Origin of the sequence: Chryseobacterium sp. SSA4.19, from assembly GCF_022601875.1 — a bacterium.
Classification (GTDB): domain Bacteria; phylum Bacteroidota; class Bacteroidia; order Flavobacteriales; family Weeksellaceae; genus Chryseobacterium.
This window is the reverse complement of sequence record NZ_JAKVIP010000007.1, coordinates 1-57671: the sequence shown is the minus strand read 5'-3', so window position 1 is coordinate 57671 and position 57671 is coordinate 1. Positions and strand designations below refer to the sequence as shown.

Genomic DNA, 57671 nt, shown 5'->3' with positions numbered 1-57671 from the left:
TTTCATTTTTTATACTTCAAATTGTACCACAAAAGTATCATGAAGTGCAATCCCACGCGTTAACACACAAATAATATTACATCACTTAATATTTAATATTTCCTTAAAAAAAAATTAAATCAACTTATTTTATAGCCTTTGTCTGTATACTTAAATATTTAAAATTCAAATAATTGATTTGATGATACAATCTTCATCAACATTAATATTATTTAATATTGATCATTAGTAATTCGTCACGTCATTTTACCTATTGACAAAATAACCTCTCAGAGAGACCGAGAGGTTAGATTAGACCTTTATAAATTATAAATTATTCGGGTGTCTGGGCCTTTTCATAAATCAATCCCTCGGATTTCAATTCTTTCCAGAAGTCTGAAGGAATATTTTTATGTAACGCATTTACGTTATCTTCTACCTGCTCAGGTGTGCTTGCTCCAGGGATAATAGAAGCAAATTCATCAGCTGCCAGTACAAACTGAAGAGCGGCATCTACAATATCAATTTCATATCTTTTGGCGATCTCAGTGATTTTATTACGCTTCTCCATCATTCCTTTTGGGATTACATCCTTATAATTATATCTTGGCCTGCCATTAATAAATCCTGAATTGTAACCAGCGCCGGAAACAAGTTTCACTCCTGCCTTCTTTACTGCAGGCAGCAATCGGTCAACCGCATCTTCATGTTCAAGAATAGAATATTGTGTTGCGGAAAGGCAGACGTCCGGATCGGCAGCCTCAATACAATCTAAAATAGGTTCAATTTTATTAACGCCCATTCCCCATGCTTTGATAACACCCTGGTCCCTTAATTCCGAGAGAACTTTAAATGCGCCTTCCCTTGCCTGCTTTAAAAAATAGGGATAACGGTCTCCGACCTGGTCTTCTGACAGGTCATGTACGTATATAATATCAATATGGCTGAGTTTCGTCCTTTCAAGGCTTTCTTCAATCGATCTTTTAACAGCATCAGCCGTATAATTGTGCTCAAAATCAAAAGATAAAGGATCCTGCCACATGGTCGGAGGCACCTCATTTTCCGGTACAGCGGTAAATAACCTTCCTACTTTCGTAGAAAAAATAAACTCATCCCTATTTTGACCTGCAAGAAACTTTCCAAACCTTCTTTCGCTTTTAGTCAGCCCATACCAGGGTGAAGTATCATAATATCTGATTCCCAGGTCCCAGGCTTTTTGCAAAACGTCATGAGATTCTTCATCCGTAAGTGCTTTAAATGCTGTCCCTATGGCAACGCCGCCCAGTCCGAGCTTGTGATTTTCTTTTAAAATGTCTGTGTTCATATTATAATATTTAAGATTCGGTTGTTATGAAGGATACAAACATTATGCAGACTTGCCATGAGATCATCATATTCTGTAATTTTACCCCGATTTAAGATCATAAATGGCAAAAACCGAAATACTTTTTCATAAAAATGAACTCGAATCCACCGGTATCGAAATAATCGGTATTGATGAAACTCGTCATGAAGGGCACATCGCACATCGCGATGAACATTTCATACTAATTCTTCAGAAAAAAGGAAAGTTTTTTTGGGAACTGGATTTCAGGGAAGTTATTATCAGGAATTTCTGCCTGTTATGTTGCTCGATTTGATTTTTTGCTTTTATAAATATTTGATATTTAAATTATTTTTCTAAACTTCAGATTTATGATAGTTCCATTGAATATAAATCTACCACAAAACCTTTATTTGGCTTTATTATTGAATCGTTAACAGCACCACTTCAATATCATATATATGAAAAAGCATATCGTCATCATAGGCGGAGGATTCGCAGGGATCAACCTTATTAAGTCTATGGTAAATGACAACCGGTTCCGTATTACTTTGGTTGACAAAAACAATTATCATTTTTTCCCGCCGCTTATTTATCAGGTAGCCACTTCGTTCATTGAAGCATCCAATATCAGTTATCCGTTTCGGAAGATGATTTCAAAGTATAAGAATGTAAGTTTCCACATGGGGAGCCTGGTAAAAGTGAATCATGATCATAATACTGTTGAAACTGATACAGGAACAATTAATTATGATTATCTTATTCTGGGATTGGGAACTGAAACCAATTTCTTTGGAATGGACAATGTACAGAGATGTGCATTATCCATGAAAACTATTGATGAAGCGCTGTATCTGAGAAACCACATGCTACTGACACTTGAAGAAGCGGCACGTAATAAAAACGTAAAAGAAGCGCAGAAGCTGCAAAATATTGTTATTGCAGGCGGAGGGCCGACTGGTGTTGAGCTTGCAGGGATGATCGCAGAAATGGGAGCCTATATTGCAGAAAAAGAATATCCGGAGATAAAACTCGGTCTGTCTAACATTTATTTGATTGATGCTCTTCCTACATTGCTATCTCCAATGAGTAAAATGGCACAGGAGGCAGCTTATGAGAGACTTAAAAAACTAGGCGTAAAGATACTGCTGAATGTAGCTGTAAAAGATTATATGGATAAAAAGGTAATCCTGGCTGACGGTAAAACCATTGAAACAGAAACATTGATCTGGACTTCAGGCGTAATCGGACGGGAAGTTCCGGGAATTCCTGAAGAAAGCATCGGGAAAGGAAGGAGATTGCTAGTAGATGCATACAATAAAGTTCAAAATACGGCAAATATTTATGCATTGGGTGATATTTCATTACAGCTTACCGAAGAAAAATATCCAAAAGGACATCCCCAATTAGCTCAGGTAGCCATTCAGCAGGCAATAAACTTAGCTGAAAACCTGAAGCGGATTGAAGATGAAAAGGTTCTGAAACCTTTCACTTATAATAACAAAGGAAGCATGGCTATTATTTCAAAATTCGATGCTGTAGTTGATCTTCCTAAATTTTCATACAAAGGTTTTACAGCATGGCTTACCTGGCTGTTCATTCATATTATTCCGCTTGTTACATTCAGGAGCAAAGTGCGCCTGGCCTTTAACTGGCTGAGATTGTTTATTACCAATAACCCTTCGATACGCTTAATCTTAAGACCTAAAAGAGAAACGAGTGAGCATCAGTAATTTTAATATTCATGATATATTTCATAAATTTACAGACCTGTGACAATTCGGTTGCAGTGTAAACATTCATATCGGTGAATATTCATCATAAAAAAAAATTTCTCAGCTTTCTTAAGTTTAAAAGGGACTTTCAAAAATACGGACTTGAAAAGGCACGTAGCTATGAGCTTATTCTTCATTGGCTCAGTAACAGACTGAGCAGGAGTCAATTCCTTGTGCTATCCGGTATTTTGGTGGGCTGCACAGCAGGTTTGGCAGGAGTGCTTTTAAAAACCCTGGTTCATAATATCCACCATTTCATTACAACAGAGGTTCATTTTGAATATCAGATCTTATTTTACATTATTTTTCCTTTTTTAGGGATTGTACTGACGGTTATGATCGTTATGTCCATATTTAAGGGACAGGACCGAAAAGGAATCGGGGTTATTCTTTATGAAATTGCCCAGAACTCAAGTATTGTTTCTTCAGTAAAAATGTATTCCCAGATTATCCAGAGCGCTATTACGGTAGGATTAGGAGGCTCTGCAGGACTGGAAAGTCCGATTGCCGTTACGGGTGCAGCTATCGGTTCCAATTATGCCCGGACCTACCGTTTAAGCTATAAAGAGCGTACTCTATTGCTGGCCGCTGGTGCTACCGCAGGGATTGCTTCCGCTTTCAACGCTCCTATTGCAGGAATTATGTTTGCTTTCGAAATCCTGCTCACCGGAGTGGTTTTTACAGATTTCATTCCTCTTGTCGTAGCGGCGGTCTGCGGAAGTTTATTGTCCAGAGTTCTGCTTCAGGAAGATGTTCTTTTCAGGTTTTACACCAGAGAGGCATTTAATTATAAAAACCTTCCGTATTATTTCATATTGGGAATTTTTACAGGTCTGTATGCCAGGTATTTTGTCGTTATTTCTCAGAAAGTTGAACATTTTATTAAAGGATTAAAAATGTCTCCACTCAGAAAAGCGATGTTCGGCGGTGCTGTTCTGTCAATGCTTTGTGTTCTGTTCCCGCCTTTATTCGGTGAAGGATATGACACGGTTAAAGCTTTTACCAACGGGAATACCCATACGATTATAGAAAACAGCTTTTTCAGGTATTTTGAAATTAAGAATTTTACCATTATTATTTTCCTGATCCTTGTTCTTTTGCTGAAAGCTTTTGCTACCTCCTTTACCATTTTCAGCGGAGGAAACGGAGGTAATTTTGCGCCTTCCCTTTTTGCAGGGGGAACGGTTGGATATCTTTTTGCAGTAATATGCCAGCAAATCGGTTTTGATGAAGTTCCTGTTACCAATCTTGTCCTGGTCGGGATGGCAGGTGCCATGAGCGGAGTCATGTATGCGCCGTTAACCGCTATTTTCCTGATTGCAGAGTCGAGCTTTGGGTATGACCTTTTCATTCCTTTAATGATCGTTGCTATTATATCTTATCTTATCGCAAAATGGTTTTCACCTATTTCACCCGAACTGAAATCACTGGCAGACCAGGGGAAAATCTTTACGAGCAAGCATGACAAAAATTTATTATTCTCACTGAAAACAGAAGATTTTATTGACCGCTATTCGCAGGTAATCGATGAGGATGCACCGATCACGGATTTATTCGGGCTGGTGAAGAATGGTAATAAAAATATCTTTGCCGTGGTGAATGATGATAAAAAGTTAAGGGGTATTTTAACTTTGGATGATATCCGCCCATATCTGTTTGCTGAAGAAAAAATATCGGCAACGATCATTCAGATCATGAAAGCACCGCCGGCCATCATCCATCCTGAAAATCAGCCGTTGGAGATTCTTCAGACTTTTGATGATACCGGAGTGTGGAATTTACCGGTGGTAAATGATCAGAATATATTTATCGGATTTATTTCAAAGTCTACTATTCTGATGAGTTACCGCCAGCTGCTGAAAGAATATTCTGATTAAAAATATCAGATTTTAAATAATAAAAGCCGCTCAAATGTATTTGAACGGCTTTTTTGATGGGTAAATAATTATCGGCTTACGGTATTGAGAATCTCAATATCTTGAGTACCTAATTCCAATTTTGGAGCGTCAGATAATGTTTTCAGTTGAGATGAGTTGGTTGCACTTACAATCGGTGCTGTAACCAAAGGATTGGCTAACAGCCAGGCCAATGCTACTGCAGCAGGTTCAGAGTTATAAGCTCCACTGATTTCATTTAAAGCCTGCAGGACTTTCAACCCTTTTGGATTTAAATATTTTCTTGCTCCTTCTCCACGCTGGCTTTTAGACAAATCATTTTCATCACGGTACTTCCCTGTTAAAAATCCTGAAGCCAAAGACCAATATGTAAAAACACTTAAGTCGAATTCATCGACAAACGGAGCGTAATGGGTTTCAAATTTTTCTCTTTCCATTAAATTGTAATGAGGCTGGAGTGCCACATATTTCGGAAGATTATTTTTCTCTGAAACTTCAAAAGATTCTCTGAGCCTTTCAGGAGAAAGATTGGAAGCGCCAATATAACGGACTTTCCCGGCTTTTATAATTTCATCATAAGCGGATAAAGTTTCTTCAACAGGAGTTTTATTGTCATCAAAATGAGTATAATACAAATCGATGTGATCAGTCTGAAGGCGTTGTAAAGATTCGTCAACAGACTTCAGGATGTGCTTTCTGCTGATGTCAAAACCATGTTCTTTTGTTCCGGAACCGACTTTAGTGGCAATGACAAGGTCATTCCTGTTCCCGCGGTTTTTCATCCATTTCCCGATGATTTCTTCAGATTGCCCGCCTTTTCCGTTCACCCACCAGGAATAAGTATCGGCAGTATCTATAAAATTAAAACCTTCAAGGGTAAACCGGTCTAAAATATCAAATGACTGTTTCTCCTCCAGTGTCCAGCCGAAAACATTCCCTCCAAAATTAACCGGCGCCACCGAAAGGTCGGTGTTTTTAATTGTTCGTTTTTTCATAAAATAATGATTGATGAACTTAAAGATAAGGATTTTACTTTGGTTAAGAATATCATATTCTCCAATATCAATAGGTCCGACAATAAAAAAGACCAGCTTTTGCTGATCTTTATATGATATATTCTGTTTTACAATTCAGATTAGGTTTCTCCCATCACATACATGTTTTCCATGGTTGGAACCGGACTTCCCCCTTGTTTCTCAAGAGTGATCGCAAAAGCCTGGGCATTCGGTATATTTGCTAAGGCGATCCTGCTGTCCTTGTCAGCAGTATACATTCCTGCATTCACCGGCTTTCCGTCTGCAATAGCCCAAAGCTGGTACTGCATGCCTTTAGGTGCTTCGGGGAGGCTTTCTGCGTTCAGGTAAACTTCTTTTGTTTTTTTATCCCAGAAAACCATCGCTTTGGAATCCGTATGCTTCTCAACACCTTTCAGTATGACCATCTTCATATCCGGATTGGTAAACATATCCATTTTCCTGTTCATTTTCTGCATAGCCAGATCCTGAGACTGTTTTTCGGTTTTCATGGCTGCCAGCTGGTCTTTCATTTCAGACTGTGTATTCATCCAAAATAAATTTCCCGCCATGCTGATCAGAAACAGAACTGATGCTGCAATTGTATATGATTTCCAGTTGCTGTTCTTTTCTATTTTTTTATCTTCACTAGGTTTGGCTGTAGAAATATTCGCTGCAGGAAATAAAGAACGGTGATCTTCAATATTCTGTTCCTGCTGGATTTTGTCCCAAATCTTTGATTTCAGATCAACAGGAGGTGCCACAGCCTGAGCCGTTGCAAGATCTTCCATTGTTTTCTGTGCCTCTTCGAAAGCAGCTTTTACTTCAGCATTATTCTTTATCACACACTCCAAAATGCCTGCCTCCTCTGGAGAAGCAAGACCTAGAATATAAGATTCTATAATTCCGGATGATATGTATTCTTTAGTGTTCAATTTATTGATAATCTTTTAACAAATCCTTTAATTTCATCAGTGCATTCCGCATCTTGGTTTTAACGGTGCCCAGAGGAATTTTCAGCTTTTCGGATATTTCATTCTGGGTGTATCCCTGATAGTATGCCAGGTCAATAAGTTCCTTTTTATCTGTATCCAGATTTTCAAGTACTTTACTAAATCCTATAAAATCTGATGCGTCATGGGTCGTCGAAAGTTCTGCAGAGTTATATACGAAATCGGGAATAGATTGGTTTTTAAGCTCATTCTGGAAGCCTTTCGATTTTAAATAATCTATAGCGGTATTTCTTGCAATATTGATCATCCAGGTATAAAACCTCCCTTTCGATGGATCATATTGATGGATAGAATTCCAAATTTTTACAAACACATCCTGAATAATGTCTTCGGTGTAATCTTTTGACTGAACGATCCGGAGAATGATACCGTATAATGCACCTGAATAGTGTTCATACAGATAATGAAAACCATTTTCGTTTTTCTCTTGTAATAAAACGATAAGTTGCTCTTCCGAATAGTTTGTTTTAATAGCGAATAATTTTCTTTTCAAATATAATGAAAAATTAAAACAATACCGAATGATAAATTAACTTTTAGACACAGCATTAAAATTAAACAATTGTTTATTATTGACAATAAAAAAGCTTAATCATTAATAATTTATAAAAATAAAATAAAAAAATAAGTTAAATTTTAAAAATATGTTTCTGATTAATAATTGATTAAAAATTAAATCAAAGATTTTAAATCTGAATCAGAAATTCACTCGTAGATAATAACAACGACAAAAGAAATTCAGATTAATAATAAATTAAAAATCAAACAATGAATACAAAATCAAAAATTGCAGTGTTAGGAATGGTAGCTTTATCATTCGCATTCAGTGGAAATGCAGCTGCACAGACAATAAAAGAAAAGACGGTTATGGTAGGCGGCGCAGCCATGTACCCTTCTAAAAATATTATTGAAAACGCAGTTAATTCCAAAGATCATAAAACTTTGGTAGCCGCTGTGAAAGCTGCAGGCTTAGTAGAGACTTTACAGGGTAAAGGGCCTTTTACTGTACTCGCTCCTACTGATGAAGCCTTCGCAAAACTTCCTAAGGGAACCGTAGAAAGTCTTGTAAAACCGGAAAATAAAGCAATGCTTACTAAAATTTTAACGTACCACGTGCTTCCGGGAAAATTTAGTGCTAAAGAAATCTGGGCTGCCGTAAATGCAAATGGTGGAAAAGCAATGATGAAAACTGTGGAAGGTGAACAGTTAACGTTCTGGACAAAAGGAAAAGATTTATACATAAAAGATGTTAAAGGCAATGATGCTAAAGTTACCATTGCTGATGTCAATCAGTCAAATGGGGTGATTCATGTTATAGATACGGTTTTGATGCCGTAATGGTTTGTAAGTTATGAAACAGCATAAAAATTTTATGCTGTTTTTTATTATTCAGCACAAATAACACTTAAACAAATTATATTATGAAAAAAACAATTCAGGTTTCTAACCAGGGAGCTACGTTGGATACCAACAGAAGAAACTTCCTAAAATTAAGCGGTGTCGGGTTGGCCATGGCCGGGCTTACCCTGATTGGGTGCAATGACAGTGATTTTGAATTTATTGACAGTAACGTTTTCGATCTTGGAAAAGGTGATGTAGGTATTTTAAATTATGCCTATGCGCTGGAACAGCTCGAAGCTGATTTCTATACCAAAGTGGTCAATAATTTCTATTCCGGAATTTCCAGTGTTGAAAAAACCCTTCTTACAGACCTTTACCATCATGAGGTCATTCACAGGGATTTTTTCAAAGCAGCGATCAGCGGAGCAACTTCCAATGTTTTGCCAACGATGGAATTTCAGTATCCTGGTGTGAATTTCAACAGCAGGGATTCTGTGCTTGCTACTGCAAAAGCATTGGAAGACACAGGCGTAGCAGCCTATAACGGTGCCGGAAAATATATTACAAATGCAGATTATCTGGTTGTTGCCGGGAAAATCGTATCTGTGGAAGCACGGCATGCTGCAGCCATCAGAGACCTGATTAGTCCGGGAACGGCAGCATTTTCAGGAGATGATGTTATCAATTCCAACGGACTGGACCTTGCAAAAGAACCTAAGGAAGTTGTAACAGCAGCAGGAGGATTTTTCAAAACTCCGTTTACCTGGAAAGAACAAGGAATCGGTTAATTTATCACCTCACAAAAATTTACATTATGAACATTCTAAAACTATTAGATAAGCTTTCTGACGATACATTCTTCACAAAAGAATCATCCAGATTAGAAACACTCACCCACATTTCTGAATTCGGCAAAAAAGCAGCAGTTTCCTCTATTCCTTTAGGATTAGGAGCATTAATGACCACAACCAGTACAGCAAAGGCACAGACCACTACAGCAAATGAGACGGGAAATACGAATAAAAGTGCATTAACCGATGCTCTTCAGCTTGCATTGACTCTTGAATATCTGGAAGATGAATATTATTCGATCGGATTGAGTACAGCAGGATTAATTCCCAGCACTGACCGGCCAGTTTTTATGCAGATCTCAAAGCATGAAACAGCGCATGTTGCCTTCCTCAAAAGTACACTGACTTCACTGAATGTAATTCCCGCAGCAAAACCCAACTTCGATTTTACAGCAGACGGAGCCTTTGACCCTTTTTCAGATTATGATCAGTTTCTTACACTTGCCCAGGCATTTGAAGATACTGGTGTAAGAGCTTATAAAGGTCAGGCAGGCAACGTTATGGCTAACAAAACCGTATTGCAGGCAGCTTTGCAGATCCATTCCGTAGAAGCGAGACACGCCTCACAGGTGAGAAGGATGAGAGCCAATAAAGGATGGATTGAACTGGCTGACGGCGGTGGTATACCGACAGCCGTAAATGATAAAGTATATATAGGAGAAGATTTTACGATGCAGTTGCCGAATTTTAATGCAGCTACAGCATTCGGGCCTGAAGCAGGTTCTGCTGCGTATGATGAAATTTTAACGGGAAGTGCTGCTCAGGCGATTGCAGCGATGTTTATTGACTGATTTAATTTCTTAATATTAGGTGTGTCCCTTTCCGAAATCGGAAGGGGATTTTTTTGAATTGGTAATGATACATTATAATTCATCAGATCCATACTGAATTAGAAAATTTTATTCTGTTCTCCATATGAACCTCTTTAATTCACTTGAGTTAATGATATAAAATCGGAGGTAATAAATTTTATAAATATATATTATGCTATGCTTAACATATAATAATATTGACTATATTAGTGCCGAAATAATTTTTTTTCATCATTTGTGTTTTTTTAGGCTCCTGAAAAGGGGTCTTTTATTTTTAGGTAACCCTTTTCCTGTTACTCGCTTCTATCCATTTATCTTTTTTGCATTTGCAGCAGGTTCCGGCATTTCCAATATTTTTCTCTTCGGTATGTCCACAGAAGGTACATGAATAAAATCCTTTGGAATGAATGGATTTTAATGGATTTTCAAGTGAGCCCGGCATAATGGGAAGTCCGTATTGTACCTTTTCGTCTTCAAAGTAAAAGACACTGATTTCTCCTGATACTTCTTCAATGGCTCTTTCGATCTGACCCAGCTGTGAAATTCCTTTTAGTCTTAATTCAGCAAAGAATTCGTCGCTCCCCAAGTTTTCTTTTTTAAAATTTTCAATAGAAAACTCACCTTCTTCAATGAGGCAAATTGATTTTCCTTCTAATAATTTTTCAAAAATCTGGCTTTTGCCGATCATATAGGTCACAAAACTATACAGTAAAATAATGACCATAAAAACAATTATGGAAGAGGCGATCCCAACCTCTTTATAGAACATCGGGTCTCCAGCTGCTGAACCAAGTCCTATAATAACTACCAACTCAAAAAGGGACAGTTGTTTTACGCCTCTTTTTCCCAGTATCCGAAGACCAATGATGATTGTTAAAAACATAATGAAAGTACGCAGGACGATTTCTAAAAGAAACGGCCATTCTTCCTGCCCCATTAAGAATTCCTTCCATTCAAGCTGCAAAAGAAATGTAGATATCATAAAGATGATTTACGGACTGGTGTTCAAAAAATACGCCAATAGATAAGATTCATAACGGCCAAAAGATTATTTTCCTGTTTCAATAATTTGCTTAACCGCTAATGCAGAGATTACATATCCATCATCAACTTATCAAGCACCTCTGAAATATGCTGATAAACAAAATAAAGCTCTTCACATGTGATACAGTATGGCGGCACAAGATACATTACATTCCCTAAAGGCCGCATGATGATTCCCCGATTTATAAATTCTTCATACAAAATTTTACCAATATTATTGAAATAGGATGTTTTTCCATCCGTTTTAAAATCCCATGCTAAAATAGTTCCCGCCTGCCGTACATTTTCAACCTGCGGATGCTTGCGTAAAACCTGCGAAAATAATAAGTGCTTTTCAATGATTTCCTGAATATTCATCAACGTCTGATCCTGAAGCAACAGCTCCATACTGGCAAGGGCGGCCGTACAGGCCAGCGGGTTTGCCGTAAATGAATGACCGTGAAATAAAGTTTTGTACTGGTCATCAGACAGAAACGCATTGAAAATTTCTGCAGAACAGGTTGTAATTCCCATAGGCATGGTTCCACCGGTCAGGCCCTTTGAAAAACACATAATATCCGGTTTTTCTGACAACTGATCCGCTGCGAAAAGGGTTCCCGTTCTTCCGAAACCTGTAAATACCTCATCCTGGATCAGCAGAATGTCCTGCTGCCGGCAAAATGCCATCAGCGCAGAAAGGTCTTCAGCATGATGCATGAGCATTCCCGCAGCTCCCTGTACCAGAGGTTCATAGATAAAGCATACGGTTTCATCAGCAACAGATTTGACCTGGGATTTTATATTCTCAAGATTTCCGGCGTGTGGAGGATCGATATACACGACTTCAAAAAGCATTTCTTCAAAAGGCCTGGTCCATACACTTCTCCCACTTACTGACATCGCTCCGAATGTGTCACCGTGATAGGCATTTTTAAAAGCCAGAATCTTCTTTTTGCCTTTTCCATGGTTATGAGAATACTGTATGGACATCTTCAGTGCTACTTCCACAGCGGTAGAACCATTATCGGAATAAAAAGCTTTGTCCTGGTTTGCAGGCAGGAGCTTCAGTAAATTTTCAGACAGCTGAACAGCAGGTTCATGCGTGAATCCTGCAAAAATAACCTGTTCCAGCGTATTTAACTGCTCGGAAACCCTTCGGGCAATATACGGATGAGCATGGCCATGCAGAGTTACCCACCAGGAAGAAACTGCATCAATATACATTTTCCCTGATGTATCGTAAAGATAAATTCCTTTTCCATTCACAATGGGAATGACCTCTCCTGCCGTTTTCATCTGCGTATACGGATGCCAGTTCACCGCTTTGTCACGTTCCTGTAAATTCATCATAAGTCACTATTAATTTAACAACCAGTTGAGCAATCTGCTTTTTCTCTTTTCATAGGTTTAAGCCCCAGCGTATTAAGCATCTGCATATCTTCGGAAACACCCGGGTTTGGAGTGACCAGCAGCGTTTCTTTTTCACCTGTAAAGATAGAGTTGGCTCCGGCCATAAAACACCAGCCCTGTTCAAATTCAGTCATTTCTATTCTTCCTGCGCTCAGGCGCACCATAGAAGAAGGCATAATGATCCTTGCTGTGGCAATCATTCGTACCATTTCCCAGGTATCGGTCTTCTCATGATGTTCAAGCGGCGTTCCCTGTACTCTTGCCAATGCATTGATCGGGACGGATTCCGGATGTTTTGGCATGTTGGCTAATGTTAAAAGCATAGAAACCCTGTCGGCATGAGTTTCCCCAAGTCCGATAATTCCTCCGGAACATACGGTAATTCCGGCTTTACGAACATGGTTAATGGTATTGATCCGGTGATCAAAAGTTCTGGTCGAAATAATTTCTTCATAATACTGTTCAGAAGTATCCAGGTTATGATTATACGCATATAAACCGGCTTCCTGAAGCCGGATGGCCTGTTCTTCCGTCAGCATTCCCAATGTGCAGCACACCTCCATGCCAAGATCATTTACACCCTTCACCATATCGATAACCCGGTCAAAATCACGATTATTTCTCACTTCCCGCCATGCTGCAGCCATACAGAAACGGGATGAGCCACCTTCTTTTGCTCTTTGGGCATGCTCAATAACCTGTTCTGTAGGAAGTAATGCCTGAACTTTAATATTGGTATGGTATCGGGCAGCCTGTCCACAGTACGAACAATCTTCCGGACAGCCGCCGGTTTTTATTGACAACAGCGTTGACAGCTGAACTTCTTCAGGATTATGCCATTCACGGTGAACCGTAGCTGCTTTATAGATTAATTCCAGGAGCGGAAGATTGTAGATTTCTTCTATTTCTTCTTTTATCCAGTTATTTCTTACCTGTTTATTTAAATTCATTGTATTCTGTTTTAATTAATGTTACGGTATGATCTATACTTTCTTTTGTTAAGTCTTTTATTTCAGGGATCCTGATAATTTTTGTTCCAACGGGAATATGCTTAAGAATAATATTCTGGGTCTCAGTAGGAAAATCTCCGTTAAGAATCAGATATTCCAGCCGGATCTGTTTTTCGCCCAAAGCCATAACGGATAACAAAGAGTGGTTGATGCAGCCTAAATAATTTCTGACCACTAAAGCGACCGGGACATCTAATTTTTTGACCAGATCAATCATGCAGTCCCTGTCATTTAACGGAACCAGTAAACCACCTGCCCCTTCTATGATTAAATGGTTTGAAGTATCCGGAACACTGAACTCCTCAATATCAATCCGGATTCCTTCTTCAGAAGCTGAATGATGGGGTGATGCCGCAAGTTGTAGACAATAGGTTTCCGGATGACAGAAAACATTCTTTTCCGTCCATTTACTGACTTTCATGGTATCCGAAAATAGCAGGTCACCTGACTGAACCGGTTTCCAGTAGTCAGCTTTAAAGTACCGGGTTAAAACAGCCGAGCAAACCGTTTTGCCAACTTCAGTGTCGATTCCGGTCACAAATAATTTCATTGTATTAAATGTTTTATGTATCGTAATCTTTCATTTAGAAAATACCTGGCTGCCTCAGATAAATTCTTTAATTATTCCAGCCAGTTCTGTAATTTCTTCTTCTGTATTAAAGCTGTGAAGGCATATCCTTAACCGCTCCGCTCCCTTTTTGACCGTCGGACTAAAAACAGCATATGTTAAAAATCCTTTTTCTGATAAAATCTGCTGCAGATCTTTTAATCTGGCATAATCCGGAATAACAACAGCCTGAACCGGACTGTTTTCTGAAGAAGAAGTCTGTATTTCCAGTTTCCTGAAAACCTTAATATTATCCTTAAGCTGAGCAGACAGATAACTGTTCCTGCTCAAAAAGTCATATCCTGCCTTTATACTTTCCCATAAAAAGTCCTGAGATGCAGTCGTGTATATGAAAGGAGAAGCAAAATTAATAAGATAAGATTTCATCGTATTCCGGGAAAGAATTGCTGCTCCATGCACACCGAGAGCTTTTCCGTAGGTTACAGTTACCGCAAGAACCTTTTCCTGTAAATCAAGCCTGTCAACCAGACCATATCCAAACACTCCGAAAGCATGTGCTTCATCGACAATCAGTCCTGAGTTGTATTTTTCTGCAACTCCAGCGATTTCCTGAAGCGGGGCAAGATCACCGTCCATTGAATATAGACTTTCAACAGCAATATAACAGGGTCCGTTCTGCCGTCTTAAAATATCCTCTAAATGTCCGCAGTCGTTATGCCTGAACTTTAATTTTTTAGCATGTGACATTCTACAGCCGTCATGCACCGACCGATGTACCTGTTCATCAACAATGATTGTATGGTGACGTGTCGGTAATGTTGAAAACAAAGCCAGATTTGCCTGGTAACCGGAACTGAAAAGCAAAGCAGATTCAAACCGGTGTTCTTTTGCAATATGAAGTTCAGCTTCCATAACAATATCGGAGTTTCCGCTGATCAGTCTGGATCCGGTACTTCCAGATAAAAGCGTTGGATTTTTTATAATCTTTCCCAAGAGAATATTGTGAAATTCCCTGTTTTTAGCCAAGCCTAAATAGTCATTGGAATAAAAATCCACACCATTCAATTGTGGTTCTATATTTCTCAGTGTTCCATCGTGCTTTCTTCTTTCCAAAGCTTTATCAAAATGAGATAGATCAGGCATAATCAACAGATAAAACTTCTTCGACTATGGCTTCGATCCACTGTTTATAGAGATGCTTTTCAAAACATGTTATTATTTCAGCATGTATCTTCCAGTCTTCTGAAAACGCATCAAGCTGGCAAATCATTTCCTCCAAATGCCCTTCTTCTTCCACAATAATTGACCTGACCATAATTTTTGATGCAGCTTTTGTCAGGGCCTCCTGATAAACAGGATATAATTCATCAGCCCGGACTTCAATAGCATAGGTTACAAAAAGATAAGCTGCATACTTAAGTTCATCTTTTGTCAGACTAAAATTTCGCCGAAGGTACCGGCATGCTTTCATGTCAAGTGCATGGAGATACTGACGGGTTGCAAAGGCTGCTAAAAGTTCATCTTGCTGATAGCCACTGCATAAGTCCGGATTTATTTTCCGTATCTGTTTTTTAAGATAGTAGGCATGCCGGTGTTCTTCCGCAGCATGTTTCAGCTGGATCAGGCTAACCTTTTCCGAATGTTCACAAGCCGAAATTTTTTTTGCTCCTGCATTTTCCATAAATGAAAGAGTGTTCAGCCATTTCGCATGGGTTTCAGGATGAGTAACAATTTTTTCAAGAAGATGATAAAACTTCATATATCTTTATTTTGTTCAAAACTAGTATATTGCCGGATGGTTTATCAGTGCCAGTTTTAATATTATGGATAGTCCGGTTGAGATTCCTTACAGAAGTTTTGTTCTCATTGACAGGATTTCGGAAACTTCAGTGTATATGCAGATTGCTAATCAATTGATTAATGCGATCCAAAGAGGCTATTTGCCATTCGGAACCAAGCTTCCCGGAAGCAGGGCTTTGAGTAAGATTCTGGAAGTTCACCGGAATACAGCCATTTCAGTTTATGATGAATTACTGGCCCAGGGCTGGGTAGAATGTCTTCCTAATAAAGGAACGTTTGTTATCGGGGAACATTTGGGAAAATCACTATCCCTTAAAGAATTCAGAGATGATCACTTGGAACATTATCCAAAAAAAACGGGATTCAAGTTTAAAATTTCGAATATTCTCGACAATCCATTTGAATATTCAAGATGTCAATACAGCTTTAATGACGGATCTCCTGATATCCGCCTGACGCAGATTGACCAACAATCCAGAATATACAGTTCAACATTAAAAAGAAAAGCTCATAAAACCGGCAATTATAATCAGGACGGGAGCGAATTTTTTAAAGAGAATCTTTCAAGGTATTTAAATTTATCAAGAGGGCTGCCTATTACAAAGAATAATCTTCTTATTACGCGCAGTACGGAAATGAGTGTATATATTGCTTCTGAAATTCTTTTATCGGAAGGAGATATTGTTCTCGTAGGCAACTTAAGTTATTTTTCCGTCAATATGATTTTTCAGAAAACAGGAGTCAGGGTGATGACGGTTTCCGTAGATAAAGATGGTATTGATGTGGATGAAATAAAGAAAATCTGTACAAAGCAAAAAATCAGGATGCTCTATATCACTCCTCATCACCACTACCCAACCACCGTTACCCTGAGTGCACAACGCAGACTGGAATTATTAAACCTTGCTGAAGAGTTTGGTTTTATCATTCTGGAAGATGATTACGATTATGATTTTCATTATGACAAAAGTCCTATTCTTCCTCTTGCAAGTGCAGATACAAACGGAATGGTTATTTACATCGGATCTTTCGGGAAATCTCTGGCCCCGGGTTTCAGGACGGGATTTATTGTGGCGCCTGAAAATCTGATGGCCGAAATGCGAAAATATCTTGGGATTATAGACAGGCAGGGAGATGTCCTGATGGAACATGTTCTGGGCGAACTGATTGCAGAAGGGGAAATTAATAGATACTTAAAGAAATCCATCAAAATTTATCAGCAGCGTCGGGATTATTTTGCACAATTGATCAGGGAAAACCTCGGCGATTATCTACAATTTGAGAAGCCGGCTGGCGGATTGGCCATCTGGGCAGAATGGAACATTCCTCTAAATCTTATGCAACTTGCCAAGGATTGCTCAAAAAATAATCTGTTTATTCCCAAAACTCTGCTCTATCAGAATAAAAACCTTACCGCCATGCGTTTAGGGTTCGGGCATTTAAATATTGAAGAGATGGAAAAATCGGTCGCCATCTTTTCCGATGCCATTAAGATGCTTTGCTGATGATCAGTTTGTGGAATAGAAGTCCGGATTTAATTAAAAATGTTAAAAAGGAATCAGTAAATTAGTATATCGCAAAAATTAATTATTCAGGCAGGATACGAGTTTATCTTATCTTTCGGACAAAGTTATAAAACACTTATTTTTTGGTTAGGTTTTTGAAGGGTACATCTAAATCTATTTACCCTTGAAACTAATCACATTTACCAATAAAGGCATTTATTGTCCGCAGGGAAAATTTTATATTGACCCGTGGCGGCCGGTAGACCTTGCTTTAATCACACACGGACACGCTGATCACGCCCGGTGGGGAATGAAGAAATACCTTTGCCATCATTTTACAAAACCCATCCTGCACAAAAGAATCAGTGAGGATATTGAATGCCAGAGTGTGGAATATGGTGAGATTATTAATATGAACGGTGTAAAAGTTTCACTCCATCCGGCAGGCCATATCATCGGTTCAGCGCAGATCCGTCTTGAATACAAAGGCTATGTAAGTGTAGTTTCCGGAGATTATAAAGTACAGGATGACGGCTTAAGTACGCCCTTTGAACTGGTAAGATGCAATGAATTTGTTACTGAAAGTACCTTTGGACTTCCGATTTACAACTGGCTGGAAGTGGAGGATCTTAATAAGAGAATGCAGAATTGGGTGCTCAGAAATAAAGAAAACCAGAAAACATCAGTATTCATCGGATATTCCTTAGGTAAAGCCCAACGGATTATGAAAGCAGTGGAAGGACTTGGGAAAATCCATGTCCACTACTCCATCGGAAAACTGAATGAAGCTTTTGAAAATGTCGGAATCGAACTTCCGGAATATGAAGTTCCTGATTTCAGGGAAAGTGTGAAACATGTACAGGATGATATTGTGATTGTCCCGCCAGCCTTATTAGACAGCAATGTCATAAAAAAGATCCCGAATCCGGCGACGGCAATCTGTTCCGGCTGGATGCAGGTACGTGGTGCCAGAAGATGGCGCAGTGCAGATGCCGGGTTCCCTATGAGTGACCATGCCGACTGGGGCGGCTTGCTGCAGGCTATAAAAGCTACGGAAGCAGAAATTGTTCATGTGACACACGGTCAGACCGAAGTTTTCTCAAAATATTTAAATGAAATCGGGATCAAATCTGATGTCGTAGAAACGCTCTACGGCGATGATGAAGAGGAAAATGATAAAGAAACTGTTGAGAATACTGAATCTTCCACAAAAGATTAGATATCTCTTCAAACTGAATATGAACAATTTAACATTGATGAAAAGCTTTGATATTGATTAGGGTTTAACCTCCTGTAATAAATCAAAGATTCGTGACTAACAAATTATACGGTTAACTTATGAAGCATTTCGCAGAACTGATCAATGCCCTTGAAAGTACCAATAAAACCAATGCTAAAATAGATGCAATCATCGATTATCTGGAACGGGCTCCAGATGACGATAAAGTATGGTTTATTGCGCTCTTCACCGGTAAAAGGCCGAAACGGAATGTCAATACAAACTATATGAAAGAATGGGCGCTGGACATTACCGGACTCCCTTTCTGGCTGTTTCAGGAAAGCTATTCTTCCGTAGGAGATCTTGGAGAAACCATTTCATTGATCCTTCCGCCGCCAACTGAAAAAATCGAACGCACCTTATCTCAGTGGATGAATGATATTATCAGTTTAAAAGGAATGCCTGATAATGAAAAAAAAGAGTTTGTATTACGCTCATGGAATGGACTGGACTACACAGAGCGATTGATTTTCAATAAATTATTAGGAGGAAGTTTTCGCATCGGAGTTTCTGATAAGACCCTGATCAATGCTTTGACAAAATTTTCGGAACAGGAATCCAGCACCCTGATGCATAGCCTCATGGGAAAATGGGCGCCGGATGAGGTTTCATTCCAGGAGCTTATTTCTGCAGAGAATATTAATCCTGACAATTCAAAACCTTACCCTTTCTGCCTGGCCTATCCTTTGGAAAAAGAGCTGGAAGAGCTTGGAGCTCCGGATGAATGGCTCGTGGAATATAAATGGGACGGAATCCGCGGCCAGATTATCAGAAGAAATGACGAAGTTTTTATATGGTCGAGAGGTGAAGAGCTGATTACCGAACAGTTCCCTGAGATAACGGAAGTGGTTCAGCATATGAAAGGCAATTTTGTGATTGACGGAGAAATACTCGCTGTTAAAGACAACAAAGTATTAAATTTTAATGAATTACAGAAGAGGCTTAACAGGAAAACCCTAACTAAAAAAATGCTTTCCGAGATTCCGATCCAGGTATTCGCGTATGATATCCTGGAACTGGAAAATACCGACCTGCGTGAAAAGCCTATTGCAGCAAGACGAGCCATGCTGGAAGAATTGCTGTTAAATGAAAGCCCTGAAAATATACAGCTTTCCCAATCTATTGATTTTAAAAACTGGGAAGATCTCAACCAAATCAGAGAAAAGTCCCGGGACATTAACAGTGAAGGTTTAATGCTGAAGCAAAAGAATTCTTTTTACCATTCCGGACGTAAAAAAGGAGACTGGTGGAAATGGAAAATCAATCCGCTGACTATAGATGCAGTGTTGATCTATGCACAGAAAGGAAGCGGACGGCGAAGCGCTTACTATACCGATTATACATTTGCCGTAAAAAACGGTGATGCGCTGGTTACGATTGCCAAAGCCTATTCCGGACTGACAGATAAGGAAATTATGGAGGTCAGCCGTTTTGTGAACAAAAATGCCATTGAGAAATTCGGTCCGGTCCGGACAGTTAAAGCAGAACTTGTTTTTGAAATTGCATTTGAAGGCATCGGATTCAGCAGTCGTCACAAAAGCGGCGTCGCGCTGCGTTTTCCAAGGATCCTGAGATGGCGGAAAGATAAGACAGCCGATGAAATCGATGATCTGGAAGAAATAAAAAAACTGATCCAGTAATTCATAATTTTTATTAACAAGAATTCCTTTATACATCTAAATAGAAAATTGTAATTTGGCTGCTTTTGAAGATACCAACGGATTTAATGTCATCCAGAACTGGATGGCAGATAAACGCATTTCCCCTTTCAGATTTCAGACGGAAACCTGGCGCAAATTCGGAAACGGATACAGCGGAATGGTTATTGCTCCGACCGGATTTGGAAAGACCTATTCCGTTTTTTTAGCTTTAATTACCGATTTTCTTAATCGTCCCGAAAAATATGAAAAAGGGCTGAAAATGATATGGATCACTCCCCTGCGTTCCCTTTCAAAAGATATAGCCAAAGCCATGCAGGAAGCGATTGATGAAATCGGGCTGGATTGGCTTGTCGGTGTAAGAAACGGAGATACGGATCCGAAAATACGGCAGCAGCAGGTCAGAAATATGCCTGAAGTATTAGTAGCTACCCCGGAGAGCCTGCACCTGCTGCTCGGACAGAAAAACCATCAGCGGTTCTTTAAAAACTTACAGGTTATTGTGATTGATGAATGGCACGAGCTACTGGGTTCAAAGCGTGGAGTCATGATCGAATTGGGTATTTCACAGCTCAGAAAGTATGTCCCTGAAATGAAAATCTGGGGAATTACCGCAACCATCGGAAATCTCGATGAAGCCATGGAAGTGCTGATCCCCTATGATATAAAGAAAACAACCGTTACTGCTAAAGAAAAAAAGAAAATCGATATTGTCCCGGTGCTGCCGGATGAAGTTGAAATTTTACCCTGGGCAGGACATTTAGGGCATAAACTTGCCGATAAAGTAGTTCCGATCATCCTGAATTCCAACTCTACAATCGTTTTTACAAATACGAGGAGCCAGAGTGAAATGTGGTACCAGCTACTGCTGAATGCGTATCCGGATTTCGCAGGCCAGATTGCAATCCACCACAGTTCTATTGATGCACATTTAAGGATCTGGATCGAAGAAAATCTAAGCTCCGGAAAACTGAAAGCCGTGGTATCGACCTCATCGCTGGATCTGGGAATCGATTTTAAGCCTGTAGATACGGTGATTCAGGTCGGTTCTGCAAAGGGTGTAGCCAGGTTTCTCCAGCGGGCCGGAAGAAGCGGGCATTCTCCTTTTGAAACTTCAAAGATTTATTGTGTGCCTACCCATTCCTTAGAGCTGATCGAGGTTTCCGCTTTGAAGGAGGCTGTTAAAAATAACGTGATAGAGCCCCGCGATCCGCAGGTATTATGTTTCGATGTGCTGGTTCAGTTTATGATGACTCTGGCGGTTGGGGATGGCTTTTATCCTTATGAAATGTACCCGAGGATTAAAGAAACGTTTGCTTTCCGGGAAATGAATGAAGAAGAATGGAAAGGAATCATTGATTTTTTAACGATAGGCGGCAAAGCACTTAAAAGCTATGAAGAGTTTCATAAAGTGGTCATTGATGAAAACGGACTTTACAAAGTGACTTCGCGGAGGATTGCCATGCTCCACAGGATGAATATGGGAGTAATTGTAAGCGATGCCATGCTGAAAGTGAAGTTTATTTCCGGCGGATATATAGGAATGGTCGAAGAATATTTTATTTCAAGATTAAAAAAAGAAGATAAATTTATTCTTGCGGGCCGGGTGCTGGAAGTCACGATGATCAAAGACATGACTGTATACGTAAGGGCAGCAAAAGGAAAAGCATACGCTCCAAGTTACCTGGGCGGAAGATTGCCTCTAAGCTCAAATCTGGGGCATTTTTTAAGGGAAAAGTTATCCGGAGCCCTTAACCCGAAAGCTTCTGAGAAAGAGCTTAAATTTCTTCATCCGCTGCTGGCCAATCAGGAAGAACGTTCGCACATTCCCAAAGATGATGAATTTCTGGTAGAACTGATTAAAAACAGAGAAGGTTATCATCTGTTTATGTATCCTTTTGAAGGAAGATTGGTTCATGAAGTGATGGCGGCCCTCATTGCATACCGGATTTCAAAACTGGCACCTATTTCTTTTTCCATGGCCATGAATGATTATGGTTTTGAGCTGTTCAGCGATAAAGAAATTCCTCTGAATGAAGAAAACCTTCACCGGATTTTAACCCGCGATAACCTTATGAACGATGTCATTTCGAGTATTAATTCTGCAGAAATGGCAAGACGTAAATTCCGCGATATTGCAGTGATTTCAGGTATGGTAGTCCAGAATTTTCCAGGCCAGCAGCGGTCAAATAAATCACTGCAAAGCTCAGCCGGACTGATTTTTAAAGTATTGGAAGATTATGACCCGAATAATTTCCTGGTAAGACAGGCTTACACGGAAGTTTTCAATATGCAGCTGCAGGAACAGAGGCTGGTGGAAGCATTCAAGAGGATTGAGCATTCAAAGATTATCCTGAAATATGCGAACTCCTTTACTCCTCTGAGCTTTCCGATTAAGGTGGACAGCCTGCGGCAGACCCTTTCGAGCGAAGATCTGGATTCAAGGATCCAGAAGCTCATTCAGCAGGCAAAGAAAGTAAGATAAAGATGACAAAGCAAGTGAATGAAGAATGATATTAAATCTTAACAATGAAAATAGTTACAAAAAATATAACGGTACAAAACGAAATTTTTACTTTAACCAATCAGAGAGCTTTATTCTGGAAAGAGCAGAAAGCATTGGTATTATCAGACCTGCATATCGGGAAAACCGCCCATTTCAGGAAAAACGGCATTGCCCTGGCGAACCAGATTATGAAAAATGACCTGGAACGCTTATCCATCCTAATTGAATATTTCCAGCCTGAAAAATTTTTAGTGGTGGGAGATCTGCTTCATGCAGGCGACAATTCAGATGTAGATGAATTTTGTAACTGGCGAAATCAGTATCCTGATTTACAGTTTTATCTGATCGAAGGAAACCATGACAGGATCTCTAAAAACCTGGAAGCTAAATTATGCTTAAATTCCAGGTCAAAATCCCTGGAACTCAATGAACTTGTTTTTGTTCATGATTTTGAAGAAAAACAGTCAAAACTTCAGGTAACAGGCCATATTCATCCTGGTTTTGTGATCCATTCAGCGGTAAAAAAAATTAAACTCCCTTGTTTTGTTCTTACAGATAACCAGTTGTTGCTTCCCGCTTTCAGTGAATTTACAGGACTGGATACAAAAAATCTTCCTAAAAACGGAAGATTCTATGTATTCACGGATGCTGAAATTTATGAAATTTAATTATTCTAAGTCTTTTCTCATCATCAGGTCGGTCTGTTGTTCACTGCCTAATCTGAAAATATGTTGATCAAATGTAACAAAGCCGTTTTTTTTATAAAAGGTAACAGCCCGCAGGTTTTCTTCCCAGACACCCAGCCAAAGGTATTTTTTATTTTCCTGAAGTGCTGATTCCAATGCTTTATCATAGAGCAGCTGACCAACCTTTTTACCGTGGTGGGAAGATTTCACATAAATTCTTTCAATTTCTATGGATGTTTCGTCCTGAAGTTCGGTCTGTGCATTTCCTGTATTTACTTTAAGGTAACCGATGGGATCCTGATCTTCCCAGGCTATGAAAAAATGAGAATTAGCAGTATTCAATTCCTGAAGCAGTTTCCCAGTCGAAAAACTCTCATCAAGATATGTCTGCATTTCATCCTCAGCATTATCTTTTGCAAAAGTTTCGTAAAAGGTTTCTCTGGCTAAGGCCTGGAGGGTTTCCAGCTCGTCAGCAGAAGCTTTACGTATATTAATTGATGCCATTGTGATTCATTTTATGAGAATAAAATTTGATTAAAGGCTTCCGAAGCCAGATGAACCTGTACTGTCCAGTCGTCTGCTGCTTCGCTTCCTGCATCATCAGAAATATACTTTAAACATAAAAAAGGAATGTCTTTTTTCATGGCAATCAGAGCCAGAGGATAAGCTTCCATATCTACAATATCATACACTGTCTCTGCATGATTCATTTCAAAGCTGTCCCCTGTTCCGCAGATTCCTTTTGGCAGGCCTTCTTTTTCCATGCCATATTCAAGAACCGGCGGAATTCCGGAAAGCGGGGTTTCATACAATTCAAAACCGAGCCCCCGAACATCCATGTCCCGCTGGATAAATTTTGTACAGCACACCACTTCTCCTTTATGAAAGCTTTTGCTTCCGGCAGAACCGAGATTGACAATCAGTTCAGGTTTGCGGCGCTGGATTTCCTGCGTCAGTTCAATGGCAGCATTTACCTTCCCGATGCCTGTAATTAATTTATTTTTATCATTGAACACTTTGCCTGCTTCCGAATCCAGCGCGAAAACAAAAAGTGTTTTCTCAATATTGAACTGAAGTTCACCGGTAATTTTTATCATTTGAAAATGGACTGTTAAATTGTTCTCAAAAATATGGATTCAGATTAGATAGTGCAATTTCCTTCCGTATCACAGGAGTTGCTATGATCATCTTTTGTAAGGTTCTGTAAAGGTAAAACCGTTTCATTGTAGGTCTGTATCAGTGCATTTTGAAATACTTCAACGGGTTGCGCTCCCGAAACCGCATATTTTCCGTTCAGAACAAAGAACGGAACCCCGGAAATTCCGTGTTTCTTCGCATCAAGAATATCCTGGCTGACTTCATTATTGAATGCTTTAGAAGTTAAAACCTGTTCGGTTTCCTGTTTATCAATTCCCAATGAATCTGCCAGTGAAATTAAGGTTTGAGTATCGGAAACATTTTTTCCGTCGGTAAAGTGTGCCCTGAAAAGAGCATCTTCCATTTCATTGGATTGACGATGTTTTTTTGCCAGATGAAGAATTTTATGAGCCGGAAATGTATTGACGATCAGAGCATTTTCAAAATTAAAATTGATTCCTGCGCTGCTGCCCATTTCTTTTACCTGTGCAATCATCTGCCTCGCCTGCGCTTCCGGAAAACCTTTCTTTTCCCTGAAATAATCAAACGTGCTCAGAGATTTATCAGCAGGTAAAGCAGGATCCAGCTGAAAGCTTTTCCATTCTACTTCCACTTCGTTTTTAAAAGGTAAATTCTCAAGTGCCTTTTCAAAGTTATTTTTTCCGATATAGCAAAACGGACACATTACGTCCGACCAGATTTCTATTTTCATTATTTTTATTCAAACTTAAACCATCCTGAGCATAAGCCCAGGGAAAGTACAAATTTAAACATAGAATTCGGAATATTTATCCTGAATAAAAATATTAATGATCTGTATATATTTACTTAATCACTAATACTGATATGGAATAAGATAGTGGATGTTAATTGAGAATATTCAAAGAGATAAAATTTAAATACAACAGCAAAAAGATGAGTTATTAATCAACTGGTACTTAACACAAATTAAAAAAAATGGTTTAAAGATCATTAAACCATTTATAAATATCAACTGTTGATGCAATATTCAATTTTTTCCTCAGCCTGTTTTTACGGTTCTGTATGGCTTTTGGAGTTACGTAAGTATACGTTGCGATTTCTTTCGTTGTTAAATTAAGTTTTAAATAAATACAAAAAATCAATTCAGAATTTTTAAGATTCGGCTGAATAGCAGACAATGCATTAAAAAAATCAGGATCCACTAATCTGAATTTGCTCAACAGACGTGGTGAATTCTCTTTTGCTAAGGCTAAAATTTCATCCTGTACAAAAATCTTTTGGTTTAAATCTTCTAAATTAAATTCAGTTTTTTCGTTTCTCATAATATATCTCGTCTCTTCTAATTTCTGTTGCTTATCATAAGCTTCAGTATTAAATCACTCTTCGCACAATTGCTTCATTGAAAGGTTACACTCTTTTTCCTATGAATTATCTTATGCTTACTATTTTATCATTTGGAAATTGTATCGTCTTTGCTGTACGTAATATTTTTTCATGGTGTCGTTAAAATATATTACTAAAACTTAACTTTTAACTTTGATAAAAACAAAGAAATAAAAAATGATTAAAATTTCTTTTAATTAAAATACCACATGCATACCACGTATATTTTTATACTCTTTATTTTTATCTGAAACAAAGCGAGTTACATATCCGATAACAAAACTAGACTTTTATGATCGTCATTTTTATGATTACAATCAATATCTGATAAAAATGAATCATATTTTTGAATATGCTTTTTAATAATCCTGCTATGAAAAGATATTTTAATTACGACACAGACAATAATTCGTTGTGATTAAATGTTTTAAAGCAAAAAATAGCTGAATTTTGATTTGTTTAAAAAGCGGGTTGAAAAATCATGAAGAAAATGGAAGAATTACAAATAATTAATTTTACAGGTAACATATAGTGGAAATACAGATATAATACGCTCAATCGTGTATAAAATTAAATTAGATAAATCTGGGTGAATATAAACAATAAAATATTTAATGCTGCCGATCCAGCTGTGTTTGAAATTTTTCAAGATACTTTGCGAGATGAAATCCGTCCGCAAGGCCATGATGGGCCTCTACTGAAACCGGAAGATAATACCTGCCTTCTCTGATGCTGAATTTTCCAAATGTAATTTTCGGCACCGATTCGGTTTTATCAAGCGGTGTCGGATGAAGAAGTGCTGAAAAAGAATTCCAGGGAATGGCAGAATGCCTGATCAGGTCTTTTCCCAGCTCTCCATTATTCATCCTGAGTCCAACCGAGTTTTGCACGCCGGCAATTTCTTCCTGAAGCTCAGTAGTAAAGGTATGAAAATCCTCAGAGAAATGGATGTAGGCAAAACCAAAGGTTCCGTCTGCCCTTCCGATCGTCGTTCCCGCATTTACCGTATCATACAAAACGATGTTGTCACCGAGAATACGCATTTTCAGTTCATCAACTGAATTTACCGCAATCATTGATGCATGAAGATATTTTGCAAAAAAAGAACAGCCTTTTTCTTTCGATTCTTTATAGGCCTGTGTACAGTCGACTTCTGTTGTAAATCCAAAATACGGACTTGCCATTTGTGAAAAAAAATCAAAATGCTCTTTTCTGTTCCAGCTTGCAATATCAATTACCTTCATTATTTTTTTTGCAAAATTCCGTAACATTTGCCATAAAAAAAAATTTTGAATACAGAAATATGTATATAAGCCACTGATGATTTAAACACATACTTTTTGAATTATAAATAAGCTTTACTATCTTTAATATATACAATCTGGTCAGTTTTTTGCTGTCAAAAAATCGATTAATACAGAAAATTATTTGTTGTAACATCAATTAATTATACAATGAAAGAAGAGAAACTGGGGTTTATCGGGCTGGGAAATATGGGCCGCCCTATGGCAAAAAATTTAGAAAAATCCGGATCTTTACTTTCCGTCTATAACCGGACGATTGAAAAAGCTGAGGAGTTTAAAGAAAATTCCGTGGTCTGCCATACCGTTTCAGAAGTAATCAGAAACAGTGATATTATCTTTACAATGCTTACCAATGATGATGCGGTTAAGGCGGTATATGAAGAAATTTTAACGCAGAATATCTCTGAAAAACTGTTTGTAGATATGAGCACGATTTCTCCTGAACTGACGAAAGAGATTTCTGCAGCCATAATCATAAAAGAAGCCGGATTTATTGATGCTCCCGTAGCAGGAAGCACGAAACCTGCTGCTGAAGGAACGCTGATCATTATGGCCGGCGGTGCAGAAAAAGATATCCGTAGGGCTGAACCTTATTTACGGAAGATGGGAAAAAGCATCAAGCATTTGGGTGAAAACGGAAAAGGAATTGCCGCAAAATTATCGGTTAATTATTTCATTTCCACAATTTACCAGGGATTGGCAGAAACTATTTTATTATCTGATAAACTGGGGATCGGAAGAGCGGAAATGCTGGATATCATTAATGAAAGCGCAAGTGGAAGCGGAGCTACCAAAGTAAAAACACCTCTGCTGACAGCTGATCATTACGAGCCTGCTTTTGCATTGGATCTGATGTTAAAAGATATTTTACTGGCAAAAAATGCAGGAGCTCATTTCCCGTTATCCAATGTACTTATTGAAACCTATCAGTCCGCGCACGATGCAGGTTTTGGGAACGAGGATGTCATAGGAATTATTAATTACCTCAGGCAATCATCTGATCACTAATCTGTTTAAATCCTTATAGGTATGAAAGATTTTAAAACCTTTTTTTTCTTTTTAAGACTGCCGGCGGCCGTTTCCTTACTCGGGCACGGCATGGTACGCCTGCCGAAGCTTCAGGCATTCAGTGACTGGATGCTGACGACTATGGAGAAATCTGCAATACCCGAAGCCCTGATCCTTCCGTTCAGTTATTTTCTTCCAGTTGCAGAAGCGGTAATCGGACTTTTGTTACTAATCAATTTTAAGACTCAATACACACTGTATTCTGGTCTGGCTTTAATGAGTATTCTGATCCTGGGAAGCAGCTCTATTGAAAACTGGTCTGCTATTGAATCTCAATTGCTGCACTCATTTTACCTATTCGGATTGTTTTTGTTTTATGAAAAATTCAACGGTGCGCATAACAGCTGATTGCAGTTGTTATTTAAAAGCAGTTCCTTTGCAATATCCAATTATTATGAAAAAATCAGAAGCTACCCGTTTAAATATTCTTCAGAAAGCATTTGAACTCATCTATGTCAAAGGTTACCAGACCACGAGTATCGATGAGATTATTGCAACGACCCAGGTAACGAAAGGCGCTTTCTATTATCATTTCAAAACAAAAGATGAAATGGGCCTGGCTATTATTAATGAACTTATGAAACCCAAGTTTAAGAATGCTTTCATTGAACCCTTTAAAAATAACAGCAACCCTCTGGATACCATTTACGATTTAATGTATAATCTGCTGATGGAAAATGAAGATTTAAAAGTAGAATATGGTTGTCCGGCTTCTAATTTTACACAGGAAATGGCTCCCTGGAATACCGCTTTTACCAAGGCCTTAAACGAACTCTCCTTACAGTGGGAAACGTCGATGATTGAAGCTATTGAAACGGGTAAGAAAAATGGGTATGTTAAACGTAATATAAGTGCAAAGGAAGTGGCTGTTTTTGTGCTTTCAGGCTATTGGGGAATCAGAAATCTGGGAAAACTTGAAAACTCAAAATCCGTATATCTCGTTTATTTGAAAGGACTTAAGTCTTACTTTAGCAGCATTCAATAATTTTTTTCATTAAAAAAATACTAATTAGTATGTTTTTATTATATCTTTGTCAGGAAGTTAACATGTATTTATGTACCAAACTCTTACTTTCCTGCACTCCACTTTTCGTTGGTTGGTCTTGCTGAGCTTATTGTATTCCGTCTTCATTGCCTACAAAGGATATTCTTCCGGTAAAAAATTCTCAAAAACAGATGACTGCGTAAGGCACTGGACAGCAACGATTGCCCATATTCAATTAATCATAGGTATTATTTTATATTCTAAAAGTCCTGTCGTTAATTATTTCTGGAAAAATATTCAGGCAGCTGAAGAATCATTTGATATTTTATTTTTCAGCATCATCCACATATGCCTGATGTTGTTTTCAATTGTTTTAATAACTGTCGGATCAGCAGCAGCAAAGAGAAAGACTTCTGATAAAGATAAATTTAAAACGATGCTCACGTGGTATACCATTGCTTTAATTATCATTTTCATAGCAATTCCATGGCCATTTTCTCCTCTTACAAACAGACCATATTTCAGATAATTATGATGAATTTATTGAAGACCAATATCGGAATGCTGAGAATTATAGCGATTCTTGAAGGCATTTCTTTACTGACCCTTGTATTTGTAGCGGTTCCTGTAAAGTATATAATGGGAAATCCTGCATTTGTAAAGATCATGGGGCCAATCCACGGAGCTTTGTTTTTACTTTTTTTATTTAACACCTTAAGTGTGGGAGTCGAACAGAAATGGAAATTTAAAGAGACCACCTGGAAAGTGCTTTTAGCATGCATGATTCCATTCGGTACCTTCTATGTCGACAAAAAAATCCTCAGCAAGCTATGAAAAAGCTATTGATTTTTTGCGGGATTGTCCTCATTGTTTATGTGGTGTACCGGATCTATAAGTACCAAACGCTGGATAACGGTTTAGATGTTTTGATTCGTCAGGGAGCCGTTATTCTGGATGTACGCACTGAAAAAGAATTTGAAACAGGCCATATTGAAGGTTCACAAAACATATCATTGGGGACTATCAGGGAAAGATACCGAGAACTGGATCCGGATAAAACCTACATCACCGTCTGTTCACACGGACTCAGAAGTGTAAAGGTTGAACATATTTTAAAGGAGAAAGGCTTTAAACATGTCCACAACGGCGGAGCATGGAGTGACCTTCAGAAAAGTTTTAATCTGGAAATTTCAGAAAACAAATAAAATAAGCCATCTCAATCTGAGACAGCCTATCTATTTAAAATCTAACTAAGTATTTTTGAATCATGAACGATCAGCCGTTCATTTATCTATTTTGAAAATTAACCGTGAGCAGCGAAACAAAACCTATAATTATTACTTTACATATTTTTGTTTTAAAAGTGCAATTTCTTTAGGTCCCATTCCCATTTCAACCTGGAAGAAATTTTCTATGCTTCCGTATTTTGTATTGATTGTGTTAAAGAAGTTTCTGATGAGTTCCGGTCTTAATTCCATTTGCTGCTTAATCTCGGCTTCCGTCATCCCCGACATTTTAGACAGGCCAGAATACATTCCTTTCATGGTCGGATTCTTCGACAGGTAATAATTGGATGCAACATAATCCTTTTCAATCACCTCTTGCGGAACTCCTAAAATTTTTAAAAACAGTGCCGAAGCCATCCCGGTTCTGTCCCTTCCTCCGGTACAATGGAAAAGTAAAGCTTCATCAGGCTCCAGGGTCAATAGCTGAACAAACAGCGGCCTGTATCTTTCCCCGAAATAAGGAAGTCCGCCTTTTCCGTACATATCGAATAAAAAGTTCTTGTCTTTCAGCATTTTCGCCATATCCTGAGCTGTCGGAAGATTATTGCTTCCGGCAGGAGAGAGCAGGTAATTTGTATTTTCCGGAAGCCTGTCCGGAGCTTTTTTTGCTTCTTCAATACCTCTGAAATCAACCACCGTTACGATTTTTTTGTCTTTAAAGGTTGTTAAATCCTTATCCGATAATTTATCAATGGCATCACTTCTGAACACCTTTCCCAAGGCAACCTCTTTGCCGTCAGCCGTTTTATAGCCTCCGGTATCTCTGAAATTGTATGCTCCCTCCATTTTTACCACACGGCGGAGACTGTCTGTAATCTGTGCATTGACTGTTACTCCGAAAGCAACGATTGCTAAAGTTAATCCTATTTTTTTCATATATAATTTTTTAAAATATCTGCCAACGAACTCCCAATTGCCCCCTGCTTCCGTACCATTCATTGGAAGTGATTCTCTTCTTGTTGTCGCCCATGTAAAGCCTCAGGCTTTCATTGCTCAGGTTGTTTAATTCAATAAATAATTTGACTTTTTTGCTCACATCATAACTTGCAGAAAAATCAACGGTAAAGTTTTTATCCGACCATATATAATATTGAGGGCCCAGGTTTTGGTTAATCGTTTCTACCGATTTCCCTCTGTAATTCCCGGCAAGACGAATCATAATTTTATTGCTTTCATAGTAAAGAATCGCATTAAAAAGGTTTTTTGACTGATTCGGGAGTGTGGTTTTGTCAAAATATTGTATTCCATCCGCTCCTGTTCTGGGAACTTCGACATTTGAATTGATAAAGGTATAGTTAAACTCAATCCCAAAATTGCTCAGGATTCCCGGCAGAAAATCAAGACGTTTATTAATTCCGATTTCAAGACCAAGCAGGTTGGAATCCTGAAGATTTTTCGCCTGCGTCACCATATAATCTGTGCCGTTGATATTCATCATTGAAGTATTTGAAAATACGATATCTGAAATCTTCTTGTAAAAAACACCTCCCGAAAGAATACCGATATTGTTGAAATAATATTCACCCATCAAATCAAAATTATGGCTGAAAGTCGGTTTCAGATCAGGATTTCCTCTTGTAATTCTGTTCGGGCTCGTGGTATTGTCGATGCTGGAACCTGGCGACATATCCCCAAAATTTGGTCTGATGAATGATCTCGTATAGGCAAAGCGAAGGCTCGATTTGGGCAAAAAATTATATCGTAAATGTAGCATGGGCAGAAAAGCATTGTAGTTGCTTTCTACAACCGACGGACTGATTACCGTTGTTGCCGGAGTTCCTGCTTTCGTAGCTTTTGATCCGTATAAACTTAATCTTGTGGTTTCATTTCTGAAACCTCCTACAATTTTAAATTGGTCAGTGGCTTTAATTTCAGCCATGGCATATGCTGCAAAAACATTTTCTTTACCTGTGTAAACACTTGTCGCATTCGTTTCCGCACTTGAAAAATCCCTGAAACCATTCTGCTGGAAAAATCCGGGGGAATACATCTGGAAAAGCTGATCTTTTGTCGGCGGGTTCATGATGTATGAACTGTAATTTCCGTTCATCCCGTTCAGGAAATCGGTTCCCTTCGGAGGTTCGTTAGTTGATAATTGTGATAAAGCCAGCAAAGCCGGAGAATTCGGAATACCTAAGGCTGCATTCGGAATGTAGACCGCATTGTAACCATACGTACTGTTTCTATCTTTTTCACGGTATTTTGCTCCGATTTTTACTGTTACATTTGAACTGACATCATATTTTACATTCAATCTCGCAATTTTATCTCTTTCATTATTATCTAATTTTGCAATAACCAATTGAGACAGCAGTAGTTTGCCGGCGTTCATAGTTTCATTCGGGTTAGCCGTGTCAGAGCTGTAATCAAGATATTCGCCTCCCACTCCATTCGGTGAATCAAATCCCCAGTACCGTTTTCCGTCGCTTGAAAGATTAGTAAATCCGCCCTTGATTTTTTGCCTGAACGTAGCAATCGGAAGCCCCTTGATTTCACTGGTCGGCGGAGTATCAAGAAAATATTTTGCATGGTAATCACTCAGCATCCAATCCAAACTTAATTTTTCAGAAAGAGAATGTTCCCCGCCTAACTCCATTCCGTATAATTCCGTCTGGTAATGGGAATATCTGAAGTTATACTGATAACGGCTGTTTGTATAATCTACATATGATTCGTAAACCGGGCGGATGTCATCAAACTTATTGAACATTCCACGGAAATACATTTTATTATCGGCATTGAATTTATATTCCAGTCCGCCATTAAACCCTATCGTTCTTCTTGTTCCCATGTATCTTTTCATCATTACCGTACCGATTGATTTTTTCTGGATATCATTTGCAGCAGCGGTATTGTATGTTACATCAAACGAATCAGCTCCCCACTGCCTGTCCCATATCGCACCGGAAAGAATAACGCCTAGTTTATTTTTGAAAAAGCGATCTCCGTAAACTATTGATCCGTTATAGGTTGCATTCTGCGAAAAAGTGTTATATCCTCCGGCCCCACTGATGTTTAAAATCTTTTTTGCAGGAGCTGTTCTTGTAATAAAATTAATACTTCCGCCGATGGCATCACTGTCCATATCGGGAATTACAGCTTTTGAAACCTGAACAAACTGGATCAGCTCGGAAGGGATCACATCTAAGACGAAAGACCTGTTCCCTAAAACATTCGCACTAGGGAGACGGTTTCCGTTAAACAATGCTGAAGTCCATGAGAAAGGAGTTCCACGAACGGTCGCCTGATCTGCTTCACCGTGATATCGTGCAACGGCAACTCCCTGAACCCTTTGCACTGCTTCAGCAGCGTTCCTGTCCGGAAGTTTCCCGATGGCGTCAGCGGCAATAACTTCCATGATGGCATTATTGTTTCTCTTGATTTCATAAGCTTTTGCCTGGGTCAAGGCATTCGGCCTTGAAATCACAACCTGCTCAATATCTTTTACTTTGTCCCTGCTTTGCTTCTCTTCAGGAGCTATTGTGATATAACCGATATCGTTTGTCCCCTCTTTTACCGTAACCGGGAAAATTTTTGTTTCATAACCAAGATATTCAACCTTAATGTTGATCTCTCCCAATCTGGGCGAAAGAAGATTGAAGTCTCCGTCGAGTGATGAAGCGGCTTTCACATCAGCATCCACAATCGAAATGTTTGCTCCCGGAAGCGCTCCGTTTGTTTTGCCGACCACAGTTCCCTTAATTGTCTGGGCATGAACGGTTCCCAAAGAAGCCATCAGAAAAAATGCAGATATCTGAATGACTCTGAATTTTTGTTTAGGAAAACCAGTAGAATTGTTCATAGTTTTTTTTCTGCAAATGTGGCGTGAAAATCATTCTCGTTCGTCCGGCGAAAAAAACCATATCCTAAAAGGTATCACTCGTTGGGATGGCACATTTAAAAAATTGATTATCAGTTATTTGCTATAATTAAACTATTTGTTATTTATTCATTAACCCAATATTAAATCGGGAATTAATTTTTTAATAGATAAATAACAGTGATGGGAACGGTGATATGTATATTTTGCATTTATTTTGTGAAAACCTAAGGAAGAATGCAATATATTGTTATTATCGGGGCTTTCCAGGCGCTATTAGCACTATGGCTTTTACAGTTCAGAGAGAAAAAATCACCGTCAAACTATCTGTTTATTTTTCTGCTTTCTGCCATTGCGGCTCATTTAGCGATTAAGTTTGTGATTTTTAATTTTATTCCTGAGAAGAGTATCAGGGAGCAGATGAATACGTTTATCGGTGTATGTTACGGCCCTTTAATCTATTTATACACTCTAAGTAAAATCAGAACAAACTTTTCCATTGCAGGGAAATGGTTTATTTTTATTCCGCTTTTTCTATTGATGGTCGGATATTTCACGATATCCTGTGTTTTTATTATCCTAAATCATGTAGATCATACGCTGCTGGACGGATACAATAATTTCAGTTTGTATTTAATATTTATCATTAACTTATATTATCCTTTAAAAAGCCTGTTACTGATTAATAAAAGAAATTTTTTGGAGAAAACTGAATATCAGGTTATTAAAAGAATTTGCCACTGCATTCTTTTCATGGAATTCGGAGTTATTGCTTCCAAGAGCTTAACCTATTTTTACCCGGAAGAATCTCATGTAATTAATATTTCCATAAGGAGCATTGCTTACTTTTTACTATTGGTCATTTGCCTGCTGATTGTAAGAAAAAGTTTAAAAACGGAAACTGACACAGTTGCGGAAACTGATTTTGACAGCAGTCAGAAAATAATTGCCAATGAAAATTTACAGGAAAAAAATATTTTATTACATACCATAGATTACGATACAAAATTCAGTACGCTCTGGCAAAAAATGGATCAGTCTGTGAAGCAAAAGCAATTGTTCCGGGATTGCGACCTGAATCTTGACCAACTCGCATTAAAAACTGAAATCAATAAATACCAGATCAGCGAAATGCTGAACGGATATAAGCATAAACCTTTCTACCGCTATATCAATGAATACCGTATTGAATATTTTAAAAATATGATCGAAAAAGCAATTGAAAAGAATGAAAATATTAATTTTTTATCGTTTGCTTATGAAGCAGGTTTCAAATCAAAGTCATCATTCAACCGTTATTTCAAAGAAATTATAGGGAAAACCCCTTCAGAATATTATAAGAGCTTAATAAACGAAACAGAACGTCAAAACTTGGAAGTCAGCGCCTAATGCTTGTTTTTAATTAAAGCTTATTCTCTAAAAAATATTTTATTTGGTCAGGTTTTTGAATGGTAATAGTAATTTCATCGACCATTCAATAATTAATCACTAAAATATAATATTATGTCAACAGAAAATCTTACGCACCAGGATGCGGTAAAAAAAATCAAGGAATTATCAGAAAGTGCAAAAATATGTATGTTTTGTACCGAACTTGAAAAACTTCCGATCAACTCGCGCCCGATGTCTTTGCAGGAAACCGATGATGAAGGAAATTTATGGTTTATCAGCAGTGATACCAGCAATAAGAATTTTGAAATTAAAGAAGACCGCAGAGTTCAGTTATTCTTTATGAATAACAGCGATTATCAATATCTTTCTGTATACGGAACAGCCAGTATTTATAAAGACCGTTCTACTATCGAAGATAAATGGTCGCCAATGGCAAAAGCCTGGTTCGAAGATGGGAAAGATGACCCGAATGTTTCTATCATCCGTGTTGAACCTCAGGATACTTACTATTGGGATACGAAAGTAGGAAAACTGGTAAGCTTATTCACGTTTGTCACTTCAGCCATTACAGGAAATACAACTGACAATTCTGATGGAGTGGAAGGAAAAGCCAAGGTATAATATATAATTACTTATCAACTTTATAAAAATGAGTCAGTCTCAAAACTAAATGATGTGGATTGAGAATCGACTGTACGGAAATCATTCTCCGACAGGAGGTCGAAAGAAATCATAAAAAAAGACCGTTTTCACTAGTTGTGAGACGGGCTCATTTTTTAATATGGCAATAATAAATATTTATGGTGTTTCTTCATGGGCCATATCTACCGGTTTTGATTCCGGAGAACCTTTTTCGCGAAGCCAGATGGAAAGAATAACAATAGAAAACACGGAAAGGAATTCGCTTTGCCAGTTTTGAAAAGATTCAAACCAAAACCTGGAATCTGAAATATAATGAAACGCTGTAGTAACCGGTTTATTTTTTGCGATCTGCTCTTCATTGAAATCTTTGAGACTTCCGTAAAAGTGAAGTGAGAAGGAAGCCAGAAACAAGACTCCGAAAGCCAGGGATAAAGAATGCTGATACAGTTTCAGCCATATTCCACCCTTTTTAACAGGCCATGGTGCATTGGGATGAGGTACAGGATCCTTATCGACATCTTCTTCCTTTTCCAAAGATTTTGATTCACTGGAACCTTTTTGCCTCAATGAAACTGTTAATACAATATACAGCATCATCTGCAGGAACTCACTTTCCCAATTTTCAAAGGTAGCCTGAATAAAATGCCCGCTGTAGATATATTCTCCTATACTTAATAATGCTTTGCCGTTTTCTGCCAGTTCGGCATTATGGGTATTCCAGCCTGTGAAAAATTGTGCGGTAAGACAAGCCAGCATCATCATTATTAAAACAATGCTTAAACTGTTACGATACAGAAATCCTTTTTCAGACATATCTTTTTTCTTATAATTCGGACTCAGATTCTATTCTCGGAAGATCCTGTACAGTTGGTCCCGTAAGCAATTTCCCATTAACATTAAATCTTGAACCGTGGCATGGACAGTCCCATGACAGCTCAGCGCTGTTCCACCGAACTTCACATAAAGCATGGGGACATGTACTTTTCACCAAATGCATTTTGCCATTGTCTTCTTTATATACGGCATAAGAATCACCTTCGTACTTTACCACTTTTGCCTCTCCTTCCCGTATTTCGGTTAATGAACTGATCTTTTCTGCAAAAAGCTTATCCTTGATAAAATCATAGGCCACAACTGCATTTTCTTTTACAAATTCCGTAAATCCTGCTTTCGGCTTTATTCTTGATGGGCTGAAGACAGTTTCGTATTTACTGCTTCCTTTCAAAATAAGATCACTTATGATCTGAGAAGAAATAGTTCCGAAAATCATTCCGTTCCCTCTGAATCCGGTTGCTGTAAATACCCGTCCTTTACTTGCAGGCAGCTTCCCTATGTATGGAAATCCGTCGGTAGGTTCGTAATATTGGCTCGACCAGCTGTAACGCGCCGTATCTACATTAAAATACTTCCGCACATAATTTTCCAGTTTTGAAAAACATTCTCCGGTGTCTTCTTCATGCCCGGTTTTATGATCTTCACCTCCTGCAATCAATAGCTTTTCACCGTCAATTTCCTGTATCCTGTAGTAATGATAAGAATCCATAAGGTCATATCCAAGATCTTCAGGTATGTTATTGTCATTTACATTTAAACTAAAAGCAATGGCATAGCTCCGATAAGGTGCATTGGTGGTATGAAGAATGCTCATACCGGGAGGAATATGGGTAGCATACACCAAATGATTTGCACGAATTTCTGCTTTTGAAGTTTTTAAAATAACCATATCGTCCTGCTCATCATAGCTCTCGCATACGCAATCTTCCTGTATGGTTCCGCCTAAACCTAAAAACACGTCACAGAGTGCTTTGATATATTTTATCGGATGAAACTGAGCCTGTCCCGGAATAATCACCGCTTCTTTAAAAGGAACCGGGAAAGGAATCTGTTCTGTATACTTCATTTCAATTCCTACCTGTGAAGCACCGTCTACAATATCTTTCAGTTGTTTCTGCTGTTTTTCATCCAATGCAAACAAATAGCCTGATTTTTCCTCGAAATCACAGTCAATGCTGAAATTTCGGATATTATCCTGAATAATTTCTATAGCCTCCTCCCCAGCCTTAGCGAGTAGTTTGGCATTATCCAATCCGAAATCATTAATCGCTTCCGTATACGTGGTGTCAAAAAAATTATTGAGGTGGGCAGTGGTTCCGCCTGTTGTTCCGAAACCTATATTAGCTGCTTCCAGCAAGATGCATTTTTTCCCGGACTGCTGTAGTTTTAATGCCGTCGAAACACCGGTAATTCCCCCGCCTACGATGGCTACGTCAAATTGTTGCGTAAAATCGGCATCCGAAGAGAACCTCCGTATTTCTTCCTGCCAAATACTTTTTCTTGCTCCGTCTCTATACATGATTCATTTTTTTTTTCAAATTATTTAATACGGACTGTATCGTTCAGCACTATATCATCTGTCCTCCTTTCATTGTTGAACTTCTCATCCTTATTGTATTTATTTTCAGGCTCATCTTCATCAAAATCGCATTTACATGACGAAAAGACAAAAAGGCTTAAAATTCCCAGAATTAAAGCAGTAGTTTTCATTGTGTATAAGTTTGTTTATAATTTTTATCCGTTTACAACCAGTCCTCCATTCGGATGGAGTACCTGGCCAGTCATCTGAGCAGCATCATCACTTGCTAAAAACAGGAAGCTGGATGCCACTTCTTCAGGGGTTGCTTTTCTTTCGAAAGGGGGTTTATCCGGATCATCTTCCTCATCGCCAAAGGTTTCTTCTGTTAAAGGAGTAAATACCGGTCCCGGAGCCACTGCATTCACCCTGATTCCTTTAGGCTTAGCCTGCAGAGCAAGAGACCTTGTAAAAGATACTATTGCCCCCTTGGTTGCAGAATAATCCAGCAGCTCAGGATGTCCCTGATATGCGGCGGCAGATGTCGTATTAATGATACAGCTTCCCTGCTTCAGATACGGAAAGACCAGCTTGGTCAGAAAAATCATGCCGATAATATTAGAATCAAATGTGGTTCTGATATTTTCTTCTTCAAGGTCTTCAATATTTTTAGAAGGAAACTGTGTTCCTGCATTATTGACTAAAATATCAATGCTTCCGAATTGAGAGGCAGTTTTTTTTGCCGCTTCTTCACAAAATGAATAATCGCTGACGTCTCCCTGTAGGATAAGGGACTTTCTTCCTGTGTTTTCTATTTCAGTTTTTGTTTTCCTGGCATTTTCTTCATCAGAATGATAAATAATAGCCACATTGGCACCTTCTTTTGCAAACAGTAAAGCAACTGACTTACCTATTCCGCTGTCGGCACCGGTAATAAGGACAGATTTATTTTCTAATTTTAACTTCATAAATAACTTAGTTCTCGTTTTTAGGTTTCTGCATTTCAGACATCGTATGGGCAGCCATACTGTCTGTTGAAATGTTGGACATGGCTACGGTTAATTTGTTTTTTACTCCTGAGATTACTTTATCATCTCCTTTCATCAGCGCATTATACCCGTCAATAGCAACTTCTTCAGGGGAAGAAAGATTGTCTTTATCTTCAAGGATCTTACTTTCATTCATATCGGCTTTATTGAAAAAGTCGGTATCTGTAGGACCCGGCAAAAGTGCGGTGACGGTAATCCCGGAATCTTTAAGCTCTTCGCGGATCGCCTCAGACCATGAAAGCATAAATGCTTTTGTCCCATGATACACCGAATGCCACGGGCCGGGCGCTTTGCTGGCAATGGAAGCCAGATTCAGGATTTTTCCCGATCCTTTGGGCAGCCGGTCTTTTAAGAAAAGCTTGGTTAAAATGATGACAGATACAATATTCAGGTTGACAATATCTACTTCCCGATGAATATCCGTATCCTGAAATTTCCCATATACTCCCTGCCCCGCGTCATTTACCAGAATTTCCGGGCTGATCCCGTTTAATTTCAGTTCTGAATATAAAGAATATACATCTTCCTGGGTAAAGAGGTTTTTCGCCATCACAATCACATTGATTCCATAGCTTTTGAATTCATCGGCTTTTGTTTTCAATTCATCATGGTTTCTGGCAACAATCACCAGGTCATACCCGTTTTTAGCAAACTGTTTTGCCAATTCATAGCCTATTCCGCTTGTAGCACCCGTGACTAAAGCATATTGATTTTTATGATTCATTAAAAAACTATTTTAGGATCATCAACTGATTAATTTCACTTTTGAAACATCCTAAAATAAATTCAGTATAATACAGTTGGGCATTAAGTGCCTGTGTTTTAGGATGCAGCTCCAGTTTCTTGGTCAATACAATTTCTCCTTTGTAGGAAAAAGAGAAAAAAGCAAATATTTTATAAGATGAATTTCTTATCGGGGTACAATAACCTGTTGTGGCAATTGACCAGTCGGATTCAAACAGTTTTGCCACATTCAGGGCCATGGTTTCCGCAATATTTTCAGATACGCAATCGCATTCTTCCGCTTCGCGGGCATCTACTTTCAGCAGTCTTACTTTTTCCTGTAGTGTATAGGTGGTAAGCCCGCCTTTATAGAAAAGCGATGCATTGGGCATCTGTGAGAAGGCCAGCTGCAGGCAGCCTGAAGTAACGCTTTCTGCTACAGCAATCGTTTCATCAGTCGTCATTAAAGACTGACTGATATATTCAAGGAGTGATTTTTGAAATTCCATAATGATACTATTTTGTGTTGGTTTGTGATTTAAAATTCTGATTTTTTCCAGGGATCCAAGACTACCTTTACACATCCGTCCTCTTTTTTATCAAAAATCTGATAACCTTTTGAAACATCTTCCAGAGAAAGACGGTGGGTAATAATATCATCCAGGGTAACACGACCGGTCTGAACATGATCCATTAACTGATCAATAATTGCATGCACATTGCATTGGCCCGCTTTTATAGTAATTCCTTTATCAAAAATCTGTCCAAGTTTGAAATTATCATAATTTACGGGATAAACTCCTAAAATAGAAACAATTCCACCACGCCTTACGGCACTCATACAAGCTTCAAGAACCTTGATGGAACCTTTTTCAAAATTAATGACTGCCTTGGCACGGTCCAGCAGATTGCGGTCCGGTTCAAAACCTACCGCTTCAATACAAAGATCGGCTCCGCGGCCGTCTGTCATTTCCCTGATCTGTTCAATAACATCTTCGCCGTTTTCCCACAAGATCGTATCACAGCCGGTCAGTTTTTTTATCTGATCCAATCGGTACTGCTGGGTATCGATAACAATTACTTTCTTGGCATTATGCAAAATCGCACTTTTCGCTGACATTGATCCTACCGGTCCCGCCCCAAAAATAGCGACGGTTTCGCCGCCCTTCAATTCTCCCCACATTACGCCTGTGTAACCTGTAGGAAAAATATCGGTCAGGAACAATACCTGCTCATCAGTAAGGTTGTCGGGCACCTTTCTGGGCCCGATATGGCCATACGGAACCCGTACATACTGGGCCTGTCCGCCGTCATATCCGCCGTAAAGATCAGAATATCCGAATAGCGCACCGCCTTTCTCGGTAACGATACCGCCTTCGGGTCCGTAATGCTCGGGATTGCTGTGTTCACATGCGGTAGGAAGGTCATGCTGGCAAAAGAAGCAGCTTCCGCAGGAGATCGGGAAAGGCACAACTACACGGTCACCCACTTTTAGATTGGTGATCCGCTGCCCTACTTCTTCAACAATTCCCATAAATTCATGCCCCATAACCATGGGGCGCGCCTGGGGAATTCCTCCGGAATACATATGAAGGTCACTTCCACAGATTGCTGTGGAGGTGACCTTTAAAATAATATCATGAGACTCTTTGATGATAGGATCATCTACTGTATCGCATTTAATGAGTCCCGGTCCGTGAATTACTGCTGCTCTCATAATTTTAATATTTAGTGTGGTGTGATGGGTCTAATTTATATATGCTAGGTATTTCTTTCCAATTCTAAATCCCAGACTCTGTGATTGGCAATGGCCTTAATAAATTTATCTGATGGATTTTCATCTTCTGTAATAATAATGGCCGGATCAATGTGCTTTTTAGCAGCCACATTGCTGTTCATGTAAATAGGTTCCGTTCCGTCTCCAAAATTGATAGCCTTACAATGTTTATAAGCATCATTGATAAAGTTCAGTACCAAATGCTTATTTTCGGGAGTTAAGAGCTCTTTGGTAGAATCTTCTCCTGAACTGATGTATAAAGCATCAAAACACACGCTTGAAGTGCTTGACAGTGAATGTTTCGGAATCAAAGAGGAACCGTCATTCATAGTAACTGGGGCCAGACTGGTACCGATAATTTCAACAACTGCATTTTGTCCTTCCAGTTTTGTTTTCAGCTCGCTGATCGCTGATGCATTAGCTCCGTTGGCTGTGATGAACCCGATTTTTCTTCCCATAATAGAATCTTTAACAGTATTCTTCATGCTTAAAGCATCTGAGAATTTTGTATCAGGTTCTCTTTCTTCACTCTGAAGATCCTGAGGATCACAATCTGCAGGAAGGCTTTGGTTGGGAAATTCAAGTTTTTTAAGTTTAACACCTACTTTTCCCGCAACTTTTTCAGCAAGATCTTTATCAATAAATGCCAGCTGACTTACCGTTCTTTCCCTGACTGCCGGAATGGTAACTTTTGACAATTCAAAAATCAACGCATTCTGAAGGTGCATTTTTTCAGGCGCAGACTGGCTGTTATAAAATAGTTTTGCCTGTGAATAATGGTCTACAAAACTTTTGCTTCTCTGTCTTACTTTAGCACCGGAAACTCTGGATTCCTGGGATGTAAATCCACCTTCCTTCATCATCGCCTGGAACGGGCAGCCGCCACCGATAGAATTTGGGGAATAGCTTACTTTGCCTTTGTCAACCTGTTGTCTCATGTACCCGTCTCTCTGGTTGTTATGTACGGTGTTCACAGATCTGTTGATAGGAATTTCATGGAAGTTAGGCCCGCCTAATCTGATCAACTGGGTATCGGTATAAGAAAATAATCTTCCCTGCAGCAGCGGATCATTAGTAAAATCGATTCCCGGTACTATATGTCCCGGATGAAAGGCAATCTGCTCTGTTTCTGCAAAAAAATTATCTGTATTTCTGTTTAAGGTTAATGTTCCGATCAGTTCCACGGGAACCAGTTCTTCAGGAACAATTTTGGTAGGGTCAAGAAGATCAAAATCATATTTGTGCTCATCTTCCTCAGGAATCAGCTGTACGCCGAAATCCCACTCAGGAAATAATCCGTTTTCAATAGACTCCCAAAGATCTCGCCTGTGGAAATCGGGATCCACCCCTGAAATTTTCTGTGCCTCGTCCCAGGCAACAGAATGTACGCCCAATTTTGGTTTGAAATGGAACTTTACAAAATGTACCTTTCCTTCATCATTGATTAATTTGAAAGAATGAACCCCGAAGCCTTCAATCATACGGTAACTTCTTGGGATAGACCGGTCGCTCATCAGCCACATGATCATATGCATACTTTCCGGCATTAATGAGATGAAATCCCAGAACGTATCATGGGCTGACTGAGCCTGGGGGATTTCGTTATGCGGTTCCGGTTTTACGGCATGGGCAAGATCCGGAAATTTAATAGGATCCTGTATGAAAAATACCGGGATGTTGTTGGCCACCAGATCATAGTTACCTTCATCAGTATAAAATTTTACGGCAAAACCTCTTACGTCTCTCGCCAGATCCGTGCTTCCTTTATTTCCTGCCACCGTAGAAAATCTTACGAACACAGGAGTTTCCTTGCCTTCTTCTGCCAGGAATTTTGCTTTGGTATATTTTGCCAGGCTTTTTGTTACTCTAAAAACACCATGTGCGCCGGTCCCTCTTGCGTGTACTACCCTTTCAGGAATTCTTTCATGGTCAAAATGGGTCATTTTTTCCCTGAATATAAAATCTTCAAGCAATGAAGGTCCTCTATCTCCGGCAGTCAGGGTATCTTGGTCATTATTTATTTTGAGACCCTGGTTGGTCGTCATTTTTTCCTGATCATTGGATGTTTTGTAAGATTCCAGCTGCTCTAACTTTTCATTAGTTGGTTTGTGATCTTGGTCTTTCATAATTCTAAATAATTTAAGTGGTGTGGTATAGTATTGTAAACTTTAATTTGTTGGTGCTGTTGAAAATAATTCTGGAATCTCTTCATTAAAATCAGGCCATATAGAAAGCTCTACATGGCCTGATATATAAGAAAATTAATCTTCCTGTTCTGCATCGAAATTGATGAACGTTTCCGCAATTTCCGTAAGGTCATAATCCGTATCTTCTTCTTCCTGCAGCGTTTTTTCAAGAAGGTCTGCCGCTTTGTCGTGGCCCATGGTAATGGCCAGCTGAGCGAGTCCGCCATACGTCGCGATCTCATAATGTTCTACTTTCTGTGCGGCGATAATGAGAGCCGCATCACGGGTCATAGAACCTTCTTCTGTAGATTTAATGATTTCCTGGCCTTCTTCAATGATGCCTTTAATAGCCTTGCATTCTTTTTGCTCTGGAGTTTCATCGATCAGTTTAAAAACCTTTTCCAGGCGGCTAATATGCTTTTGGGTCTGGAGCTGGTGATCTTCGAAAGCTTCTTTCAGCTCTTCTGTAGTAGCTGCATTCTGCATCTCGGCTAAAGCTTCAATAATTGCATTCTCTGCAAAATAAATATCCTTAAGAGCGGAGACGAAAAATTTATGGAGCGGAGAGCTTTTCATATCATTCTTGTCAACCTTTGCATTATCTACTGATGTTACGGTTTTTTTTTCCGGTGAAGCTGATGCAGTGTCAGCAGCTGGTGCAGCCGTACTTTTGCTGTCTTTGTTATCTGATGTTTTAGTTGCCATAGGTGAAAGTGGTGTTTGATTAAAAAAGATTACCCCTTTAATAACAAAATAATAAAGAGGTAATCATGGAAAAAGAATTATGAATTACGTCTGCCTCCAAATCCTGATCTGCCGGAACCTGAAGATCTTCCGCCGCTATGTGATGCCTGGCCTCCCATACGGGCAATTCTCGTACGTTCTTCCTTGCTCATCGCTGCAAAGCCTCTTTTTGATCCAGAGCCTGATCCTGAATTAGAGCCACGGCCTGAACCGCCGTTATTGTTTCCTGAACCTGATCTTCCCGAGTTAGAATTTGAGCTTGAACCAGACCTTCCTCTGCCTCCGGAATTTGATCCGGAACCTGAATTGGAATTCGAGTTTCTTCCTCTGCCTGAGCCTGAAGATCTTCCGCCGCTATGAGACGCCTGGCCTCCCATACGGGCAATTCTTGTCCGCTCCTCCTTGCTCATAGAAGCAAAGCCTCTTCCTGATGATCCTGAATTTGAGCCACGGCCCGAGCCGTTATTATTCCCGGATGACCGCCCTCTTCCGCTACCGGAATTTGAACCTGAACGTCCCCTGGAACCGCCTCTGTTTCCCCCGGAAGTAAATCTTCCGTCATCGTCTCTTTGCTGATTGCCGTTTCCGTTTCCTCCTCTGCCTCTTCCGCGGCCCCTGCTGTCATTGTCATCATCGTCTTCATCCTCATCGTCATAATCCTCATCATAGTCTTCATCTTCATAATCTTCATCACTGTAGTCTTCGTCTTCATCATCATAATCCTCATCAAAATAATCTTCATATTCTGAGAAGTCATCATCATACTCTTCATCCTGGGATGCATCATTATACCCGTGGTCATATCCCAGCTGGTAAATTTCTTCAAGATTAATTGATGAACCTGAATTTCCTTTTGAACTACGGTTTCTTGAATTTCTGTTGTTCATAACTGAATTTTTTATATTAATATTTAGTGATAAGTATTGCCGGCCGTGACTAGTATTAGACAGCAATAAATTTGGTATGGTTTAGTTAAAAAATAAATGATTTTAAAAGCCCAATGCTTTTATTCCTCAAATGAGGTCTAGGAATATGGATGGATTATGTACTCAAATTTACAAGATAATAATTCACTTTGTTATGACTGAGATCATATCGGATGATATTAGTAATAAACTTTTCTGTTTTTTATTTTTATTTTACTCTGTGTCTCCATTTTTTTCAGAGTTCTGATCACTGTTTCTACCCGTAATCCTGTCAGGTTGGCCATCTGCTGTCTGGTAAGTTCTATATGAAGTGAATCGTTACAATTTACGTCATGGTAACTTTTTAAATATTCCAGTAAGCCTTCTAGCCTTAATGCAGGATTTGGAGAAGACATATTCTGAAGCATGATGGATTTAAAATAAAGCCTCTGTGAAAGACATGCATTCATCTGTAAGGAAATCTTAGGGTTTTCTTCCAGAAGCTGCAGAAAACTGTCCTTATGCAGCCTGATAATATCAACTGGTGTCAGGCAAATAGCATTCATCATATGAAGGTCCTCTAAAAAAATCATTGATTCGCCAAAGCTTTGATTTTCCCTTAAAATATTATGAATAAACTCCCTGCCCTCGGCATCATAATTATTTTGCTTTATTTTCCCTTGTACAATCTGGTAATAATAGACTGCATGATCGCCTTCTCGATAGATTATTTCTCCGGTTTTATAGTGCCGATCTTCTGCTCCGTAAGAATACAGAAACTCAGAGTCAATATTCATGCAGCTTGTAACTTTCATGTTACTAATTTAAGAAAATATCTTTTTTAGTACAGAATTTACGTCAATATAAAATTTTGCGATTCTCTATTTTTACAATCCTATTCCTCTCCATTGTTTTAATGGTCCTGATGGCTGTTTCTACACAGAGCCCCGTAAGACTAGCCATCTGCTGCCTGGTTAGCGGTATTTTAAATGAATAAGGAGTCTGCTCTTTCTGGAAACTTTTCAAATAGTCCATCAGAACTTTAAGTTTTGCAGCAGGATTCTGTGACGATAGATTCTGTGCCATGATAATTTTGAAATACAGTCTCTGAGATAAAATTTTATTCATATTGAGACATATATCAGGATAAAGCTTCATAAGATCTAAGAATACCAATTTCGGGAGCCTTATAATAGTACATGGTGTAAAAGTAACTGCGTTCATAGGATAAGGCTTATCCATAAACAGCAGGGATTCTCCTATGCTTTGCCCGTCTTCCAGAAGAGTCTGGATAATTTCTTTGCCTTCGTCATTATAATTGTTGAGCTTTACATGACCGGTAACAATCTGATAATAATAATTCGGAACATCTCCATCATTAAAAATAATTTCTGAAGGTCCATACCTTCTGGTAACTGCTCCTACTGAATATAAAATTTCTTCTTTAATGACCATGATAGTTTGTTCTTAATGTTAGTGTTAAAGCGTCTCAGTAGAAATAGAATTGATAGTTATTAAAAAAAGAATACAAATTACGAGCCTAACTTTAAATTAAATTCAAAAAATAATTATTATTTAAGTTAAAAAAACAATAAATTTTAATTATAATTATCTAATTAACAAATAAAATTAAATATTTTTTATACATGATATACCTGACAGATGCAAATCTGCACCTGTGTATAAAGTAACTCGTTGTTTGATTAGTAAAGAGAATAAATCAAACTTACATTTTCTAATGAAAAATTACCTTTGTTAATACAGTTCATCTTGTCAGCAAATAGAGTTTTGCTTCGAAAAATAATTGCATTAGAGAATATAAGTTTTGTGATAATATGATATCGGTTCTGTGTAACACTGATCTTCCAGTTTTCTATAACCCGATATGACAAATCCGGGGATCGTATTTGGTAGGACAAATTTCATAATGTAATATTTTGGTGTTTGATGATCAAAAGTAAAATAATAATCATTATTATTTTATGACCTTAATCACAAACCCTCTATAAGTTTTTTCTGAACTATTTTAATTCAAAAGAATCCAAAGATGTTTGAAACAACATTAATCAGGATACAATTTTATCTAAAAACTCAGGATAATAGTAAGGCAGATGAAAAGTAATTCTCAAATTAATTAAGAAATGAAAAATGAATAAACAATTAAAAATCTTTGAATGTATATAACTGATTATTTACTGTCCGGAACGAAATTTTTTCTGGCCAGCTCTTTCCTTACCCGGCTCAGGCTTTCAGGAGTAATCCCAAGGTAGGAAGCAATCATCCACTGAGGGACCCTCAGCAACAGGTCCGGATACATCCTGATGAACTTCATATAGCGTTCTTCTGCTGTCTCGCCTAATAAAGAATTGATACGGTCCTGCAGGCTTTTAATATGCTTTTGTATTAAGATATCGCTTTTTTCGAGACTGTCAGGAAACTCGCCGACAATTTTATTGATGAAATCAGGATGCAGCAGAAGCACTTCGGAATCTTCTACCGCTTCGATATAATACAGTGATTTTTCATTGAAATAAAGGCTGCTCCTATCAGAGATCAGCCAGCTTTCAGGGGCAAACTGGATAATATGTTCTTTGCCGTTTTTATCAATGGAATACATTTTAAGCAACCCTTTTTCCACAAAATAAATATACCTGCAGATTTCGCCGTACTGTAAAAGAAACTGGTTTTTCTGGATCTTTTTTGTTTCAAACTGCAAAGTGCACGTGCTCACTTTTTCTACAGGAACATTGAGTACTTTTGACAGATAATTGGTAATATTTTTCATGATGCAATCTGATCTGCCGATATATGCTGATGGGAAGCGTCGTTAACCACTTTCCCGTTTTCAAGTACTAATAGCTGAGGGCTTTCATGCCGTATGCCAAGATCTTCTGCAATTCTATTGGAAATAGCCCTGTGCGCCAGAAGGTCAAGAAAATACAAGTCAGGCTTCTGATCGAGGTTATTTATTTCTTTTTCAAAATTCTTCAGCACGGTTTTGCTGATGAAACAGCTTGTAGAATGTTTAAAAATTCCGATTTTATGCTGAAAGGATTTTTCAATCGCTTTTTTAAGGTCTTCTTCGCTTTCTATATAATTCCAGATCGGATTTTTCTCTGAACGGTCTTCTTTTCCGCTAAAAATTTTGTCAAAAAAACTCATACATTAAATTGTTTTAAGTGATGATCGAGATGTTTGTATTCCATAAATCCCCAGTCTTTCTCTTTCATGGAACCGAAAAGCACATGCTTATCAGGCAAATCATTGTTCAGGAAAACAGTCCTGTATTCGTCCAGTATTTTGAGAAGATTTTCTTTTTCCTCATTAAAATCACACTCAAAATTAATAATAAGTTTCCGAAAAGTAGGCATGTTTCTGGGAATTCCGTTATTAAAAACCTGCATTTCCATTTTTGTTATGATACCGATTGCACTGAACAGAGCATTAACCGGCGGAAGCTCTACTTTTTTTAAGGGAACCTGAAGGACACAACTGCAGTGCCTCATCATCTGGCAAACGTCCATTCTTCCCCATTTATTTGCTGATGCTGTAGACAGCTGATTGATTCTGCTAATGATTTCTCCGAAATGCAACGGATTGTGAAGACTTTTTTTCACCAGCCTTTTTCATTCTTCAGGTTTTCTATGTGGGCAAAATGATGTTGGCAATGCCAGACATAATGCGCCAGACAGTTTCTCAGATCATAATCTTTATTAAGTTCAGGATGGTGAAAGGTTCTTTCAAACTGTTTATTGGTCATGGCCCTAAGCAATGCCGTCCAACGCTGGTGTGTCCCTTTCAGCATTCTCATCGCCGGTTTTACCGGCATATTGGCGCTGTCCTGAAGCTCAGCCCACTTAGCTTCATTATAAGGCTTTATAACAGGATTATCTTCGGTAAGAGCCAATTTAAAGCGCATGAAACTGTTGATATGGCTGTCTGCAAGATGATTGACCACCTGCCTTACCGTCCAGCCGCCATCCCTGTACTGCGTATCAAGCTGATCATCATTGAAATGTTCTATGAGATTTTTAAGTTTTCCCGGAAAATCTCTGATCACTTTTATATATTCATCCAGCTTAATATCACAGATATTTTCAGGATATTCAAATTTACCTATCGGAAATTTCTTGTGTTCTAAGTTGCTCATTTTTAATTAAATTGTTTATTACATCGAGTAAAATTACAGCATCTTTATCTTTTAAATAATACAGCATTTTATTTTTATAATGATCTTGTCTTGATAAAATTATAAAATGATGTCGATATTTTTTTACATCTATATCTTCTAATAAAATTTCTTGCTGATTAAATCTAATTCTATTATTAAAAAAATGAACTCCTGCAATACTTGCCTCTTCATTATTTTTAATTTTCTGAAGATAATCATTAGAAATACGATCGATAAAATTTTTCCATAATTGATCAATGATATCACAGTATAATTGATGCTTTTCATTTAATTTTCTTCCGTAAAAAAGCTTAAAAAATATTTTTAGTTCTTTGTTCGACTGAGTTCTTATAAAAATTTGATATTCTCTACCGATATAAAAACTATACCCTTTAATAAAATTAATTCCATAACGAATTCCGGCAATATCTTCTTTATTAATCACCGTAAAAAGATCATCAGTTTGATCTTTATTTTCAAATTTTATGAAATTTTCATCAATGATTAATGAACGTTTTCTGCTATCAAATAATCCTCGAACAATAGTAAATTCTTTCATGGAAATGCAGGCTGTACAGTGATATTTAAATAATTTTCGATTTGAAGCTTCTATTATTATTTACTACTAATAACCATGCAAATCAATTCCTTCTGTCCTTTGTAAGGTCACTTTCTTACCCATTTTTTTCTGGATGACCCTGAAATGCTGCAATTCATCATCAGTAAGAAGGCTGATGGCAGTACCTTTTTCGTGGGCACGCCCCGTTCTTCCGATACGGTGGATGTAATCTAATGGTGAACGTGGTAATTCATAATTGATGACACATTGCAAAGACTCGATGTGAATACCACGTCCGATCAAATCGGTTGCCACCAAAATCTGAGCACCATTTACCTTAAATTCTTCGAGGTTATTTCTTCTCGCACCCTGAGATTTCTGACTGTGAATGGCTACTGCCTTTATTTTATTTTTCTTGAGTTTTTCAACTAAATTATCTGCCGATTTGGTAGACGAAACAAAGATTAAAGCTTTTTCAACTTTCTTTTCTTTAATTAAATACCGGAGAAACGGACCTTTATTTTCCGGAGAAACATGATAGGCCAATTGCTCAATACGATCGATCTCCACCTCTTCTTTCTTGATTTCGATAATCGTAGGGTTGATTGACAGACGCTCTTTCATTTCAGAAACTTTATCATTCAGGGTCGCTGAAAACAGTGTCGTCTGCTTCGCCACAGGCATCATGGCAAAAAGCTTATTCATCTCTTCATCAAAACCCAGCTGAAACATTTTATCTGCTTCATCAATTACCAGATGCCTGATTCCTGAAATACTCAGTGCATTATGATCAATCAGGTCCAGTAAACGTCCTGGCGTGGCAATAAGGACTTCTACCCCGAACATCCCTTTCATCTGAGGATTGATGGAAACACCGCCATAAACAGCCATTGTACGGATATCACGTTTCAGGTTTTCCGTAAAACCTCTGAACACCTCATCAATCTGAATCGCAAGTTCACGGGTCGGGACCAATATAAGAACCTGGACATTTCGGTCTTTTTTAACCTCTTCATTCTGCAGTTTTTCTAAAATAGGCATTACAAAACAGGCGGTTTTCCCCGAACCTGTCTGTGCAATCCCCATCAGGTCTTTTCCCTCAAGAATAACAGGTACCGCCTGCTCCTGAATGGGAAATGGTTTCAGGTAACCCAGCTTGTTAACAGAACGAATGATATTGTGTGATAATCCTAAAGACTCAAATGACATAAATAGTTATTTAATGCAAATATAATCTATTAACAGCTGATTTATATCTCAAACCAAAGGATGGGTACAATTTATTTTTGCTATGCCGATTTGTCCGATAATTGTATTGTGGACAATGTTTTGAGGATTAGTTTTTGTAAATTTATTGAAAATTCGAGAATCTTAAATATGAAAAAAGCGTTAATAATCGTCGATGTACAGAATGATTTTTGTGAGGGTGGAGCCTTGGCGGTTCCGGAAGCCAATGAAGTGATTCCTTACATCAATTCCCTGATGGAAGAAAACGACTACGACCAAATTGTGCTGACTCAGGACTGGCATCCTGCCAATCATAAAAGCTTCGCCAGCAACAATGGCAGAAATGTGGGAGAAAGCATCATCCTGAACGGAGTTCCGCAGTTCATGTGGCCGGACCACTGCATCCAGGGGACTTTCGGAGCGGAATTCCACAAAGACCTGAACAGGGATAAAGTGACACATATCGTACAGAAAGGGAAGAATGTAGAAATCGACAGCTACAGTGGCTTTCAGGACAACAACCATTTTATGAAAACCGGACTGGACGACTTTCTGAAATTCCATGACATCCAGTTGGTGGAGATCGTAGGTCTGGCGATGGATTATTGTGTAAAATTCACCTGTATCGATGCCGTAAACAGTGGTTATGTTACCTGCCTGCATTTCAACGGAACACGCGCCGTCAATGTAAAACCTGACAACGGAAGGGACGCGATTTACGATATGATCCAGAAAGGAGTGACTGTTCTTGGATAATTATCAAGTTATAAATTATGAGACATTGATTACTCATAATTTATCAAATTCAGTGATAATAAAAATTCCGCAGATTATTTCTGCGGAATTTTTATTGTGTATGAAATTAATAATTATGTTTATTTAAAAACTATAACTTTTAACTTACTAAAGCATTTTAAGATTATTCACTTCCTGTTCCGTAAGGATTCTCCAGTGGCCTCTTTTAATGTTCTTTTTGGTTAACCCGGCAAACATTACCCTATCCAATGATTCAACCTCGTATCCCAGACGCTGGAAAATTCTTCTGATCACACGGTTCCATCCGATATGGATTTCGATACCTATTTCATTTTTCGGTTTGCCTTCAATAAAAGAGATCTGATCAACAACAGCAACGCCTTCATCCAGACGAATCCCTTCTGCAATCAGCTTCATATCTTCATGAGTCAGCTTCTTATCCAATGTCACATGGTAGATTTTTTTGGCATCAAATGATGGATGGGTCAGTTTTTTGGTCATGTGCCCATCATTTGTAAGAAGAATCACTCCAGTAGTGGAACGGTCTAACCTTCCAACAGGAAACACTCGGTATGGAGAAGCATTAGCCACCAAATCCATTACTGTTTTTCTGGCTTTATCATCTTTTGTGGTAGAAATATATCCTTTAGGTTTATTCAGAAGAACATATACAGGCTTTTCCGGCGTGATATTTTGTCCGTCAAATACAACTTTATCCGTTTTCTGAACCTGATAACCCATTTCATTCACCACCTTTCCATTGACTTCAACCAATCCCTGAACAATAAGGTCATCGGCTTCTCTACGGCTGCATATTCCTGAATTGGCAATATATTTATTAAGACGGATGGTATCTTTATGTACATCCTTATCTATTTTTTCTAATCTTCTTTTCTGTACAAAAGATCTTGTTTTATCAGTTCTTTCTTCACCATGAGATGGTCTTTTTCCGTATTTTAAACTTCCTCTTTCATCTTTATTTCTAATTCCGCCACTTACAGGTCTGCTACCTCCTCTTTTTGGACCGGAATTTCCGAACGATCTTTTTTCCTCACCTTTACTGGTAACAAAAGACTCTTGCTCAGTTTTCCCAAACTTCTTATCCATACGGGCTTGGTAACTGTTGTCGCTTCTTCTGGAATCAGAATTATTAGCGCCATCAGAATCTCTTTCACTTCTTGTAAAAGGTTTATCGAATCTTGTATTAGATCCTCTGCTGTCAGAATTTCTTTCTCCGGCCTTTGGAAATGGTTTTTTGAAAGGTTTTGATCCTGAAGAATTTCCAGATTTGGAAGCACGAGAATCACCGGAATTATTTCTTGTTGAAGTTCTTGGTCTTTTGGGTTTTCCTGAATTATTATCTCTGCTCATTTCTAAAAATTTCTGCAAAGATAGTATATTTACCAACGAGTTAAAAATTAAGAATCATAACTTTGTCATATAGTTGTATAAATAACCTTACAGAAAATCTGAAAATGATCACCATAACAGACGATAATTTTTCTTCATTAAATGAATTCCTGAACAGAAAGTCTTTCAGTAAAATCTTTATCCTGGTTGATGAAAACACCCACGAATACTGCCTTCCTACCCTTTTGGGGAATATGGAAACCGATCTTGAATTTGAGATTATTGAGATCGAAGCCGGCGAAGAAATGAAGAATATCCAGACGGCCAGCCAGCTCTGGGAAATTCTTACGGAAATGCAGGCAGACAGAAAAGCACTGATGATTAATCTGGGCGGCGGTGTCATTACAGATATGGGCGGTTTTGTAGCTTCTACCTACAAAAGAGGGATTCAGTTTATCAATATCCCGACAACCCTTTTGTCTATGTGTGACGCATCAATAGGAGGAAAAACAGGAATCGATCTGATGCATTATAAAAACATGGTGGGCACTTTTACTTTCCCGGAGCAGATTTTTGTGTATCCTAAATTTTTAGAAACACTGCCTTTTAAAGAATTAAGGAGCGGTTTTGCAGAAATGCTGAAACATGGGCTTATTGCAGATAAACTACATTGGGAAAACCTGACAAAGATCCATAAACTGGATGCCGAAGGAATTATTCCTCATATTCAGACCTCAATGGATATTAAACAGAATGTTGTTCAGCAGGATTTCCATGAAAAAGATATCAGGAAAACCCTGAATTTCGGACATACAATCGGACACGCTGTTGAAAGCCTGTACCTGAATCAGAAAAACCCTATCCTGCATGGTGAAGCGGTTGCTATGGGAATGATTACAGAAGCGCATCTTTCTTATTTAGAAGGTTTGATTTCTGAAGAAGATGCTCTGTTGATTATTGAAAATATTCAGAAATACTATCCTTACCTCGATATCAGCGATTTTAATGATGAAGATATTTTTAATCTTTTACTGAATGATAAAAAGAATGCCGACCATATCATTCTCTTCTCTCTCCTTTCAGGAATCGGTTCATGTACATTTGACTATAAATGCAGTCAGAAAAACATTTCTGAATCATTGAAATTTTACAGAAAACTAAATGATGCTTAACCATGTTTCTAAATTATCGATGCAAAACATAGATAATTCAAAGACAATAATTAATTTAGATCATTTCTAAACAAATGTTTAATTTAATTTACATTAAACTGATTTACAGAATTTTAATTTTACGCTGCTGATATTTTGATTCCACAATAACAACTGATATTTATCATAATTCATCGTTTTGGCAAGCAATTTGACAGACAATTTCCGTCAATTACTTGACAAGTAGTAAAATTTAAAAATAGAAATTAAATTATTAAAAATTAAAGTTATGAAAAAGTTAATTTTAGGAATAGCACTAACTGCTGGTTCATTAGCATTTGCTCAGACTACTACAAGCTCTAACATGTCTTCTGCTAGCTCAGTAAGATTTGGTATCAAAGGAGGAATGAACGTTTCTTCATTATCTAAAGATGCTGCATTAGAAGATCAAAAATCAAAAATCGGTTTTAACGCAGGTGTTTTTGCAACAATTCCGGTAGCTGAATCTTTCAGCGTACAGCCAGAGTTATTATATAGTACATATGGTGACAAATCAGTAAGCACAAACGAATTTACCGTAGGTGGAACAACTACTAAGACACGTCAGTCTTTCACTACCTCTTTAGATTATCTTACTGTACCGGTAATGTTCCAATATAACTTCATCCCTAATTTTTATGTTGAGGCAGGGCCTGAATTTGGTTTCCTTCTAAGCGCTAAAAATAAAGGTGACAGAGATATTACAACAACTACAGGTGGTTCAAGCACAACTGCAACTACAAGTTATTCAGAAGATATCAATAAAGACAACCTAAACAAATTCAACTTCGGAATCGGACTTGGAGCAGGTTATTATTTCACTGATAACTTAGGGGTTACTGCAAGATATGTTGCTGGTATTACTGATGTTGCTAAAGACAGACCTAACGGTTCTGATGCGATCAGAAACAATGTTTTCCAGGTTGGTTTAGCTTATAAATTCTAATTGAATTAGCTAAGTTTAAATTAAAGATGTAAATATAAAGAACCGGACTTTTATAAAGTCCGGTTCTTTTTTGGTCAAATTTTTAGCCTTTATGAGAACTTATCAACATATGGAAGGAACTACCTTGAATTATCATATCAGATTTTGCTTCATTTATATCTGAATAAAATTAAAACAATAAATATTTCTTATCTATTCTACTGCTATTTTGCCTATAATCTTATAACCTATTGCCTGACTATATAAATTAAATCTTAAATAGTGATATAATTAAGTTTTAATTTAACGAATAAATCTTTGAAAATCAATATTTTACATTTATGGCAAGCAATTTGATAATAATACCCTGCCTGATTAAACGATTAGGCAAAGAGAATTTAAATAGTAAAAAATAAGATTATGAACAAGTTATTTTTAGGATTAGCTTTGGTTGCAGGTACGTTTACATTTGCTCAGGAAATAAAGCCGACAGAAGTTGTACCCGTCCCACTAAACAAAAAGGAGCCTGTAAGATTTGGTATTAAAGGAGGTGGGAATGCTTCTCAGTTCAGCGAACAGCAGCTCAATGCGAAAAATCAGAAAATTGGCTTTAATGCAGGGGTTTTTGTTAATATTCCGTTATCTCAGAAATTTGCCCTTCAGCCGGAAGTATTGTATAACCAAATGGGTGCAAAAAGCGTGCTTTCTGATACGGAAATTACCACAGGTACTACGACAGTGAGAACCAAACAGGATTTTACGACCTCTTTGAATTATATTTCAGTACCGGTAATGCTCGAGATGAAACCTGCAGACAATTTTTATATTGAAGCAGGACCTGAAGTAAGCTACTTTTTAGATGGTAAGAATAAAGGAGAACAAACGATTTCCACAACAACTGCTGGAACAACAACGACACAGACCCAATCCGCATCAGAAACAATTGATAAGGACAATATTAAAAAATTCAATTTCGGTTTAGGTCTAGGTCTTGGATATTATTTTACCCCTCACCTTGGAATTAACGCAAGATATGTAAGCAGCCTTACCCATATTGCCAATAACTCCGATGTGGTCAATGATTCACAGAAAAACATCAATACCAACAGGGTATTCCAGTTAGGATTAAATTATAAGTTTTAATCATTACCTATCTTAATTTCAATAGAAAAAATTCCGTTTCACAACAAGTTGTGAAACGGAATTTTATTTTTGATGAATTTTTATACATATTTAAGACACTCTCCCACAAAGTGTGTAAGTTAAAAAGTCAGGGCTTAGATTTTATAATCTGAGCCTTTCTTCAAAAATA

Annotated in this window: 60 protein-coding genes (1 of these 60 running past the window's edge); 23 read left to right on the top strand and 37 right to left on the bottom strand. The window is 38.2% G+C overall.

All coding sequences use genetic code 11. The features are described from left to right. On the bottom strand, positions 1 to 6 hold the start of the coding sequence (locus MKJ01_RS06550) for a TonB-dependent receptor (protein ID WP_241612742.1). It extends 3180 nt beyond the left edge of the window; only the first 6 of its 3186 coding nucleotides appear in the window; the start codon lies at positions 4 to 6; the stop codon falls past the left edge of the window. A 307-nt stretch (positions 7 to 313) separates the two neighbouring features. After that, a complete protein-coding gene (locus tag MKJ01_RS06545; RefSeq protein ID WP_241612740.1) occupies positions 314 to 1303 on the bottom strand; it encodes an aldo/keto reductase in 990 nt (329 codons plus the stop codon). Between the two features lie 103 nt (positions 1304 to 1406). On the opposite strand from MKJ01_RS06545, the gene MKJ01_RS06540 reads away from it, so the two are divergent. From MKJ01_RS06540 to MKJ01_RS06530, 3 genes are all read left to right on the top strand, one after another. Continuing rightward, a complete protein-coding gene (locus MKJ01_RS06540; RefSeq protein WP_241612739.1) occupies positions 1407 to 1619 on the top strand; it encodes a hypothetical protein in 213 nt (70 codons plus the stop codon). A gap of 145 nt (positions 1620 to 1764) precedes the next feature. Then, positions 1765 to 3036, top strand: coding sequence for an NAD(P)/FAD-dependent oxidoreductase (locus MKJ01_RS06535; protein ID WP_241612737.1), 1272 nt, complete (start codon positions 1765 to 1767; stop codon positions 3034 to 3036). A 74-nt stretch (positions 3037 to 3110) separates the two neighbouring features. Continuing rightward, positions 3111 to 4955 (top strand): chloride channel protein, encoded by a 1845-nt coding sequence (locus tag MKJ01_RS06530; RefSeq protein ID WP_241612735.1) that lies wholly within the window; start codon positions 3111 to 3113, stop codon positions 4953 to 4955. Positions 4956 to 5023: 68 nt separating this feature from the next. Here MKJ01_RS06530 and MKJ01_RS06525 read toward each other — a convergent pair whose 3' ends face one another. The 3 genes from MKJ01_RS06525 to MKJ01_RS06515 form a co-directional block, all read right to left on the bottom strand. Continuing rightward, positions 5024 to 5968 (bottom strand): aldo/keto reductase, encoded by a 945-nt coding sequence (locus tag MKJ01_RS06525; RefSeq protein WP_241612733.1) that lies wholly within the window; start codon positions 5966 to 5968, stop codon positions 5024 to 5026. 140 nt (positions 5969 to 6108) lie between these two features. Continuing rightward, positions 6109 to 6921, bottom strand: a complete 813-nt coding sequence (locus tag MKJ01_RS06520; RefSeq protein ID WP_241612731.1) for an anti-sigma factor — start codon at positions 6919 to 6921, stop codon at positions 6109 to 6111. A gap of 1 nt (position 6922) precedes the next feature. Then, positions 6923 to 7492, bottom strand: coding sequence for an RNA polymerase sigma factor (locus MKJ01_RS06515; protein ID WP_241612729.1), 570 nt, complete (start codon positions 7490 to 7492; stop codon positions 6923 to 6925). A gap of 275 nt (positions 7493 to 7767) precedes the next feature. Between MKJ01_RS06515 and MKJ01_RS06510 the strand changes: the two genes are divergently transcribed. The 3 genes from MKJ01_RS06510 (at position 7768) to MKJ01_RS06500 (ending at position 9982) form a co-directional block, all read left to right on the top strand. Further along, entirely contained in the window at positions 7768 to 8337 is a 570-nt protein-coding gene (locus MKJ01_RS06510; protein WP_241632539.1) for a fasciclin domain-containing protein, read from the top strand. Positions 8338 to 8420: 83 nt separating this feature from the next. Further along, the gene (locus MKJ01_RS06505) at positions 8421 to 9128 is read left to right on the top strand and encodes a ferritin-like domain-containing protein (protein WP_241612727.1); all 708 of its coding nucleotides are present in this window, start codon (positions 8421 to 8423) and stop codon (positions 9126 to 9128) included. A 26-nt stretch (positions 9129 to 9154) separates the two neighbouring features. Beyond that, the gene (locus MKJ01_RS06500; RefSeq protein WP_241612725.1) at positions 9155 to 9982 is read left to right on the top strand and encodes a ferritin-like domain-containing protein; all 828 of its coding nucleotides are present in this window, start codon (positions 9155 to 9157) and stop codon (positions 9980 to 9982) included. Positions 9983 to 10277: 295 nt separating this feature from the next. Here MKJ01_RS06500 and MKJ01_RS06495 read toward each other — a convergent pair whose 3' ends face one another. From MKJ01_RS06495 to MKJ01_RS06470, 6 genes are all read right to left on the bottom strand, one after another. Next, positions 10278 to 10985 carry a DUF421 domain-containing protein gene (locus tag MKJ01_RS06495; RefSeq protein ID WP_241612723.1) on the bottom strand — a complete coding sequence of 236 codons (708 nt, stop codon included), beginning with the start codon at positions 10983 to 10985 and terminating at the stop codon, positions 10278 to 10280. A 110-nt stretch (positions 10986 to 11095) separates the two neighbouring features. Continuing rightward, a complete protein-coding gene (gene bioA / locus MKJ01_RS06490) occupies positions 11096 to 12376 on the bottom strand; it encodes an adenosylmethionine--8-amino-7-oxononanoate transaminase (protein WP_241612721.1) in 1281 nt (426 codons plus the stop codon). A gap of 14 nt (positions 12377 to 12390) precedes the next feature. After that, a complete protein-coding gene (gene bioB, locus MKJ01_RS06485; RefSeq protein WP_241612719.1) occupies positions 12391 to 13386 on the bottom strand; it encodes a biotin synthase BioB in 996 nt (331 codons plus the stop codon). Further along, complete coding sequence (gene bioD / locus MKJ01_RS06480) at positions 13373 to 13996, bottom strand: dethiobiotin synthase (protein WP_241612718.1); 624 nt, start codon at positions 13994 to 13996, stop codon at positions 13373 to 13375. The genes bioB and bioD overlap by 14 nt, the downstream gene beginning before the upstream one ends. Positions 13997 to 14050: 54 nt before the next feature. Then, on the bottom strand, positions 14051 to 15157 hold the full coding sequence (locus MKJ01_RS06475) for a pyridoxal phosphate-dependent aminotransferase family protein (RefSeq protein WP_241612716.1): 1107 nt from the start codon (positions 15155 to 15157) through the stop codon (positions 14051 to 14053). Continuing rightward, on the bottom strand, positions 15150 to 15773 hold the full coding sequence (locus MKJ01_RS06470; RefSeq protein WP_241612714.1) for a hypothetical protein: 624 nt from the start codon (positions 15771 to 15773) through the stop codon (positions 15150 to 15152). The genes MKJ01_RS06475 and MKJ01_RS06470 overlap by 8 nt, the downstream gene beginning before the upstream one ends. Before the next feature lie 64 nt (positions 15774 to 15837). Here MKJ01_RS06470 and MKJ01_RS06465 point away from each other — a divergent pair, with 64 nt between their 5' ends. The 5 genes from MKJ01_RS06465 to pdeM all read left to right on the top strand — a co-directional run bounded on the left by MKJ01_RS06465 (position 15838) and on the right by pdeM (position 23430). Continuing rightward, positions 15838 to 17319, top strand: coding sequence for a PLP-dependent aminotransferase family protein (locus MKJ01_RS06465; RefSeq protein WP_241612713.1), 1482 nt, complete (start codon positions 15838 to 15840; stop codon positions 17317 to 17319). 184 nt (positions 17320 to 17503) lie between these two features. After that, positions 17504 to 18538: a ligase-associated DNA damage response exonuclease gene (locus MKJ01_RS06460; protein WP_241612711.1), complete on the top strand. Its 1035-nt coding sequence runs from the start codon at positions 17504 to 17506 to the stop codon at positions 18536 to 18538. 119 nt (positions 18539 to 18657) lie between these two features. Then, positions 18658 to 20238 (top strand): ATP-dependent DNA ligase, encoded by a 1581-nt coding sequence (locus tag MKJ01_RS06455; protein ID WP_241612709.1) that lies wholly within the window; start codon positions 18658 to 18660, stop codon positions 20236 to 20238. A 55-nt stretch (positions 20239 to 20293) separates the two neighbouring features. Beyond that, complete coding sequence (locus tag MKJ01_RS06450; RefSeq protein ID WP_241612707.1) at positions 20294 to 22741, top strand: ligase-associated DNA damage response DEXH box helicase; 2448 nt, start codon at positions 20294 to 20296, stop codon at positions 22739 to 22741. Positions 22742 to 22785: 44 nt separating this feature from the next. Continuing rightward, on the top strand, positions 22786 to 23430 hold the full coding sequence (gene pdeM, locus MKJ01_RS06445) for a ligase-associated DNA damage response endonuclease PdeM (protein WP_241612705.1): 645 nt from the start codon (positions 22786 to 22788) through the stop codon (positions 23428 to 23430). On the opposite strand, the gene MKJ01_RS06440 is transcribed toward pdeM, so the two are convergent. The 5 genes from MKJ01_RS06440 to MKJ01_RS06420 all read right to left on the bottom strand — a co-directional run bounded on the left by MKJ01_RS06440 (position 23431) and on the right by MKJ01_RS06420 (position 27194). After that, the gene (locus MKJ01_RS06440) at positions 23431 to 23952 is read right to left on the bottom strand and encodes a GNAT family N-acetyltransferase (protein WP_241612703.1); all 522 of its coding nucleotides are present in this window, start codon (positions 23950 to 23952) and stop codon (positions 23431 to 23433) included. It lies immediately after the preceding gene. 11 nt (positions 23953 to 23963) lie between these two features. Then, complete coding sequence (locus MKJ01_RS06435) at positions 23964 to 24545, bottom strand: hypothetical protein (protein ID WP_241612701.1); 582 nt, start codon at positions 24543 to 24545, stop codon at positions 23964 to 23966. A 44-nt stretch (positions 24546 to 24589) separates the two neighbouring features. Further along, complete coding sequence (locus MKJ01_RS06430; RefSeq protein ID WP_241612699.1) at positions 24590 to 25297, bottom strand: DsbA family oxidoreductase; 708 nt, start codon at positions 25295 to 25297, stop codon at positions 24590 to 24592. Between the two features lie 250 nt (positions 25298 to 25547). Next, positions 25548 to 25889: a hypothetical protein gene (locus MKJ01_RS06425; RefSeq protein ID WP_241612698.1), complete on the bottom strand. Its 342-nt coding sequence runs from the start codon at positions 25887 to 25889 to the stop codon at positions 25548 to 25550. A 672-nt stretch (positions 25890 to 26561) separates the two neighbouring features. After that, positions 26562 to 27194 carry a chloramphenicol acetyltransferase gene (locus MKJ01_RS06420; RefSeq protein WP_241612696.1) on the bottom strand — a complete coding sequence of 211 codons (633 nt, stop codon included), beginning with the start codon at positions 27192 to 27194 and terminating at the stop codon, positions 26562 to 26564. 210 nt (positions 27195 to 27404) lie between these two features. Between MKJ01_RS06420 and MKJ01_RS06415 the strand changes: the two genes are divergently transcribed. The 6 genes from MKJ01_RS06415 to MKJ01_RS06390 all read left to right on the top strand — a co-directional run bounded on the left by MKJ01_RS06415 (position 27405) and on the right by MKJ01_RS06390 (position 30512). Next, the gene (locus MKJ01_RS06415) at positions 27405 to 28262 is read left to right on the top strand and encodes an NAD(P)-dependent oxidoreductase (protein WP_241612694.1); all 858 of its coding nucleotides are present in this window, start codon (positions 27405 to 27407) and stop codon (positions 28260 to 28262) included. Positions 28263 to 28283: 21 nt separating this feature from the next. Then, positions 28284 to 28670, top strand: coding sequence for a MauE/DoxX family redox-associated membrane protein (locus MKJ01_RS06410; protein ID WP_241612692.1), 387 nt, complete (start codon positions 28284 to 28286; stop codon positions 28668 to 28670). A 46-nt stretch (positions 28671 to 28716) separates the two neighbouring features. Continuing rightward, positions 28717 to 29307, top strand: a complete 591-nt coding sequence (locus MKJ01_RS06405) for a TetR/AcrR family transcriptional regulator (RefSeq protein WP_241612690.1) — start codon at positions 28717 to 28719, stop codon at positions 29305 to 29307. A gap of 70 nt (positions 29308 to 29377) precedes the next feature. Beyond that, the gene (locus MKJ01_RS06400; RefSeq protein WP_241612688.1) at positions 29378 to 29836 is read left to right on the top strand and encodes a hypothetical protein; all 459 of its coding nucleotides are present in this window, start codon (positions 29378 to 29380) and stop codon (positions 29834 to 29836) included. 2 nt (positions 29837 to 29838) lie between these two features. Beyond that, positions 29839 to 30141, top strand: a complete 303-nt coding sequence (locus tag MKJ01_RS06395; RefSeq protein ID WP_241612686.1) for a DUF3817 domain-containing protein — start codon at positions 29839 to 29841, stop codon at positions 30139 to 30141. Further along, positions 30138 to 30512 carry a rhodanese-like domain-containing protein gene (locus MKJ01_RS06390; protein WP_241612684.1) on the top strand — a complete coding sequence of 125 codons (375 nt, stop codon included), beginning with the start codon at positions 30138 to 30140 and terminating at the stop codon, positions 30510 to 30512. Before MKJ01_RS06395 ends, MKJ01_RS06390 begins: the two co-directional genes overlap by 4 nt. A gap of 132 nt (positions 30513 to 30644) precedes the next feature. Here the strand turns inward: MKJ01_RS06390 and MKJ01_RS06385 are convergent, their stop codons facing one another. Together MKJ01_RS06385 and MKJ01_RS06380 are read right to left on the bottom strand one after the other, a co-directional pair. Beyond that, the gene (locus MKJ01_RS06385) at positions 30645 to 31469 is read right to left on the bottom strand and encodes a tyrosine-protein phosphatase (RefSeq protein ID WP_241612682.1); all 825 of its coding nucleotides are present in this window, start codon (positions 31467 to 31469) and stop codon (positions 30645 to 30647) included. Between the two features lie 10 nt (positions 31470 to 31479). Continuing rightward, positions 31480 to 34395 (bottom strand): TonB-dependent receptor, encoded by a 2916-nt coding sequence (locus tag MKJ01_RS06380; protein WP_241612680.1) that lies wholly within the window; start codon positions 34393 to 34395, stop codon positions 31480 to 31482. Positions 34396 to 34650: 255 nt separating this feature from the next. Here MKJ01_RS06380 and MKJ01_RS06375 point away from each other — a divergent pair, with 255 nt between their 5' ends. Then, positions 34651 to 35802: an AraC family transcriptional regulator gene (locus MKJ01_RS06375; protein ID WP_241612678.1), complete on the top strand. Its 1152-nt coding sequence runs from the start codon at positions 34651 to 34653 to the stop codon at positions 35800 to 35802. A gap of 114 nt (positions 35803 to 35916) precedes the next feature. Then, positions 35917 to 36426 carry a pyridoxamine 5'-phosphate oxidase family protein gene (locus MKJ01_RS06370; RefSeq protein WP_241612677.1) on the top strand — a complete coding sequence of 170 codons (510 nt, stop codon included), beginning with the start codon at positions 35917 to 35919 and terminating at the stop codon, positions 36424 to 36426. Between the two features lie 177 nt (positions 36427 to 36603). Here MKJ01_RS06370 and MKJ01_RS06365 read toward each other — a convergent pair whose 3' ends face one another. From MKJ01_RS06365 to MKJ01_RS06280, 18 genes are all read right to left on the bottom strand, one after another. Further along, entirely contained in the window at positions 36604 to 37260 is a 657-nt protein-coding gene (locus MKJ01_RS06365; protein WP_241612676.1) for a DUF6766 family protein, read from the bottom strand. A gap of 10 nt (positions 37261 to 37270) precedes the next feature. Continuing rightward, on the bottom strand, positions 37271 to 38800 hold the full coding sequence (locus tag MKJ01_RS06360) for an FAD-dependent oxidoreductase (protein WP_241612675.1): 1530 nt from the start codon (positions 38798 to 38800) through the stop codon (positions 37271 to 37273). A 20-nt stretch (positions 38801 to 38820) separates the two neighbouring features. After that, entirely contained in the window at positions 38821 to 38991 is a 171-nt protein-coding gene (locus MKJ01_RS06355) for a hypothetical protein (RefSeq protein WP_241612674.1), read from the bottom strand. Between the two features lie 24 nt (positions 38992 to 39015). After that, a complete protein-coding gene (locus MKJ01_RS06350) occupies positions 39016 to 39765 on the bottom strand; it encodes an SDR family oxidoreductase (RefSeq protein ID WP_241612673.1) in 750 nt (249 codons plus the stop codon). A gap of 7 nt (positions 39766 to 39772) precedes the next feature. Beyond that, positions 39773 to 40570: an SDR family oxidoreductase gene (locus MKJ01_RS06345; protein ID WP_241612672.1), complete on the bottom strand. Its 798-nt coding sequence runs from the start codon at positions 40568 to 40570 to the stop codon at positions 39773 to 39775. A gap of 7 nt (positions 40571 to 40577) precedes the next feature. Continuing rightward, the gene (locus MKJ01_RS06340) at positions 40578 to 41078 is read right to left on the bottom strand and encodes a CinA family protein (protein WP_241612671.1); all 501 of its coding nucleotides are present in this window, start codon (positions 41076 to 41078) and stop codon (positions 40578 to 40580) included. Positions 41079 to 41107: 29 nt separating this feature from the next. After that, positions 41108 to 42286, bottom strand: a complete 1179-nt coding sequence (locus tag MKJ01_RS06335; protein WP_241612669.1) for a zinc-dependent alcohol dehydrogenase — start codon at positions 42284 to 42286, stop codon at positions 41108 to 41110. Positions 42287 to 42330: 44 nt separating this feature from the next. Further along, on the bottom strand, positions 42331 to 44472 hold the full coding sequence (locus tag MKJ01_RS06330; protein WP_241612667.1) for a catalase: 2142 nt from the start codon (positions 44470 to 44472) through the stop codon (positions 42331 to 42333). Positions 44473 to 44607: 135 nt separating this feature from the next. Next, complete coding sequence (locus MKJ01_RS06325) at positions 44608 to 45237, bottom strand: ferritin-like domain-containing protein (RefSeq protein ID WP_241612665.1); 630 nt, start codon at positions 45235 to 45237, stop codon at positions 44608 to 44610. 77 nt (positions 45238 to 45314) lie between these two features. Then, a complete protein-coding gene (locus MKJ01_RS06320) occupies positions 45315 to 46163 on the bottom strand; it encodes a KGG domain-containing protein (protein ID WP_241612663.1) in 849 nt (282 codons plus the stop codon). A 218-nt stretch (positions 46164 to 46381) separates the two neighbouring features. Beyond that, a complete protein-coding gene (locus MKJ01_RS06315) occupies positions 46382 to 46996 on the bottom strand; it encodes a Crp/Fnr family transcriptional regulator (RefSeq protein ID WP_241612661.1) in 615 nt (204 codons plus the stop codon). Positions 46997 to 47039: 43 nt separating this feature from the next. Continuing rightward, positions 47040 to 47636 (bottom strand): Crp/Fnr family transcriptional regulator, encoded by a 597-nt coding sequence (locus MKJ01_RS06310; RefSeq protein ID WP_241612659.1) that lies wholly within the window; start codon positions 47634 to 47636, stop codon positions 47040 to 47042. A 733-nt stretch (positions 47637 to 48369) separates the two neighbouring features. Beyond that, positions 48370 to 48966 (bottom strand): Crp/Fnr family transcriptional regulator, encoded by a 597-nt coding sequence (locus tag MKJ01_RS06305; protein WP_241612657.1) that lies wholly within the window; start codon positions 48964 to 48966, stop codon positions 48370 to 48372. Then, positions 48963 to 49343: a bacillithiol system redox-active protein YtxJ gene (ytxJ, locus tag MKJ01_RS06300; protein WP_241612655.1), complete on the bottom strand. Its 381-nt coding sequence runs from the start codon at positions 49341 to 49343 to the stop codon at positions 48963 to 48965. The genes MKJ01_RS06305 and ytxJ overlap by 4 nt, the downstream gene beginning before the upstream one ends. Continuing rightward, entirely contained in the window at positions 49340 to 49798 is a 459-nt protein-coding gene (locus tag MKJ01_RS06295) for a DUF1569 domain-containing protein (RefSeq protein WP_241612653.1), read from the bottom strand. Before MKJ01_RS06295 ends, ytxJ begins: the two co-directional genes overlap by 4 nt. Beyond that, positions 49795 to 50331 carry a YfiT family bacillithiol transferase gene (locus MKJ01_RS06290; protein WP_241612651.1) on the bottom strand — a complete coding sequence of 179 codons (537 nt, stop codon included), beginning with the start codon at positions 50329 to 50331 and terminating at the stop codon, positions 49795 to 49797. The genes MKJ01_RS06295 and MKJ01_RS06290 overlap by 4 nt, the downstream gene beginning before the upstream one ends. Next, the gene (locus MKJ01_RS06285) at positions 50294 to 50911 is read right to left on the bottom strand and encodes a hypothetical protein (protein WP_241612649.1); all 618 of its coding nucleotides are present in this window, start codon (positions 50909 to 50911) and stop codon (positions 50294 to 50296) included. The genes MKJ01_RS06290 and MKJ01_RS06285 overlap by 38 nt, the downstream gene beginning before the upstream one ends. 66 nt (positions 50912 to 50977) lie before the next feature. Continuing rightward, positions 50978 to 52120 carry a DEAD/DEAH box helicase gene (locus MKJ01_RS06280; RefSeq protein WP_241612648.1) on the bottom strand — a complete coding sequence of 381 codons (1143 nt, stop codon included), beginning with the start codon at positions 52118 to 52120 and terminating at the stop codon, positions 50978 to 50980. A gap of 168 nt (positions 52121 to 52288) precedes the next feature. Here MKJ01_RS06280 and pncA point away from each other — a divergent pair, with 168 nt between their 5' ends. Next, positions 52289 to 52894, top strand: coding sequence for a bifunctional nicotinamidase/pyrazinamidase (gene pncA, locus MKJ01_RS06275; RefSeq protein WP_241612647.1), 606 nt, complete (start codon positions 52289 to 52291; stop codon positions 52892 to 52894). A 147-nt stretch (positions 52895 to 53041) separates the two neighbouring features. Here the strand turns inward: pncA and MKJ01_RS06270 are convergent, their stop codons facing one another. After that, on the bottom strand, positions 53042 to 54001 hold the full coding sequence (locus MKJ01_RS06270; protein WP_368366344.1) for a pseudouridine synthase: 960 nt from the start codon (positions 53999 to 54001) through the stop codon (positions 53042 to 53044). 368 nt (positions 54002 to 54369) lie between these two features. Between MKJ01_RS06270 and aroB the strand changes: the two genes are divergently transcribed. The 3 genes from aroB to MKJ01_RS06255 all read left to right on the top strand — a co-directional run bounded on the left by aroB (position 54370) and on the right by MKJ01_RS06255 (position 57502). Then, positions 54370 to 55416 (top strand): 3-dehydroquinate synthase, encoded by a 1047-nt coding sequence (aroB, locus tag MKJ01_RS06265; RefSeq protein ID WP_241612645.1) that lies wholly within the window; start codon positions 54370 to 54372, stop codon positions 55414 to 55416. Positions 55417 to 55684: 268 nt separating this feature from the next. Continuing rightward, complete coding sequence (locus MKJ01_RS06260) at positions 55685 to 56380, top strand: porin family protein (protein ID WP_241612644.1); 696 nt, start codon at positions 55685 to 55687, stop codon at positions 56378 to 56380. Positions 56381 to 56779: 399 nt separating this feature from the next. Beyond that, positions 56780 to 57502, top strand: coding sequence for a porin family protein (locus MKJ01_RS06255; RefSeq protein WP_241612643.1), 723 nt, complete (start codon positions 56780 to 56782; stop codon positions 57500 to 57502). Positions 57503 to 57671 lie beyond the last annotated feature (169 nt).

What these genes read in the sequence shown, in the direction of transcription:
- pdeM (WP_241612705.1), top strand. Translation starts at nt 22,786, where the DNA reads ATGAAAATAGTTACAAAAAATATAACGGTACAAAACGAAATTTTTACT.
- MKJ01_RS06535 (WP_241612737.1), top strand. Translation starts at nt 1,765, where the DNA reads ATGAAAAAGCATATCGTCATCATAGGCGGAGGATTCGCAGGGATCAAC.
- pncA (WP_241612647.1), top strand. Translation starts at nt 52,289, where the DNA reads ATGAAAAAAGCGTTAATAATCGTCGATGTACAGAATGATTTTTGTGAG.
- MKJ01_RS06285 (WP_241612649.1), bottom strand. Translation starts at nt 50,911, where the DNA reads ATGAAAGAATTTACTATTGTTCGAGGATTATTTGATAGCAGAAAACGT.
- aroB (WP_241612645.1), top strand. Translation starts at nt 54,370, where the DNA reads ATGATCACCATAACAGACGATAATTTTTCTTCATTAAATGAATTCCTG.
- MKJ01_RS06470 (WP_241612714.1), bottom strand. Translation starts at nt 15,773, where the DNA reads ATGAAGTTTTATCATCTTCTTGAAAAAATTGTTACTCATCCTGAAACC.
- MKJ01_RS06375 (WP_241612678.1), top strand. Translation starts at nt 34,651, where the DNA reads ATGCAATATATTGTTATTATCGGGGCTTTCCAGGCGCTATTAGCACTA.
- MKJ01_RS06455 (WP_241612709.1), top strand. Translation starts at nt 18,658, where the DNA reads ATGAAGCATTTCGCAGAACTGATCAATGCCCTTGAAAGTACCAATAAA.
- MKJ01_RS06340 (WP_241612671.1), bottom strand. Translation starts at nt 41,078, where the DNA reads ATGGAATTTCAAAAATCACTCCTTGAATATATCAGTCAGTCTTTAATG.
- MKJ01_RS06505 (WP_241612727.1), top strand. Translation starts at nt 8,421, where the DNA reads ATGAAAAAAACAATTCAGGTTTCTAACCAGGGAGCTACGTTGGATACC.
- MKJ01_RS06465 (WP_241612713.1), top strand. Translation starts at nt 15,838, where the DNA reads ATGGATAGTCCGGTTGAGATTCCTTACAGAAGTTTTGTTCTCATTGAC.
- MKJ01_RS06380 (WP_241612680.1), bottom strand. Translation starts at nt 34,395, where the DNA reads ATGAACAATTCTACTGGTTTTCCTAAACAAAAATTCAGAGTCATTCAG.
- MKJ01_RS06365 (WP_241612676.1), bottom strand. Translation starts at nt 37,260, where the DNA reads ATGTCTGAAAAAGGATTTCTGTATCGTAACAGTTTAAGCATTGTTTTA.
- MKJ01_RS06500 (WP_241612725.1), top strand. Translation starts at nt 9,155, where the DNA reads ATGAACATTCTAAAACTATTAGATAAGCTTTCTGACGATACATTCTTC.
- bioB (WP_241612719.1), bottom strand. Translation starts at nt 13,386, where the DNA reads ATGAATTTAAATAAACAGGTAAGAAATAACTGGATAAAAGAAGAAATA.
- MKJ01_RS06415 (WP_241612694.1), top strand. Translation starts at nt 27,405, where the DNA reads ATGAAAGAAGAGAAACTGGGGTTTATCGGGCTGGGAAATATGGGCCGC.
- MKJ01_RS06345 (WP_241612672.1), bottom strand. Translation starts at nt 40,570, where the DNA reads ATGAATCATAAAAATCAATATGCTTTAGTCACGGGTGCTACAAGCGGA.
- MKJ01_RS06525 (WP_241612733.1), bottom strand. Translation starts at nt 5,968, where the DNA reads ATGAAAAAACGAACAATTAAAAACACCGACCTTTCGGTGGCGCCGGTT.
- MKJ01_RS06420 (WP_241612696.1), bottom strand. Translation starts at nt 27,194, where the DNA reads ATGAAGGTAATTGATATTGCAAGCTGGAACAGAAAAGAGCATTTTGAT.
- MKJ01_RS06305 (WP_241612657.1), bottom strand. Translation starts at nt 48,966, where the DNA reads ATGAAAAATATTACCAATTATCTGTCAAAAGTACTCAATGTTCCTGTA.
- MKJ01_RS06390 (WP_241612684.1), top strand. Translation starts at nt 30,138, where the DNA reads ATGAAAAAGCTATTGATTTTTTGCGGGATTGTCCTCATTGTTTATGTG.
- MKJ01_RS06350 (WP_241612673.1), bottom strand. Translation starts at nt 39,765, where the DNA reads ATGAAGTTAAAATTAGAAAATAAATCTGTCCTTATTACCGGTGCCGAC.
- MKJ01_RS06425 (WP_241612698.1), bottom strand. Translation starts at nt 25,889, where the DNA reads ATGAGAAACGAAAAAACTGAATTTAATTTAGAAGATTTAAACCAAAAG.
- MKJ01_RS06495 (WP_241612723.1), bottom strand. Translation starts at nt 10,985, where the DNA reads ATGATATCTACATTTCTTTTGCAGCTTGAATGGAAGGAATTCTTAATG.
- MKJ01_RS06410 (WP_241612692.1), top strand. Translation starts at nt 28,284, where the DNA reads ATGAAAGATTTTAAAACCTTTTTTTTCTTTTTAAGACTGCCGGCGGCC.
- MKJ01_RS06385 (WP_241612682.1), bottom strand. Translation starts at nt 31,469, where the DNA reads ATGAAAAAAATAGGATTAACTTTAGCAATCGTTGCTTTCGGAGTAACA.
- MKJ01_RS06355 (WP_241612674.1), bottom strand. Translation starts at nt 38,991, where the DNA reads ATGAAAACTACTGCTTTAATTCTGGGAATTTTAAGCCTTTTTGTCTTT.
- MKJ01_RS06395 (WP_241612686.1), top strand. Translation starts at nt 29,839, where the DNA reads ATGATGAATTTATTGAAGACCAATATCGGAATGCTGAGAATTATAGCG.
- ytxJ (WP_241612655.1), bottom strand. Translation starts at nt 49,343, where the DNA reads ATGAGTTTTTTTGACAAAATTTTTAGCGGAAAAGAAGACCGTTCAGAG.
- MKJ01_RS06475 (WP_241612716.1), bottom strand. Translation starts at nt 15,157, where the DNA reads ATGCCTGATCTATCTCATTTTGATAAAGCTTTGGAAAGAAGAAAGCAC.
- MKJ01_RS06370 (WP_241612677.1), top strand. Translation starts at nt 35,917, where the DNA reads ATGTCAACAGAAAATCTTACGCACCAGGATGCGGTAAAAAAAATCAAG.
- MKJ01_RS06440 (WP_241612703.1), bottom strand. Translation starts at nt 23,952, where the DNA reads ATGGCATCAATTAATATACGTAAAGCTTCTGCTGACGAGCTGGAAACC.
- MKJ01_RS06330 (WP_241612667.1), bottom strand. Translation starts at nt 44,472, where the DNA reads ATGAAAGACCAAGATCACAAACCAACTAATGAAAAGTTAGAGCAGCTG.
- MKJ01_RS06545 (WP_241612740.1), bottom strand. Translation starts at nt 1,303, where the DNA reads ATGAACACAGACATTTTAAAAGAAAATCACAAGCTCGGACTGGGCGGC.
- MKJ01_RS06540 (WP_241612739.1), top strand. Translation starts at nt 1,407, where the DNA reads ATGGCAAAAACCGAAATACTTTTTCATAAAAATGAACTCGAATCCACC.
- MKJ01_RS06400 (WP_241612688.1), top strand. Translation starts at nt 29,378, where the DNA reads ATGTACCAAACTCTTACTTTCCTGCACTCCACTTTTCGTTGGTTGGTC.
- MKJ01_RS06260 (WP_241612644.1), top strand. Translation starts at nt 55,685, where the DNA reads ATGAAAAAGTTAATTTTAGGAATAGCACTAACTGCTGGTTCATTAGCA.
- MKJ01_RS06310 (WP_241612659.1), bottom strand. Translation starts at nt 47,636, where the DNA reads ATGGTCATTAAAGAAGAAATTTTATATTCAGTAGGAGCAGTTACCAGA.
- MKJ01_RS06325 (WP_241612665.1), bottom strand. Translation starts at nt 45,237, where the DNA reads ATGGCAACTAAAACATCAGATAACAAAGACAGCAAAAGTACGGCTGCA.
- MKJ01_RS06320 (WP_241612663.1), bottom strand. Translation starts at nt 46,163, where the DNA reads ATGAACAACAGAAATTCAAGAAACCGTAGTTCAAAAGGAAATTCAGGT.
- MKJ01_RS06510 (WP_241632539.1), top strand. Translation starts at nt 7,768, where the DNA reads ATGAATACAAAATCAAAAATTGCAGTGTTAGGAATGGTAGCTTTATCA.
- MKJ01_RS06255 (WP_241612643.1), top strand. Translation starts at nt 56,780, where the DNA reads ATGAACAAGTTATTTTTAGGATTAGCTTTGGTTGCAGGTACGTTTACA.
- MKJ01_RS06290 (WP_241612651.1), bottom strand. Translation starts at nt 50,331, where the DNA reads ATGAGCAACTTAGAACACAAGAAATTTCCGATAGGTAAATTTGAATAT.
- MKJ01_RS06335 (WP_241612669.1), bottom strand. Translation starts at nt 42,286, where the DNA reads ATGAGAGCAGCAGTAATTCACGGACCGGGACTCATTAAATGCGATACA.
- bioA (WP_241612721.1), bottom strand. Translation starts at nt 12,376, where the DNA reads ATGATGAATTTACAGGAACGTGACAAAGCGGTGAACTGGCATCCGTAT.
- MKJ01_RS06270 (WP_368366344.1), bottom strand. Translation starts at nt 54,001, where the DNA reads ATGGATAAGAAGTTTGGGAAAACTGAGCAAGAGTCTTTTGTTACCAGT.
- MKJ01_RS06315 (WP_241612661.1), bottom strand. Translation starts at nt 46,996, where the DNA reads ATGAAAGTTACAAGCTGCATGAATATTGACTCTGAGTTTCTGTATTCT.
- MKJ01_RS06405 (WP_241612690.1), top strand. Translation starts at nt 28,717, where the DNA reads ATGAAAAAATCAGAAGCTACCCGTTTAAATATTCTTCAGAAAGCATTT.
- MKJ01_RS06435 (WP_241612701.1), bottom strand. Translation starts at nt 24,545, where the DNA reads ATGATAAAAATTACCGGTGAACTTCAGTTCAATATTGAGAAAACACTT.
- bioD (WP_241612718.1), bottom strand. Translation starts at nt 13,996, where the DNA reads ATGAAATTATTTGTGACCGGAATCGACACTGAAGTTGGCAAAACGGTT.
- MKJ01_RS06430 (WP_241612699.1), bottom strand. Translation starts at nt 25,297, where the DNA reads ATGAAAATAGAAATCTGGTCGGACGTAATGTGTCCGTTTTGCTATATC.
- MKJ01_RS06280 (WP_241612648.1), bottom strand. Translation starts at nt 52,120, where the DNA reads ATGTCATTTGAGTCTTTAGGATTATCACACAATATCATTCGTTCTGTT.
- MKJ01_RS06360 (WP_241612675.1), bottom strand. Translation starts at nt 38,800, where the DNA reads ATGTATAGAGACGGAGCAAGAAAAAGTATTTGGCAGGAAGAAATACGG.